The following is a 57671-nucleotide window of genomic DNA, read 5'->3' as shown; positions in this document are numbered from 1 at the left end:
ACGCTTCCATTGTTTTTCCGATTGTTGGGTCAAATATCCCTTGTGTCCATTCCGCCATTTCCAAAGCAAACTTCAATGGTTGAAATAACCAAGAACTGATCTGAACGTGAGTTTTAATCTGTTGACAGGCTTTCATTAATTCACTCCCCAGCGTAAAACGGCTGCAAGCTTGTTCTACGTTCCGAAATGCATCAAAAGCTTGCACTATCACAGGTTCAACCACAGACAATGAAAGGGAAGTAACGACCTTAATTTCTACAACAGTATCCATCATTAACTTGGACTTTTGCACAATATGGACCATTATACATTCCGCGCTTGCGTAAGTGCGTCTTCAATTGCATCTTGGAATGCTTGTGTACTATATGTTGCTCCTGAAACATTCTGCACTTGAGCACTTTGCTTTTGTATAACTTCTTGAGGTAATCCAACAACATCGTTTTTAGAATAATGCATGGCAAAATGACTTATTTCCACATCGGTTATTTTATCATTGGTAATGCTCACTTTAACTCCAATGGACCCACGGCGATTACTTCCACTTCCTTCGAAAGTTCCATTCTTATATTGACTTTTGACCTGACTACTGACTGAATGAATATTGGTTTGTATGTGCTGCTGAGGCTCCTGTAATGTGGCTTGCGTTTCTGTTGTCAAATACCCAGCGCTATACATTGCACCTATGGCTGTAGTACAAAGTACAATCCACTTTTTATCCATTTTGGCCATATACATTCCTCCAACTTACACATATAGTACTTAGATGCTACTTCACCATCTACTTGATTAATGATACATCAAGTAAATGAAATTAAACTGAAATCAGCTATGCATGGAATTCGATTTCGAATATGCTCCCATTCCCTTCTTCACTCGTAACATGAATGTAAGCCCTGTGATTGTTTAAGATGTCTGCGGCAATAGACAGGCCTAATCCTGCACCACCTAATTCACGTGAACGTGCTTTGTCCACTCGATAGAAACGCTCAAATATGCGTGCGAGCTCATCCTTAGGTATGCCAATACCAGTATCAGCGATTTGCAGCGTTGTTCTACCTCTATGTGAAGCCCGATATGAAATCGTCACTTTTCCGCCAGGTGACGTATACTTTATGGCATTATCAAGTAAAATGTAAAGGAGTTGTTTTATTTGATCTACATTTCCAACAATGAAGTTGACTCCATGATCATTATCAGGTAAATCCAGCTGTAAATGAACTCCTTTTTTGAGTGCCAAAGGCTGTATCGCCTGATACATTTGGTGGGAAACTTGAACTAAATCAACATTATCCAACTTCATTTGTGAAGATTTCGAATCGCTACGAGCTAAGGTTAGTAATGACTCTACAAGCCGGATCATCCTTTTCACTTCATCTTGTAAACTATCCAGAACATGCTGTTCAAATTCGGGCAATGTATCCTTGCACTCCTCTAATAGTTCTACGGAGGAATGAATAACACTCAGCGGTGTCCTTAGCTCATGAGATGCATTCGTTGTGAATTCAACCTGACGATAATAGGATTTTTTGATCGGAACCATGGCTTTGCCGGCAAAAAAATAAGCTAACCAGATCGCTAGGGACAATAATACAAAGGTAGAAATCAAGAGGATTAGCCTGATTGTATCCAGGAGTGCTGCATTTGCGGAGATGTCTATGGCCATCCAATATACGCCGCCAGCGTCATTTAAGATTTGAGAGCTAACCACAAATGTCTGCCTTTCCCCCCCTACTTCCACATAGAACCGTTCACCGTGCTCACTTTTCTTTTCGTTTCGTTGTGCCCAAATTAAGAGTTGATTGGACATTTCAGTGTAACGACTTGGAGAGATCTGAGTTCTCCCGTCTGGACTTACCCAAACAATTAATTCGTCTGAAAGTAGGAAGATCCATTCGACATTCTTCGCTTCACGCTCCATCGGACGCTTGCCTTTTATTTGTTCCTCAATGCGATGCTCCCATTGCTGGGCCATTTTATTCTTTAGATCTTCTAATTTCTGATTTTCATTGTGTCGAAGAGTTTCCTGTAGAATCAGATAAAAAAAAGCAGTTATGAGAATGATAACAACGCCAAGTATACTGCCGAAAAATATCGTCAGTTGCTTTCTTGTTCGTTCGAACATCATTTTCCTCCTTCTACAACCAAGCGGTAACCTAGTCCACGTACATTTTGTATAATTTTATCGGAAAATGGGTCGTCCAGCTTCTTACGCAGTAATTTAATGGTGGCATCGACAGTATTAAGTGTAATTTCAGCATCTATGCCCCATACACGATCAATCAGCTGCTCTCTGCTTAATATTTGTTTTGGATGTTGTGACATCAACGATAACAATTGAAACTCGCGGCGTGAAAGAGGAATCGACACTCCGTTTCTACTCACTTCATATGTACTATGGTCAATGACAAGCGTATCTCCAAATATTTTGGTATCCGCTTCCCAGTTCGTTTCTTTTCTACGATATAAGGCATGGAGACGAGCTATCAATTCCTCGAAAGCAAATGGCTTCACCAAGTAATCATCTGCTCCTGCATTTAAACCTTGAACGCGGTCAGTAATGGAATCTCGTGCTGTTAGCATTAGGATCGGTGTCCGATTCTTCTTCATTCGGATTTCTTTGCATAACTCAATTCCGGTTTTATGAGGAATCATCCAGTCTAAAATATAAATATCAAAGGTGGCTCGTTCAATGAATTCCAGTGCACTTTCCGCATTTAATGCCCATTCCACTTGGTACAGTTGCTTTTTAAGTTTATATTGGATCAGCTCGCCCAGCTTCGCATCATCCTCAACCAGTAAGATATGCATAGCGCCCCACCACCTTCCTCAGATTTGCTATTATAGAAATGAGTGAATCAAAAATAAGATAGCAAATGCTAGTCCACATCTTAAATGCCATTTCTTATCGAGTCTTCTGTAACGGAATAAACCTGAAATCGGTACCGGTAACAGGACGATTAGTGCAAGTAGCCCGGTAATGTTGTTGAAATCCCATTTAAAACCATACATAAATACGGCAACCGCATGGAGAGTAATGAGTGCGATAGCGAGAATCGCAATCGAGGTGTGATATTTTTTGACAATACGAAGTAGCATAACCATACCTTTTTTTAGACCAGCTAATTTTGCCCAAATACGCTGTTTGATTATGAATGCTAAAACATAATTTGCTAACACTATGAATAAGGCAATTCGGGCATTGGAGCCATAATCCTTGAATGTATGCTCAAAACGACGATCGTGCAATGTTGTTGATGGTAAATGAAGAAGACTCCAAAGCTGCCATATGACATAGATTATGGACACGGCTATCGCACCAAATACCCATATTCGTTCTTTCTTTGGAATCCATGATGGTTTTCCTTCTACATTATGCTGAGAGCTCATCTTAACTCCTCCAACTCATATTTATAGTTGTAATATACCTCATTTTTCTGAAAATGAAATGAAAAGCTCAAAACCGATGCATTCCAGAAACATTGTTCCTCAGCTTCAGTAATAAATGTAAAGGTTGATTCACATACTACAAGAAAAATTAGACTTTTCCGATAGGGACATCGATCTAACATAACGCAAGCCGATGCTCTATTTACGATGTTCCCGAAGAGGATGTCCAAATCGGATTCAGCTCATTCAGAACTGTCTCACCTGCGAAATGCTTATTAACTGATAAGATGAAGATGGAGCATAACAAAGTGACGAATAAAATGTTAGATTTTATCAAATACAAGGGGGTTGTATGGAAAACCCCATTAGCTGCAGCACTGTCTTGGGAGCTTGCTGAGTGGGCCGGATCTAAGCATCCTTACTTGGCTCCTCTAACGGTCATTTTGTGTATCCAATTAACAGTTGACAAATCCATACAATTTGCTTGGCAGCGCATCGTGGGGACCATAGCCGGTGTCATTTTAACTGCTTCCATAGCACCTTATATTGGCTTAAACGGCTGGAGTATAGGATTCCTTCTTCTAGTCGGCGCTCTTATTTTAACGTGGCTGAAATTAGATCATGCAATAATGGTCCAATTTGCTCTCAGTATTTTATTGGTCATGTACTTTCAAAGCAAGATGCCGAGCTACTCGCTTGATCGGATACGCGATACTGTTATAGGTGCGATCGTAGCCATCCTGATCCATATCATGATATTCCCTCCCGATTCTGTTAACAAAGCTAAAAAAAAGATGATCCAATTTGCGGACCATCTATCCAATCATTTTATAAACACCGCTCTTTGGGTCACAGAGGGCTGTTCCTCAAGTAAAACACAAAATTTGCAAACTAAATTGCAAACATTATTTCAGGAACTTCATCAAGTGACCAACGAGTTGGATAAAGCGGAGCAAAGTCTGCGTTATAATCCAATAGGTGCCAATAAACGCAATACTTTGAAAGCGCTGAACCAGCAAATGCATCGACTTCGATCGGGCCATGCCAATCTTTCAGATATGATACGCATTTTGTTAAAGTGGTCCGAAAGCGGCAATTTTGCAAAAGAGAATCAACGAATGTGGGCCGATCATTTGAACTCGCTAGGGAAACTTGTCAAGGAATGGAAAGAAGCATTGGATGACCCGGAAAAATATAGCTTGGTTTCCAACGAATCAGCTTTGCAAATTAAAGTGCCTGATAATATGGAGAAGTATCAATACCCGGTTGCCTTATATTTGAACGCGGAGCAAGTCATTCAAGATTTTCAAACTGCGAATTAATCTAATAATGATGTTCAAGAAATAGCACGGAGCCTCCTCCTTAGCTCCCCGAGGTCCTCGGCTCCCTATCCTTATTTCGCTGAAAAACGTCCTTCACTGCATGATGAATTTCTTCGTAGGACGTACACCTGCAAATGTTGGATTCCAGCCAATCCCGAATGGTCTCTTCATCGGCATCAGGGTGAAGACTCAGCAAGCCTTCGCAGTTCATAATAAAACCAGGAGTGCAATAACCGCATTGGAACGCCTGATTTTGAACAAATGCATGTTGTACGGGTGAGTCCGTCAGACCCTCAATCGTCGTGATTTGTTTTCCACTAGCTTCCACGGTGAGCATTAGGCACGATTTCATGGGCTGGCGGTCTACCCATATTGTACAGGCACCGCAGTCTCCGTTACCGCAACCGGGTTTACTCCCCGTGAGTCCGAGCTTGTCTCGAAGTGTATATAAGAGTACATCTGCAGCCCTTACTTGTATCGTTCGTTTATCTCCGTTAATTTCAAATTCAACTGGATAAACAGTCATGTCTCGAGATGACATTCATGCTTCACCTTCTCTGCAAAAGATATACCGCGTCTGCCATCGTTTGTTTAAGTACGAATTCCCGGTAAGAAGCGGAACCTTCTGTATTATGTAGTAAAGGAGCAGGAAGCTTACCTACCGCCTGCGCAATTCTTGCTGTCAAAGGTAGCGTGGAGTCGTTCAACGACCGATCGATCTCAACGGATCGAAAGGGAAATGCGCAGACGCCGCTGTATGCCGTACGGATCTGGTTATCTATTTTAAGAGCAGCTAGTGTGACGAGAGGATAGCCTACGTTGCCTATTTGCCGTTTTTTATAATGAACGTACGGCAGTGACAAATAAGCGCGGTTTGTTAAGGTTTGTACAAGAAATTCTCCGTTTTCCAATCTCATTTGTTGTAAGAAAACATGATGAATCGAAACTTCTCTTCTTCCATGTATGCCGGCTATAACCAAACGACTGTTTGCCAGCAGAAGCGGGAGTACAGCCTCTCGATAATGAATGTTGCCGCAAATGTTTCCTCCGAGCGTGATTTTATTCCGGGCTGTTTGGTCGGCGACTCCCTGCGCCGATTCGCTGAGCAGAGGGAACGCGTTCGCCTCAGACAAAGCCGATAACGTGACACAGGCTCCGATAACCAGCTGATCTTTCCGCATATCCATTGCATTGCACTCCGGAATGGCCTTCAAATCGATGACTGCTCCCGGTTGGATGGCGTTTGTTCGAGCCCACGTGATGATCTCCGTACCTCCGGCGTAGTATATCGGATTCTTCCCTTGTTTTTGCAAATACTGAAATAATTCCACAGCCTGCTGGACAGAGGAAGGTTTGTAGTATTCAAAGTCAAAAGGTATCATGGATCGTCCCCCATATCATCTCGGGTGTCAGTGGCAGATGATTGAGCTCTACGCCAGCAGCAATGGTTAAGCTGTTAGCCAATGCGGCCGGCATGCCGATCAAGGCGTGCTCGCCGATCCCGCGCAATCCATAAGGCGCTTCCAAATGAGGCGTCTCGACGAAATCAACGATGTACGTTGGTTGCTCACCATAACGAATCAATTTATAGGTTCTAAATTGCGGATTTAATACAGCACCTTTCTCATTAAATACAAAAGCTTCCCGGCTGGCAAAACTTAAGCCCATACTCATTGCCCCTGTTATTTGGCTGCGGGCCATTCCGGGATTAATTACCTTGCCGGCATCGATGACGGTTGCCGCTTTAATGATTTTGTACGTATAATCTCTAGTATCTAATTCCACCTCTACTGCTTGAGCGCCAACTGTCCATTCAGGACCGGGATTTCCTTTACCGGTTTGAGGGTCTAATAAGGTTAAATTACGCATGGCATAGCTTCCGCGGCCGATAATTTGACCGCCAATCGTATTTCCATTTGGAAATGTGTAGCCGTTAGCGATATTTTCAATGGCTATCTCTTTATCAGGGCGATCTTTCAAGTAAACCTTGCCCGCTCCGACATCCAAGTCTGTTGGCAAGCATTGCAAGACGATTGCAGCTATGTTTTTTAGCTGTGCGATGGCATCGTCAGCCGCATGCAGGATCGCATTGCCGACTAGAAAGGTACTGCGGCTTGCTACTGTTTTCCAAAAATAGGGATCTTTCTCGGTGTTGACATCCGTAGAGATATGGATCAACCGGTCATCCATACGCAGCTTTTCGGCTAACAGTTGTGTCAGAGATGTCCTGGTACCCTGGCCGATTTCTACTGCGCCACAGAGCAGGTTAACGCTTCCATCCGGATTAAATGCGATAACGGCTCCCGCTCCGGCATCTGTTGGCGTATCGGAATTTTTCCAGAAACAGCATACCCCCACCGCTTTGACGAGATGGCCATCGGTTTCACGCACTGGACGGTCGTCCCATTGGAGTAATGTTTTCAATTTGGCAATGCACATGGGCAGATCACCCAAATTACTTCTATTGAGTAAAGTTTGTGTCGGAGATGTATCCCCTGGCCCAATTGCGTTATTAAAGCGAAACTCTAAAGGATCCATGCCCACTCGGTCAGCCAGTAAATCCATTGCTCTTTCTATCGCGAACGTCAGTTCGGGGTGCCCGAATCCTCGAAAGGAAGTGGAATAAGGGTGGTTCGTATACATGCATAATGAGTCGCATTGAACGTTCTCGATACGATAAGGTCCCGTACAATCGACCGCTCCTGCCCGGCTCATAACCGCACCTCGATCCGAATAGGCTCCGCCATCATACAGATACAAAATTTCGGCAGCCATCAATCTCCCTTCCTGCGTGCAGCCAAGTTTGATTGTCGCATCCAGTCCGATATGGACGGGAGAAGAGATCATGTCCACCTCTCGGGAATTCACCAATTTTACAGCTTTTCCACCAACCGCACGGGATGCCATAAAAGCAAGAAATTCGATCTGAATCGCGGATTTCCCACCGAAACTACCTCCGACCAGAGGCGTGTGAACGATCACTTTATGAAGCGGGATATGAAAGGATTGGCTGAGAGTTCTTCGGATAACAAAAGGCGATTGAGAAGCGGAATGGATGATGACTCTACCGTCAGGTAAAATCTGCGTTGTACAGCAGCGCATTTCCATCGCTGCGTGATCCGATTGCGGTATAGTCACCTTAACTTCAATCGTATGATCGCTATTCTTCCATCCTTGTGCCATATTCCCCTTGCGTATTTTTGTCCGGTTCGCAATGTTCGTTCCCGGCTCCGGGTAAGCTTCTTCGTGTCGCTTGTACTCGGCAAGATGCTCATGGATGATAGGAGCGTTGCTCTGAAAAGCGTCGCTTGGAGAAAGGACGACCGGTAAAAGTTCGTATTCCACTTTAATTCGGAGAGCCGCCATTTCTGCTATATATTCTTGCTCCGCAACAACTAGGGCGACGGGCTCGCCGTAATATCTCACTTTGTCGATGGCCAGTGGCGGACGGTCTGCCAGCGGCGAACCTGTCAAAATCGGCTCATTTCGACCTGTTATGACCGCTTTTACACCCGGAAGTTTCATCGCTTCTGAGTAATCAATTGATTTTATTTTCGCGTGAGCATGCGGGCTGATGGCAATTTTGACATGTAATAGTTCCGGTCCTGAGACATCATTCATATATTTGGTAAGCCCTGTGACTTTCTCCCATGTTTCCTTTCTTGGAATGCTTTTCCCAATCGAGTGTCGGATCTTGCCCCCCTCCTTTTATTGAAATGATCATGTGACGTTCAAATTCTTCGTAGCCTACTATCGTTTTGCATTAGAATTGTATTTGTCGCTAACATACCTGATAAGTTCCGTTCAGATCCACATCTAAATCTATTCATGAGATTTATGGGATATGTTATATCCACATTGAATCTTGGCGGTAAGTACAACCGCTCCCACAGCTGCAATAAGAATGCTCAAAATGACTTGATTCTTATCCTTGGCAGGTGACTAACGCCATCTTCGAACTACTAAAGTCTATATAAATTTTTATTTAACAAATAGACTCTACTCCAAAATTCTGACCTTTATTTGAATATAATAAGGAGTACATTCAAATAAGGACCAGAGGGGAATTTCTTCAATATGCATATTCTGATAATTGTTCCTGAATAAATCCCCGTTCCGCCACCAGTGGGAGAGTTTGTGGAACATTGTATCTATCAATTGCTAGAATAATATAGCCTAAACGTGTCGAGTTACAGCAACCAAATTACAGAAAATATATGCTGAAAAAACCAAGTAAAGGTGTTGTGATTATTATGAACCGAGCGAGTACTCTAGGCAGTAAATGGGTCAAAACGAAGATTCTTTTATTAAACAAAGAGCTGCGCAAATTTGTTCCGGAAACAAAAATCTACAATCAAACGAACCTGCAGCAGATGTTAAATAAACATAAGATGGTTTATGTCAAACCCATCAATGGATCTTTCGGACAAGGCGTTATTCGCGTGGAGAAAAACGATAAAAAATACCGCTTTCAAGCTGGGGAAATCGCTAGATCATTTGGATCTTTTTTAGGCTTATATACATCACTTAATAAAGCAAAGTTAAACAGATCCTATTTAGTGCAGCAAGGAGTAGATCTTCTAACCTATCAAAAGAACATATTCGATACACGCATTATGGTACAAAAAAGCCCAAGGAAGACTTGGGAAGCTACAGGGTATATCGGTCGAGTTGCCCATCCCAAAAAAATAGTGACGAACTTTCATAATAGCGGTAAACCACTACCCTTAGAATTATTACTTAATTCCTATTTAAAGAATCCGTTGAAAAAAGAATATATCAAAAACTTGCAACATTTAGGGTATCAAATTGCAAAGCACTACCAGAAGACTTATCCTAGATTTAAAGAAATTGGTGTTGACATCGGGATAGATAAACAATTGAAGCCATGGGTGCTTGAAGTAAACACAGCACCTGATCCATTCATATTTAATAAATTAAAAGATAAAAAAATGTTCTTTAAAGTTCTTCGTTATGCGAAAGCAAACGGCAGGTTTTTACATGTGAAACGTAAGTAATTGCTCTATAATCTGTCACTTAAAAATAAAACAGAAGGAATGCTCAGAATCTGAGTTTTCCTTCAGTTTTTAATCGATCAAGTCTTCAATTGCTATTATCTATTTCTCATGAAGAATTTCTGAAGGGAACCGTCATCATAACGACGAAAACCCCGTCATTATGTGTAAGCGTTACCGTTCCTTCGTGCATTTCAACAATGTTTCTGGTGATCGGAAGACCTAAACCGGTACCCGTTTGGATATCTTCGCTGCGCCGCGAGTGATCGCCTTTATAAAAACGGTCAAAAAGTTTTTCTTCTTGATCTTTTGTTATGGGTGTTCCTTCATTTTCGACTGTAATGTAAAAAAACTGTTCATCTGTTTTCATGGAGATACGGATTGTGCCCGGCTTAATGGAATACTTGAGCGCATTCATCAGCAAATTATCGATGGCTCTCCCGAATTTTTCGCTATCAATTGCCGTAACAACAGCGGTATTGCCGATATCTTTGTCTATGGATGCACTGTATTCCTGAGCAATAGGCTCGAATTCAAAAATCATTTGGTCAAGCAGCTGACGAACATCAATTTGTTTCAGATTTAATTTAATGCTGCTAGATGTAAGACGAGTGTATTCAAACAAATCGTCTATGAGATTTTTCAAATGAATGGCTTTACTATATGTGTTTTGAAAAAACCGTTCATACTCATTCTGATCTTGAAATGAACTAGTTCTTAACAAATCTAAGTAACCAATGATGCTCGTAAGAGGCGTGCGCAAGTCATGGGATATACCTGTTATTAGGTCCATCTTGGATTTTTCAATCTTCCGCTCCATTTGAATCTGTCGATCTAATCGTTCAGTCATCGCATTAATGCTTAATGCTACTCGCCCAAGTTCATCTTCTCGCAGTATTGGTACGCGATATCCCAAATTTCCTTCTGAAATGATATCGAGTCCTTCTGCTAAAGCAATGAGGTATCTGACCACACGGCCGGTTAGCAAATAAAAAGAGACGATGAATGTAGCCACAAAAAAAATAGTCGGCACATAAGTTTGATTAAAATTCGCGACGACCACCATGGAAATAACCGCAATAATAAGACTGAAAATAAATGCCCAAAACATCTCGACCCGGATGCTTTTTTTGCCTCTTATCAGGCTAAATAGTATATTTATCAATTTTATATCCCACTCCCCAAACCGTTTTGATATATTGGGGTTTTCTCGGATGTTCCTCCATTTTTTCACGCAAATTGCGGATATGCACCATGACCGTGTTATCGGAATAGCCGGAGGGTTCATTCCACAACGTTTCATAAATTTTATCGGCACTAAAAACTTGCCCAGAGTGGCTTGCCAATAACTCCAAAATAGAAAATTCAAGAGGTGTAAGGGAAACCTCTTTCCCCCTTATCGATACGAAATGTTTTGCTTTGTCGATAACAAGCTCTTGTATGGTAATCGCGGAATCGTTTGATTCTTTTGTGGTGTACGTTTGCCTCCGAAGTTGAGCTTTGACTCTTGCAAGCAGTTCTAAAGAATTAAAGGGCTTGGACACATAGTCATCAGCGCCAATAGAAAGACCCGTGATTTTATCGATATCCTCCTCTTTAGCTGAGAGCATAATGATGGGCGTTGTCCATGTTTCCCTAATCTTCATGCACGTTTTAATACCATCTAAATTGGGCATCATAACGTCCAAAATAATGAGCTGTACGGAGTTTACATTTAATACATCTAACGCTTTAAGACCGTCCTCTGCTTCTAAAACCTTATATCCTTCGTTGCGCAAATAAACGTGAATAACATCGCGAATTTCTGAGTCGTCGTCTACGACTAATACTGTGTTCATCTTGCTTTCCCCCTTTTCTGGCTTCTGAATAATAAAACTATAAAAATGATTATCGTTAATGAAAGTCCTACATATATACCGTAATGATATACCATTGTCCCAATACTTTGCACATGGGCTCCTGCTAGTCGACCTAACACAAAAAAGACAAGTGTCCAGACAAGTCCAGCCGTGTAAGAATAAAGCATGTAATGACGATACGGCATTTTATTAATCCCAACTAAATAGGGAATAAGATGTCTTAAGACCGGTATGAAGTAACTAAAGCTTAAAGCAAAATTTCCGTATTTGTTTAACATATACTCTGCTGCTATTAAATGCTTACCCATATTCTTTTTACGCCGAAGTTTATCAAGCACCGGTGATCCGAGAAATCTGCCGAGAACATAACCAAGTGATAGCCCAGAAATTACGCCTAAATAAGTGACAATAAAAGCTGGAAACGTAAGGAGAATATCCGTTTTGCTTACAGCTCCTCCGGTCATCACGATGACCTCGTCTGGTATCGGCATACCAACGATACCAAGCCAAAGCGAAAAAAACAACGCGGCATATCCAAATTCTGAAATAAAATGTAGGAGTGTGTCGTAATTCAAGCAATCCCCCCCTTTTTACGGCATACATACACAAATGCTGGCGGGAAATTAAGCGGCACAAAATTTATCCTTTCGATATCGAATGCATGTGCTAAATGCTTTTTCATCTGGAGCGAATACTGAAAGGCAACAAAGTAGCCGCCCGGTTTTAAGGCTTTGACAATTTGATCAATTAACGTTTCTCGAAGTTCTCTTGGAAAATTGAAAAACGGTAATCCGCTAATAATGCAGTCTAACTGACGGATGCCGTGGTGATTTATTACATTTGTTAAGTAACATGCATTTGTGTGGCATACAAAATCAGGGTATTGTTTTTGCAGAATAGCCTTCATGCTCTCGTCATTCTCGAACAAAAACACTTTAGTTGAGTCCGATACACTCGATTTGATAAACTGAGTGACTGCACCAGTGCCGGATCCAAGTTCAGCAACAGAACCAACTTCGCTCCACGGAACAGAATGAACCATTTTATTAGACAAAAATCGAGAACTTGGCAATACACTACCGATTTGCTTAGGACTTTGAATGAATTTTTGTAAAAACATTAAATATTGATCAGAAGCCATGAATCTCCCCGCCCTTCTCCTTATTTTCTTCATATATTAAGTTGAAATTCTAAGGAACATACGGGGATAAAACTAAAGAATTTCTGAAGAGAAAAACTCGAAACAAAAACGCCCTATTTAATAGGACGCTTAATGAAAATTCTTTAACCATTGGTTTCATGTTATCTTAAAGGGACGACGGCCTTTACTGGCTTCCGACTACACTTAAATTACAAGCCGGCACTCATGTGGTGCAAAGTTCTGATTCATGATAACATCATTGAAATGAAGTCATGGGAAACGTTTGTTATACAATTTTAGGAGGTTTGATATGCCTGATTTGTTGTTGTTGCTATTCTTGTTTAACTTGTCCTTATTTCTCCTGCACGAAATGGATGCAATTCGACGTTCGGAATGGAAACTATTTTTCGTTCTACAAGATATGGATGATGCAAAAGCCTATAAAGTGTTCACCTTTATCCATCTCCCCCTGTACACCATCATACTCGCTTTACTTTTTAGCCAATATCAGACGATTACGTTTTGGGTGCTAGACATCTTTCTCATGATCCATGCGATCCTGCACTTATTTTTCGAAAAGCACTCCCGCAACGAATTTAAAAATACATTCTCTCGTTTCATCATCTATCCGATGGGAACTCTTGCTGCTATCCATTTATTATTGATTGTGAATCTCTGATTTTCTCTTAACTTCCTTCCAATTCGATGTATGATTTCTATTTCCAGTAAAAACCCTCCCGTCAAAATGATAATCTTCAATATCAATTAATCATGAAATTAAGTCAGTATCCTGCCCAGTCGTAATATGTGCTCAAAGATAGTTTAATCAATCGAGGTAATACACCGTTAATTGAATAGGCTGCCGTTCTATGCTGTCGGCAGCCTGCTCCTGATGTCTATTGAGCTATCGTTTCCAGTAAAGTTATTCCAAACATTCATTACATTAAGTCTGTATCTTATCTTTTGCACATAAGTTAGTGGGTAGCTGCCGCCGCTGCGGCGATTTACTCCCTGCTTTCAACTAAAGTTCACCCGTTAGTTCAACGATACTGACGTTCCGCGAAACATTACTTAGTCGTATTTTACCGTATCAAATGTTCTGAAATCCCCCAGAAATATTTGAATAGGAACATTGATATTATTATTTCGTTTATTGTCACTAAGATAACAATAATCAGTTGTTGTTGGGTACTAAAATATTTTCTCCATATTGTTGTTTGATTAGCTACATCAATAGCATCTTTATATGCTGAATATCTCGGAGCAAAAACAAATCCGAATATTAGTATTAAAAAAGGTATGAATGCAAATGGCAACAAAACAATGGTAAGTATGCCTAACGCAAATAGAAAGCCTTTTTCATTATATTCTCCAGTGTGTTAAATTGTATTTCTAAGTAATTTTAAAACTAAAATGCTCTAAGTTGATTGTAATAGTTTCGTAATTACTTCGATTTTAGTCGCGTCTTTATTATTGTTTTTGGTTCTTCTATACCCGTCTTTAATGGATTTAGAATAAACTCTTAAGAAATCTTCTAAGCTTAAGGATTGATACCGTACCCCATTCTGTTCAATCAACTCTAATCCTTTATAATCTACATCCGCAAAATCAGCTAAATCTTCTACAAAAGCAAATGCTAACTTGGTTCCCTCTTTATGAAATTCATGTTCTCGTAAGTCAACAAACGTATACCCTAATCTTTCAACTGTTTGTCGCAAGACATCCCATCTTTCATGTAAATATTCTAATGGTACAAGAACATCGATATCCTGAGGGTTTAAATCAATACCGGATTTCATCTGCAGACCTAGAGAACCATACAATACTGGAGCAATGTTAAATTGATCGTTTAAAGCTTTGGCAATATTTAGGAATTCGTTAAATTTAATTGTTATCAAATTGAAATTCCCCCTAATTTTTCTCTAATATAACAAGTGAATAAACTGTTGCCCCCATCTCACCGCCTGACATAGCACTCTGAGATACAACCTTCCATCCCTCTTGTAAAAGCTGATTTAAATCACTTAAGTTATTCTTTTTATCGTTATAATAATGAACTACAATTGCCTTTTGCATGAATACACCTCCAGAACACCATTGTATCATACATATTATTCCATTAAACTCCCGTTAGTTCAACGTACAACGGCAGCCATCAATTTTCGGCTGCCGTCATATTGTGAATGAACAACTGTTCTCTCGTTAGCGTAATTCCGAGATCCCTCGGGCAGACCGAGAGAGTATAGCCCTAATGTTTTAATATGGTGTTGTATGATGTCACAGTCCTCTTCAATAAACCTTATAAAATCTAATCATTCCACATTTTTGTTACTTCTTCTAATTCTAATTCCTCGAATTGCATTTTATAGATATCTGGTTTCTTTAATTGGTTCAAAAAATCAAAGCCAAAAGCTGGATCAAAATAATTCATCATCAAAGTCATTACAAGACCATGAGTCCCGATTGCTATTTTCTTCCCTCTTTGCTCATTTATTATGGGTTTTAGAACTGAGATTGATCTTTTCTGACAATCAGCATTAGACTCTCCGCCCGGCAAGGTATGATTAAAGTCATTAAAACTTTCTCTGATAATAGACATTAACTCTGCATTTTCAATAATATTAGATGCAAAATGACGTTCTCTAAGATCTTCAAATACATTAATATGTAAATTTAAGTGCTCGGCCAATCCCTCAACACTAAGAATTGCTCGAGTATAAGGACTTGATATAATCATGTCAATTCCTTCACCTATAAGTAACTTCGTTGCTTTTTCAATATCAATCTTTCCTTTTGGGGTAAGCCCTCTTGTTCTTTCATTTCCTTCATTGTATGGTGATTCTCCATGCCTAATCATATAGATAATTGTCTTCATACAGGGCTCCTTTTAAATGCTTTCATTAAGTATCACACTGTGATTTCACATAACGTTATATTCACAAAGTTTATAAAATTATCCAACTCAGAAAATATTCAAGAAACAGTTTTCCTTTTGTTCAACGTTTATCCAGTGCCCCTAATTAGTACCAATTCGGCCAATTAGCCTAACCACAAGCTCTATAAGTACGGGACAATAGTTTTTATCCAATATGCTGCAGGTATAAATATTACTTGTGCTAATAACGTGCCACAAAATCTTGAGAACATTAGAGCACCAAAAACTTTATTAATTGATGATAACTTTGCTTTTTTTCTCAAAGCTTTATCTGTCAGTAAGGCAACTTGCGGAGCAATCAGTAAAGTCAATAATATAGTAGCCACTCCGTTTATTAATCCCGAAGCTTGAGAAGCCCCAATGCTATATTGCCCAGGCAAAAATGTTGCATATAAAGCTGCCAATACGCCTACAGTATAAATAGCGGTCACAAAACAGTTGATTATCATTAAGCGTTTTGGGAGACCACCTGCACGGAGACGCTGTACCATCTCCCACTTCGGCAATCGAAAATGATAGAAAGAATGCTGAATGACGTCAACTCGGAGTGCGTTTTGAATCATTTTCGGGACTGATCCGGCTTTCTCCAGATGTGCTACCATACGTCCAGATAATGCTACAAAAGTAGGAAATAATGCAATTGCAAGTAGAGTACCAAGGGAAGCAGCAGTTAATATAATCCTAAAATTCCCAACTATGTTAAACTCTAAATGCATTTTAGCAAAATCAACGACTTTTCCGGTCATCGTTCCCTGAGCAATATTTGACGTTCTTGAAATAAGAACAATCATACCCGTTAAAGAAAGTGCAATTGCTAACTTTCCTGATCGAATTCCTGCCATTCTCACAGCGTATGAGAGTGTTTCAGCTGAATGGATAACCAACGTAAGCAACGATATTAAAATGATACGTTCAGTCATTGAGAACAGCCTCCCAGTTTGTTGCTTTTTTTATAAATCTCTCTGAACATTAACTTCCCTTACATATAATAACTTAGCTATTTCTTCCAAAAAAGAGAAACTCGCTTAATATTTTTTTCTTATTTTGATCTTAACGCCAACAATGTTATCTAGGGTCTTGTATCGTGGCACCTGCTCATTGATAGTCTTATTAAACAAACTTCTTTCGTTAGCTTAACAATTGATTTCTACATATTGCTTACCTATAAAGCTTTATCCTCGTTGATTATTTTTGGAATAAGTTCTTGAACAAGATAAGGTAAGACATTATGTTGATAATCGGTAAAACATTTGAAGATAATTCACTCGTTTTTACTTCAAACAAGTGGTTTATCTCGTGATAATCTTACCATGTGCATCTAGGTATGTAATTAGAAACATTGTACCATTGGGTTACACACCTTTCTTTGTTTGCATGGTTGCTCTACACTTCCAAGATACCAAACAAAGAAGGGTGTTTTTCTGTCAAGAGAAAGAAAATATCCCCTTAACTCTTACAGACGGACGGAGTTCTGTTTAATTCGTAGCTGTGAAAGTTGAGTTAATAACTAAAATGGAGCCACACATGTTTCGCGGGCTCCGTTTCTATTTGCATGCTTTAGGATTTCTTAACTTCCGTAACGCCCTTCTCAAGAACATTCAGCAGAAACTTAATCGTTTCGGCACGGGTTAAAGTGTCCCCGCCTTGATAACCTTCAATGGTTGCGGACGTCTTCCCATCGGAATAGTGCATATTTAGCAGATACGCAATCGCATCGTCGCCTGTAAGAGACTGGCCATCGATCGCTGCAATAATCTCTGCTACGCGGGTTCTCGTAAGTTTGGTTTCTCTCGCTGACTGATTGGAATACCCCAAGAGCGGGAGATTATACTTCTTACTAATGACATATAAACCGTCAGCCCAATGGTTATTTTGTTGCAAATCAAGCCCTGTTTTGTCCGTTTTCAAGGCCCGAAGCGCGAATGCGATAAACTCGGCTTCTGTTACGTCACGGTTGGGCTGGAATGTTTTATCCTCATACCCTTGAACCAAATTTTGACTGATCGCCCATGCAATCTCTTTCTCTGCCCAATGACCGCTCAAATCTTTCATTTGTCGGCTGATTGTTCGATAGTCGGACGGAATCTCTGTGCTGCTGATACCTTCTCCGTTTACATCTTGTGCTTGCTTCAAGTTAGGATTCGCAGGATCAATGGCAGATAGACTGACCGTCGTTGAGGCGCCTCGATAGGTAATTGTGATGGTTCCATTGCTTACTGTGCCAGATGCTGTCACAGTCCCATTTTGCACCGAGATATGACTGTCTGAAGATTGATATTGAGCTTGAGACGTTACCTCTTGATTGCCGTTCACATCCGATACCGCCCAAACACGAAGCGACTGAGACTTCCCTACCTGTAAACTCAACTTTGAAGGGGATGCTGTCATCGAACTGATCGTTTCGGATCTCGTTGTAAATGTCCATTCTTTCTGGATCGTAGTGCCGCCCGTCAAACTGCCTTCAAAATGTACCGTATACGTTGTACTCGGGTTAAGAGGTGTTTTGGGCGTGAGTACGACGATGCCTTTCGACGAATTCGAAGCGTCTGTTTTGTAGTAGTCAGTGTTGTTGCCGGAACTGTCTGTAATGGTAGCTGAACTGAAATTGACGTTTTTGAATTCAGTAGCGGATATTGTAATCGGATAGCCTACTAGAGCGCCTTCTTTTCCAAAAGGGGCTAGAGGATTCGGTGTCTCTGCTGCATACCAGCTTGTCGGTACATTCGTTTGTCCTGAATAAGGGTAATAGTATGCCGTCGGGGTGTTTGAACTAGCCTTATAACCAATATTAGAAACTGTTATTTTCGGCGCACTTGAGGCTATTCCAATTCCGAACTCAATCGCAGTAGGGTCAAGCATAAGACTTCTATGATAGGGAGCATCGATAAGGCCTTGAATTCCACTATTATTCGTGTTATCGACATAGTTTACGACTTCGCCATACCCTGAGATTTTATAACCCACATAGGTCAGACGATCAGCAATACTTTGACCTGTAAACCCCACTTCACCTGGGTGTTCAACGTGCCCTCTAGATGATGCGGCTTGTGAGGAGCCTGTGCCATGCAGATAGTTCGCATGATTCTGTGCTGCTCTTGTCAGTAATTGATTTTCAGTTAGCGGAGATGAACCCATGGCCGTCCGTATACTGTTCCAAAGCATATAACCGCTCGAGCGCTGTGAAATCGCCTGCGGGTCATCTGTTCCGGAAACGACAGCGGCATTCACAACATTCACCGTAGACATCGCTGTGACTGAGCCAAAGGAAGCTGAAATGATCGCGGATCCAGATTTCAGCGCTTTGATACCGCTTTTGTCGACTTGAACAATATCCGGTGCGTTGGACGAATACGTGACTCTTGAAGTGTAGTCGAGGTCATCGCCAAAATAAGCTTGTCCAGTCAATGTAAAGGACCTTTTTTCCCCCTGATTTAGCGCGTATTGATACTGATCGAATTTCAGGTGATAGGGAGGATTGACTTGGACGTTTATCGTCTTCGTCACCCCGCCGTAGGTGGCAGTCAGCACAGTAGTGCCTAAACTCAAGGTGGAAAAAACGCCTTGTGAACTTACCGAGCCAATCCCAGTATTTGAGGATGTAAAGATTGGATTGGGAGCGATCGACGACGTATTGTCACTAAGCATGATCCTCATTCGAAGATTAACTTCCTGACCTAACGTTAGGGTGGTTATCGTTCGCTCTTGATTGTCGGTTATATACGACTCAACGACACTCACGGCGTTTACTGCGGGCATGAGCATAAGGGATAAGACCATGAACAACAGCATGATTTTCAATTTGGATTGCATACATGTTCTCCTCTTCCATCTGAGATATTCCTATTTAGCTTACCACATTCTTCTTTTTTCGACAAAAAATTTGAGGATAATAGATTTGCATTTCCCATAATTTACAGCAACAAAAAATAGAAGTTGCGTAATGCTCCGAATATTTATTTTGTGACTTCGTCGGCAATCGGACGATACTCTTGACTTTAAGAAATGACAAGAATATGATCCGGTAAAATAGAAAATCCGCCATTTTGGCGGATATTAATCGGACAATGTTCTTGTCAACCGACACTGTTTCAACGACATGATAGGCAAAAAAACTTCAAGCGCAAATCGTGTAAACCTTTGCCGCCTATGCTCAATTTTCTCTGAACAGCCAGAAACTGTCCCCGGAATCGGTATTCATAATCAAGCTGTTGGTCGCTGTTCGGGACATTGAGTTGTAAGCCCAGAACCGGTTAGCGCTTCCTGGAGTAAAAAACGAAAGGGTCGACTCTGGAATCGTCAACAGACCGCTTCGAGCTGCAGCCTCGGGAAGAATCCGATTTAACGTAAAGAACCCGTTGCCGCGGGCATGGCCGGGAGCATTATAAAATTGCAGCATATCTAACGGCTTATCATGAACCTTCATCGTCACTTCCTTAAAGATCACATAAAGCCCATCCGGCCCCCGTTGCAACCACGGCTCTCTGTCACCAAGCAGGAAATCTGCGTATAGACTTCGCGGCGCCCCTTCTTCCTCCGGAGGCACATCGACTATGATCATCCGGTGCATCGTCAGCACCGCCAGATCCCCTGCAGCGACAGGCTTATCGACAACATTAGCGAAGCTCGTATACGGAATCAGCTCATCATCAAAAGTTACATGAATATAACGATTCTCATAATACAGCTTGACATCATTTGTGGACATCTGCTTCGGGTGCTCTGGTCCGAGATACATCGAGTCCCCTCGTTGAAGGCCTTCGAGCACCGCCTCCTTAATCGTCATGTTCAGATCACGCAGCTTTACAAATCTCGTCGGCTTCGTCTCATCATGAAAATTATAATAAATCCCTGTATCCGGCAGCTTCGCCAGCGGCTCCAGACCGGCAAAATCCATCTTGCTGCTCAAACCGATCCCGATCAACTTGATATACTTCGGGATGGCTCTCCCCTCCTCACTATTGTGTACCTTCAAGTAACGGTAGGGCGTCAAGCTTGTCGCATTCGTACCCGTCAAGCCTACCTCGCGCAATTCATTCAGCCCAAGATAGTCCTCCGCGCGGGTGCCTTCCACCCGCTCATACCGCAGCAGAATCGCAGCCAACTCCGCTCGGCTGGCCGTCTCGTTTGGACGCAAGCTACCATCCTCGAATCCGTTAACCAGCCCTGCCCCTCTGGCGACTGCCAAATAAGGAATCTGCTCCGGCGTGAAGCCGCCCCGGTAGCTTTCCGGTGAAGGCAGCAGTGTATGGGCAGTGTCGACGAGCGCTTGCCGGAAACCGGAGTCTGCCTGCGCCAGCCCAGTAGCCATCCATTTCATAAGCTCGAACCGTGTGACCGGAACGTCCGGCTGGAAGCCTTGGGCGTAATCTGCCGGGGAGAGCAAGCCAAGCCGAGTCAGCTTGTCCACCTCAGCGCGGCTCCAGTGGCTATCTATATCGGCAATGGAAGCGCCAGGTTGGCTCATCTCCGTCAACCGCGTGACACGGCTGAGCATACTAGCTGCCTCAGCGCGCGTTACAGCATGATCAGGACGGAAGGTTCCGTCAGCGTAGCCTTGCACTAGTTTCTGTGTCACAGCCGTCTGAACAACCTCTTCCGACCAGTGTCCTTTTAAATCTGTAAAGTCGCTGGCTTGTGCAGAGGCTGGCTGGCTCAGAATGGAAATACCCAGCAGCAGCACAAGATTGAGCGTCCATGTTTGCAGCTTATTCATTTTTCCTACTCCCTTCCAAATTCACGACAAACACTATTCTACCAAAGATTGGAGTACTTTATCATCTTTCAAGTTAAACTCGTATTAAAACCTCGTACTATAGCTCCAACCTTGCTGATAGATTCTTGTGTTATTCTTGCAGATCACTTGGGAGTAAGTTCCATTTACGTACACGTGTAGCTGCCTCTAGGAAGTGTAAACTCTTGTTGTATCGTGTAATTGTAAAGAGTTATATCATTTGCCTGAGGAGCATATGCAAGTATATTACCATTGGCGATACGATTAGATCCTCTTGGGATAATGTTGGTGTCATTTATCACAGCCTTTGCCAGCTGAAGAATGCTCAAAGTTGTCTCCTTAAAAATACTGGCTGTAGGATCTTGTTGAATCCAATATTTGACTATGACCTTCATTCTCTGCGCATCCGTAGGGGAGGCGATCTGCGCCAATCGTAAAATGCCTTCTATTTGTTACTGTTATTTTCCGTGTTCGGTTATTATAAATGCCTGCTTCAAGCAAGTAAGTTGATTTAATTTTACTCCCATTCTATCGTTAAAAACTCTGTAAATAATCAACGCTAAGTCTGTTTCAGACTTACACGACAAGGATTTCTGAGCGATTTCTTTTACTTCGATGCTATACTCGTTTTCTGGGGCACCTCCTGCTAAGAGGCCAACCGGATCCCAGTCATTAATTACTTGGCTTAGAAACTCTAAATCTATGTTCATCTATTTATCACCTTCTGATATCGGTTATATATTTTAATTATCCCGCCTATAGACATAAACTGCTGCCTATTCATGCCAGCAGCCGCGCCATGTTTATTAAACTATATGGTTCCGTTAACGGAAATAGTCAACTTAATCAGCTATAATCCTTTGGTTGATTGGATGTTTTAGCCAGTATCTAATACCTTTACCTGCTATAAAGGTTCATCCTCAAATCTAGGTATAAGATGTAAAAGAGCGTGAAATATTTCTTGTTCTCCAACATGGCCACAGTTGATCCTATACTTAACATTTCAGTTACATAGCTTTCACATAACTAAGCGCCTGTGCCGCAAACGCCCCCATAGTCGGAAGTACAATTTTTTTATTATCGTTTTCACGGTATCCCCCATCTACTTCATTACGCGAGTAATGCCTCATGATTACATATCCATGTTTTATGCCGAGGGCAATTACAACTGACAAAAACATTCCGATGAGACTAAACTTGACAGTAGAAGTTGTTCTCTTGATATTTGCCGGTTCTAATTTAGAATGAGGCCGATATCCACATTTGGGACAAAAGTTCGACTTAATTTCTAACTCCTCACTGCAGTTTGGACACAGATTCATTGTATCACCTACTATTTAGAGTGGATTCATTATTCGCTAATCTTTACTGGAACTCCTCTAAGGGCGATTTGAGCATTAGGTTTCAGTCAGCTATTCTGGCCGATCGACTTGGACGGGCTCTCCCGAAATACTGCCACACCCCATAAGTCGTTAGCAATATTCCAGAATGATTACGACCTTCGCTAATAATTTGGTGTTAACGAAAAACATGGCATCACACCACCTTTTTCCATTTTCGTCACACTTTTCTACGCTAGGGACATACAAAAAGTTACTGAATCATCGGTGGCATTTTTTGAAATAAACTGTCCGTTACTTGAACAGGCCACCGTATTAATAACGGTAGCCTGCTCTGCTATTTATGGAACTAAATGTAAATATAGTCTTCTAATTTCTTCCATTCATCAAGTGCTTGCTGTATCATGATCGATTGCATACTCTTCAAGCCTTCACACAAATCCGATGCCAGAATTCACATTATCGACGTTGATAAGTACTGTGCCCAAACCACCTGCACCGTTTTATTCAAAAACAAAGCTGCCTTGAATTTGAATTCAAGACAGCCTTGTAAGATGTTCATTTACTTGCCCTTATATGCAAACATTTTTAGTAGCACCGTAACCGCCTCTGCTCTTGTCGTTTTATCGTTCGGAGCAAATGCGTTCGCGCCTTTGCCTTCGATAACGCCAAGCTTTCTCATGGCCCCCACTGCGCTTTGTGCCCATTCCGGGATGTCCTTGTCGTCCGCAAAGCCCGTTGTTGTCGCCGCCTGAACCGACTGCCCCAAAGCTCTGGCGATCATGACTGCCATTTCCTGGCGAGTAATTTCCGCATCCGGACGGAAAGTGCCGTCCTCATAACCACTGGCAATACCCGTTTGGACCGATTGTGCCACTGCGTTCTGCGCCCAGATGCCGATTTTTCCTGTATCGGTAAACGTCAGCGCCGCTTCTTTGCCTTGCAGTTTCAGCCCGTTTACCAGCATAACCGCAAATTCCGCGCGCGTTACGGCACGGTCCGGCTTGAACGTGTCATCCGAATAGCCGCTGACGATTCCTGCGTTTACCGCTTGCTTAATGCTAGTCTCCGCCCAGTGTCCGGAGATATCGCTGAAATGCAGCGATTTCGGATTTGTCTCCGTGTTCGTCTCTTGACCGACAGCGATTACCGCAAACTTCGTAAATTGATTGACCTCAACTGTGATGTGATTGCCGTCTACCTTACCGCCAATTTCTACCCATACCTTCTTCGCTTCGTCATAGTAGAATACGGAAGGCTTTTGACCGTTCTTCAAGCTTTTCGGGTCGAAGGTAAAGATCAGAGTAACCGGCTTGCTGAAATTTTCTGTAAAGTTTTTCAGAATCTCGAATACCGGACTGGCCAGAATTTCTTTATTCGTTAGAAGCTTTTGAATATCCGTTACTTTTTCGATTGTTACTCTCAACTCTTTGCTAAAAGCATCGGCAGGAATCATGATCTTGATCTCATCGTCCAAGCTAACCTCACCCTTTTGGCCCGTAGAAAGCGTGAGGTTACCGTCTTTCGAGATAACTGCTTTGCTTGAGGACGATGAAGATGAGGATGACGATGAAGATGCACGGGTCACTGTGAGAGTGTACAGTTGTGTCGCGCCACTCTCTGCAGTTACTATAATCCCGATCGAATTAGACCCCACGACCAAGTTAGAAACATTGTATGCATACACATTGCCCGTTACAGAGCTGTAAACCGCACCCGTAACCGTGAACGTTGCTTGGGAATAGGTTTTAGCAAAAGCAACATTGAAACTTGAAACCGAGTTAGGCACACTCACTGTATAATTCCGATTCAATGAGGAAAATGATGGTGATAAATCGCCTTGATCGATCGTCAGACTGCTCAAAGTTGCATTGTTGTTAGCTGCCCGAGTAACCTTGATCGTGTAGTCCTTCTTAGTTCCGTCCTGCGCCCTGACTGTGACCGTAATCGCGTTGCTTCCTGCCTTTAAATTAATAGCGCTGCTCGCTTGACCATTAGCAATCGCTGTTCCGTTCACTTGCATCGTTGCTTTGCTATCATAAACGCTGGCTGTAACCGTTACGCTGGATACATCATTATCCACACTAGCAGTGTAGTCGGTTGTTACGGATGCGAATGCAGGATTTAAAGTACCGCCCGACAGCATCAGGCTGCTCAAGTCGGCATTCTTCGCCGGTGAAGTTGGTGTTTCGCCGCCATCTCCATCTGCACGGTTCACTGTAAGAGTATACAGCTTGGTCGTGCCATCCTCCGCGGTTACTATAATCCGGATCGGATTAGATCCGACAACCAAGTTCGAAGCATTGTATGCATACACATTGCCCGTTACAGAGCTGTAAACCGCACCTGCAACTGTGAACGTTGCATTGAAATAGGTTTTAGCAAAAGAAACATTGATATTTGAAACCGAGTTAGGCGCGCTCACTGTATAATTCGTATTCAATGAGGAAAAAGCCGGCGATAACTCGCCTTGATCAATCGTCAGGCTGCTCAACGTCGCATCGTTGTTGGCTGCCCGAGTTACCGTGATCGTGTAGTCCTTCTTTGTTCCATCCTGCGCCGTGATTGTGATCGTAATCGTGTTGCTTCCTACCTTCAAGTTGATTGCACTGCTCGGTTGACCGTTTTCTACCTGGTTTCCATTCACAGCTAACTTTGCGGTGCTGTCCGCTCTCGCCGTTACGGTAAGGTTCAACACATCGTTAGGAGCACTTGCCGTATAGGTATATACGCCTGCGCTGACCGTTTGATCCAACGCAATGCCACCACTTAAGTTTAAAGCTTTTAAACTTGAATCTGAACTTAACGTTGTAAATGTAGCATCCGGACCGTAGCTTGTTCCGGCTTCATTGACAGCATATGCCCGCAAATGGTAAGTAGTTGCGGATTGAAGTCCTGTGAGATTCACTAAGAAATCTCCTGTCCCGCCTGAAGCTGCAACAGCTTTACTATCGCTGCTTACCGGATTTTCATGCACGGAATAGACCACACCACGCTCTGTGACTGTTCCGCCCCCGGCTGAAGTCACCTTCCCCCCAGCCGTTGCTGAGGACGAAGTGATAGAGGTCACGTTCGTACCCGTTTCTACGGTTGCAGGCAGCTTAATGGTTAAATGAAATGCGTTGGAAATAGCATCAGCAAACCCTGTTGCCTTCACAGTAATCGTGTGATTGCCACCTGCCAACACGCCGGCTTTAATCGTTAGCTTCCCGGCGCCGATCGTGTAATCCGTTCCCGACGTCAGAGAAGTCGTCCCGTCCTTGACCGCAGTAATTGCACTGCGCCAAACCGAGTCATCCGTGAATGTAATCTCGATGTCTTGTGTCGTATCGCTGTCCGTCTTGACTGCCGTCAAAGTTGGCGGTACCATAACGCTCCAAACCTCTATTTCGGCAAATTGCATGTAGTAGCTACCGTTTTTGTCCGTATTCAGTTTGTCACCCGTTACCTTGACATATCGGTCAGTAGCATTTGGGAAAGTAAACACTTGTCCGACTGCCGGATACGGGAATGGATAATTGGTCTTCTGAACTACTTGCGTCCAGTTAACCCCGTCTGTTGATACCTCAATTCTGAAATCAGCGGGAAACCCATATCCTTCTGAACCGTAATCATTGCGCGGGAACAACGTCACCTTATTGAACGTCAGATTTGCGCCCAAGTCCAGTTGTACCCATTGCGTACTGTCGGCCGAACTACTGCCGTCGTCGAAGCTGGTCCATCCATAGTTGAATGCGTTGGATACTACTTGTCCGTCGTTGACATGACGGAGCTTCCAAACATCTCCTTCAACACTACTGCTGGCAGTTGGCGTAGCTCCAATAGCAAGGTTAGTACTGGCGGTTGCTGCGTACGCAACATTCGATTGGTTAACGACCGTAAAGCCGGTGCAGAGCGTTGCAATCAACAAGAGTAGCGTTACACCAAACGATAGCCTTCTTCTCGCATTGTTATTCGGCACAGAAATCCTCCTTTAAAATGAATAGCTTTGTTCCCCCCTACTGCTGCATTCATCTTCCTCCATGGTCCGCAAAACTTTACAACAGACGTGGAGTTTTGCGGAATTTCTATTTCTCCTGTCGGTTTTTGACTACAACTCGGACTAGTATAGGACTATTTCACCATAAAAGAAATCCCCCGTTTCGGGGGGGATTGTAAATAAAATAGGGGGTTACCTTAAGATTCCAATTAGATTGCATTTATCGAACAAACATTCCCATTTAGTATCTATATAGCCATCTTTGGAATGATAATGTGTTCCGTCCCCCCACATGGTGGACAACTTACCAACTGGCTGATGACAGAGATCAGCTTCGTAATTACAAGGCCCTAATTTCCACAATTCTGTTTTCCAAACGGGAACATTCTGCAGAAAATCCGATTAAATGCCCATATACGGATTTCTCTAAAGAAGTGCTTGATATCGAAGGATTTTCCCCTCGCAGCACACGCACGAAATCATTCACAAGCAGTAAATCTCCCCCGCCGTGACTGTCGTTGGTTACATTTACGGTTACGCGCTCCTCTGTGAATTCATGCCCAGCACGGGCATCAGGGTGCCTGACTACAAATGAACCATCTTCCAAAGTTCCCTGAATTTCTCCCTTCGTCCCGACGATGAATAGCGTTCTGCATGGTTTGGAAGCCCCCCCGATCATATTGTGCGTAGCCGTTGAGCCATTCTCGAATTTCACGATAACGGATTGGCGATCGACGACGTCGTTGTCGCAATGCCATACGCATCGGCCATACGGACTGCTGGTGCGCAGGATATCCAGCTTTTCCTCATCCGTCGGCGCTATCCCGAAGTAGTCGTTTTCCCATACATAGAAGCCCCAGCGCCCTTGTTCAATGTAATGCTTTTTGGCCGAATACGGACAGCTTTCTTCGATTTTGCAGTCGACCAGGCAGCGTGTTCCCGAACCTTCCGGTGCATGTTCAGCTTTAAAATGCATAAGACCTCCGAAGCTGCTTACTCTGGTCGGTCTTATCTCGCCCGTCATCCAACTAATAATATCTAAGTCATGGCAGCATTTCGCCATAAGCATAGACGATTTGCATGTTTCTTTGGAGTTCCACTTCCCTCTAATAAAGGAGGCCGCCATATGATGATAACTAACATGTTCCGCCGTTTGGATATTGACGACTTCTCCGATGTCACCCGCTTCAATTCTTTTGCGAATTTCCGCATAGAATGGGGCGTACCGCAATACATGACAGATCATCACAATGCGGTTATGTTCTTTCGCTTTTTGATGCAGCACATAAATCTCTTCTTCGGTCGTTCCTATTGGTTTCTCCAATAGCACATGATAGCCGGCCTCAAGCAGCGGAATCGTCGTTTGGATATGAAGATGGTCCATTGTTCCGTTGATCGCCGCTTCCGAAATACGAGGCCCAGCAACCAGTTGCTCCACCGATTCAAAGCAGCATTCGGACGTAAGGCCGAATTTATCTGCAGTCAGTTGTCTGCGAACAGGGTCAGGTTCAACGATACCAACGATACGCAGCTGATCTGGATATTGAGAAGCATAAGAAGCATAGAGCAGACTACGATGTCCAGCACCTACGATTATCGCCGTTATAGGCTGGCCGTTTGTGAAATTCTCATTGAGCTGATTGGTATGATTCAAAGTGATTACCTCCTGCTAATTAAAGATGCTCCCTCCATCTAAGGAAAGGAGGGAGCGATCATCTTACTTTTTATTTTTAGCGTTGTACCATTCCGTTGCTTCTTTAATGATTTGATCCCCGCCACGCTTCTTCCAGTCCTCTACGAACTTATCAAAGCTGTCGATCGGGTCTTTGCCGGTCATGATTTTGGCAGCTGTCTCCATCCACAAACCGTTTTTGCCAAGCTCTGGCTTCGACTGTAAGGTAGGCGGTATCGGCATATCCACGCCATCGTCTTGACGACCTTCGCTTTTAGCGATTTGAATCGCGTTTGCGATAATATCCCCGTCCTTACGCCCCTTCATAAAAGATTCATTAGCCAAATAGGAAGGCCCTACCAAGCGCAGGAACATAAGATGCATATTTTCTCTGTTGATCTCATCCGGATTTGTCGGATATTTATAATTCACTTTCCCATTATCCAGCGTATAATCTTCGCCTTCTAAGCCGTAATCAAGGAATTTCTGAGCTTCGTCCGAATAAAACCAGTTTAAGAACTTAATGGCATTTTCCGGGTTTTTATTCGATTTCGGGATCGACCATGCCATATTGACAGGGGAACCGATCATCAGACCCCCTTTGCCATCTGGACCTGTGGGAGCAGGAATATTAATGACATCGGCTTTAGAGTCACCCTGCTTGACTTCCGAGCGCCATTTATCCGGATACCCTGGATCATGCACAAACATGCCTACCCTAGCAGCTCCTTTAATTTTAGCGTCCCAATCCTTCCCTTGCTGAACGAAAATTTCGTTATCCATCAGTTGTTCTTGGTATAACTTACGGTGCAGCTCCAGGGCTTGCTTCATTTGTGGTCGAATAAAGTTCGGGATTAACTGGTTGTTTTCATATTTCCATCCTCCCGGAATCGCATCATAGGCTGCGAAGAACACCTCGCTGAAAGCGAAATTTTGTCGACCTGAGAATGGAATCTCATCCGCTTTTCCGTTTCCGTTCGGATCTTTCTCTTTAAACGCTTTCAACATCTCTACATATTCGTCGATGGTTTTCGGCACTTTCAAGTTCAGCTTTTGAAGCCAATCATTTCGCACATAAACGACCTGTGTATTCCGAATATAGTTCTCGAGTGGAATGGCATAGATCTTTCCGTTATTACTAACCATAGGTGAATCCCACGTCGTTTGTGAAATATTCTTTTTCAAATTAGGGCCGTATTTCTCAATCAAGTCGTTCAATTCGTAAAATGCGCCATTGTTAACAGCTGGAGCCACCTCGGGTGAGTTAACGCCATTAATTTGAAGAAGGTCTGGAAGGTCGCCTGCAGCTAAAAGCAAAGTGAGTTTCTTATTGAATTCCTGGTGAGGAATAAGTTCGAATTTCACATCTGTCTTGGACAGCTCCCGAAGCTTCTTCACAAACTTATCTTCGTTAATATTGGGCGATCCTTCCACATAGGGCAGACCCCTCGTTCCCAAAGTAACTTTGACGACCGGAGGCTTTGCAGACTGTGCAGTTACACCGCTGTTACCGGATTCCACTTTCTTAGAACAGCCAACGACCGTTCCAACCGCGAGGACTAAACAAAGCCCTGATAGCAGATTCTTTTTCTTCATAAGCTTAACGCACTCCCTTTTTTATAGTAATTGGTGGCATATGAGAACTACCCTTTAAGCGATCCGAGCATTGCTCCTTTCGTAAAATGCTTCTGAATCATCGGGTAAATTAACAACACGGGTACAGTGGCTACGATGATTGTCGCCATTTTGATACCTTCCGCAGACTGTAGTGTCATCTGTACACTTTGCATGACATTGGCTGCATCGTTATCGACAATGAGCTGTCGCAGCTTGACCTGCAGCGGGTACAGCCCCGGATCTCTTAAATACATGACTGCTGAGAAATACCCGTTCCAATGACCGACTGCATAAAACAACCCAATCGTGGTCAAGGATGGCAAGGATAACGGCAGGACAATGCTCCAATATGTGCGGTACTCGTTGCAGCCATCTATTTTGGCAGCTTCCGTCAGCCCTTCCGGGATGGATTGGAAAAACGAAATCATGATAATCAGGTTAAATGCGCCAATTAAGCCCGGAATCATTAATGCCCATAACGTATTCAACATGCCGAATGACTTCACGAGCAAATACGAAGGAATGATGGGTGCCGTGAATATCATGCTAAAAAGTACAAGAAGAATGAAGAACGAACGCCCTTTCAATTCCTTTTTAGCAAGTCCGTAAGCCATCGTAGAAGTAAATAGAAGATTGAGCGTCGTTCCCAAAACAGTCACATAGACCGTTATTCCGAAAGACTTCCAAATGGCGATATTATTCAGCACGGAGGCATAGTTGGCCAAAGTAAAATCTACCGGAAATATCGTTACGCTTCCTTGTAAAATCGCTTTTCCACCGCTAAAAGAACCCGCCAATATATTGACAAACGGCAGCATCATCACGAGGCCGGTAAGCACTAAAACGATATAATTTATTGAAACAAACCACTTTCTTGCAGTTCCCATTCCAATCATGAAACGAATCCCCCTTCCTCAGAATAATGAATTGCCGGTTAATTTCTTGCTAAGTTGATTAGCGCCTACTATTAGAATCAGACCAATGGCAGACTTGAAAATACCGATTGCGGTAGTGTAGCTAAATTGCGAACCTAGCAAACCCACTTCATAGATGTAAGTGTCGATAATATTCCCTGTGTCTTTGACTAGCGGATTAAGCAGAATATAAATTTGTTCAAAACCCAAATCTAGAATATGACCGATTCGAAGCAGAAGCAGAACCATAATCGTTGGCATCAACGCCGGTAAAGTAACACTGAATACTTGCCGGAATTTACTGGCTCCATCCATATCCGCAGCTTCATAAAGCTCTGAATTGATACCTGCAACAGCCGCCAAATAAATGATCGTGCTCCAACCGACTTCCTTCCATATCCCCGAAATGACGACAATGCTTCGAAAATATCCCGGCTCTTGCATGAAAAATATTTTCTCAATGCCAAAATCACCGAGCAGTTGATTAATAATGCCATAGTTGGGAGACAAAAAGTTAATTACGAGGCCACCGACGATGACCCATGAAAGAAAATGAGGCAAATAAATGACTGTCTGAACGACCCGCTTAAACATCATCTTGCGTACTTCATTTAAAAGCAGCGCCAAAATAATAGGCGCGGGAAATCCGAAAATGAGTTGATATAAACTAATCAGTATCGTGTTGCGTAAAATACTAAAAAATTCCGGATACGTAAACAACGCCTCAAAATGCTTGAACCCGACAAACTTGCTGCCCCAGAGCCCCGAAAATACATTGTAATCTTGAAACGCAATGATGCTTCCAGCTAGAGGGATATATCGAAAGATGATAAAGAACAAGATTCCAGGCAAAATCATGGAATAGATTTGCCAATTCTTGAGCAGGTACCTCTTCTTGCTGTGCGGGACAATGGGGACTCGATAACTTGCGCTGTCCATTTCCGCTAGATTGATCTCGGCCATATGACTCCTCCATGTCTTAACTTTTGATACCCTAATCGTAATCGCTTTCATTCGCAACGTACATGTTATTTATTTAATAAATTTGTGCTTTTTTCTGTGACTTTTTAAAATATAGGGCATTTTAAAAAAAGAAAAGACCTTGCAGGTTCTCAAGGTCCTAGTCGAGTCCTATTCTCTTTCTATACTCCCTCGGTGAATAGCCGAAATGCTTTTTAAAGGTTTTCGTAAAATGCGGATAATCGCTATATCCTACCGCAGTCGCCACTTCGTACGTTTTGCAGTTCGGGTCCTGAAGAAGCACTTCCTTCGCTTTCTCCATACGAAGACCGGTCAAATATTGCGTAAAACCGACGCCCATTGTCTCTTTGAAAGACTGGCTAGCATAGGATAAAGAGATATGCATCCGTTCTGCAACTACTTGCAAGGATAAATCCTCTTCCATGTAATTCTGCTCAATAAAGGCAACGGCCGTTTTGATGCCTTGTGAGGCGCCATGCTTTCGCTTGCTTTGGATAGCCTTCACATGTTCCATAATGCTTACTTCTAACAAACGACATGCTTCAGCCGCATCCATCACCGCGTAAAATCTGGCAGATTCGGTCTGATTAATCATTCCTCCGCTCCCCGTGCGTTGCTCTAATTCTTTCTCGATAAACGTCAGCAATTCATAACAAAGATGCTTGAACAAAGTGGTATCTCCCGACTGTTCCTTATATGTACGATGAACGCTGATCAGTTCCTGTTGAATTTCTTTTTCATCCAAATCCCACATCAAGCTTGCTATGCGGATACCCATTGTTTTGCAAGACCAAATCCAATTGCTTCTTTCCAGCAGCGCTTTTTGTTTCAAGTCGAGCTTTTCACGCACCGTTCTCAGGACGTTATCCAGTACATCCGGCCGGATAGGCTTTAGCAAATACTCTCCAACATCCGAATGAAGCGCTTGCCGGGCATATTCAAACTCCCCATAACCGGAAAGAATCACAATCTCGCATGCCAATTGGCGATTTCTGCATTCCTTGATGAGCTCAAGCCCATCCATAGTCGGCATGCTAATATCCGTAATGACTAGATCCGGCTGCGTTTGGCTAATAAGTTCCAATGCCTCCTGCCCGTCTTCCGCCTCGCCAACTACGGTAAAACCGTGCTCGCTTTCTGAGACCATTTTGTACAGGCTTCTTTTGATCATGTGCTCGTCATCGACAATAAGTACTTTATACATTACAGATCCTCTCCCCTCTTGGATGATTCCTCCGAAACGCCCGGCAGCATCATTTGAATGACAGTCCCCTGCTCATTTGATTGTATAATTTGCAGACCGTATGGAGGACCGAACAACAAGCGAACCCGCTGATGCACGTTCCAGAGCCCTATGCTTGTTAAGGCTTCGTCCATACCTGCTTCTCCAGATGACGTGTTCGTGTCATTCATAAAAGAATCGTTATACGCATCCATCGTTTCCCGCTTCATTCCTCGCCCCTTGTCAATAATCCGCAAAAGGTAACCGTTCTCATTTCGTTCACACGTGATCCCGATATAAACCGGCTTCATCCGATGCTTCTCATAGCCATGCCGGAAGCTGTTCTCCACCAACGGTTGAATCGTTAACCTTACCGCTTTGGCATGCGTTATCATACGCTTATCGACATCGAAATCAATATCCAAATACGGAAATCGTTCTTTTTGAATTTCTAAATACGTGCGAACATGCTCTAATTCATCCTGCAAATAAACGATTTTCATCGAATCATTAATGCTATACCGAAACAAATCTGCAAGCGCAATAGACATTCGGCTGATAGGAGCAACACCTTCTACGATAGCGTATGAATTGATCATTTCGAGTGTATTATATAGGAAATGGGGATTAATCTGCGATTGGAGCGCTTTCAACATGGATTCTCTCTGTTTGATAACGAGCTCTTTCTCCCTTAATTGAGACGTATGCACTTCATCGATTAATCTGCGCAGTTCGCGGACCATTTTGTTGAATCCCCGGTAGAGGCTTCCCACTTCATTCCCATGATGTTCAGGTGCCGTTATAAAAAAGTTGCCGTTTTCCGCACTCCGCATTAATCGCTGAAGCTTAGAAAGTCCGTTTGTCAACGATAGCGAGAAACCGCCAATGATGATGATGACTAGCAGCACCAGAGCAAGTCCTCCCCATATGGTCACATTACGCAAAGAAATTAACTCTGCGGTTAACTCATGAATTGGAACCTGCGAGACAATGATCCAATCTGTATAGGATGACTTATGAAAAACCAGCAGATCTTTCACATTGTGCTCGGAATGGATAAACGCGCCTTTATCAAGATTCTTTACTTGCTTGGAATACCAATCAGGCGCTTTAGCCCCCATCTTCGTTTTGTCCGGATGATAAATCATCTGTCCTTGCGCATCTGCAATCCATAAGAATCCTGTATCGCCGACCTCGATTTGATCTACGATTTCAGATATGACATTCAACCTCAAGTCAATAATCAAAACGCCCGATGTTTGGTATGTCGATGCATCCTTAAACTTGCGGATAATCGTTAAAAGCGGCGTATTGCCTTCCCAACGAATGCCTAAAAGGGAGTAGTTCTCGCTGCTTGGCATGTCCAAATAAGCCTGATACCGCTTCTCCACCATGGATGAGCCCAAACTGGAAACCGAAAGTCCTTGATTCGAGAAAATTGTAAACGAATACATTTCCGGCCTTCCGAAAACAATCTGCTGCAAAAGCTCATTCTGAATTTTATTTGTAATCATAAATCGTTCAAACGTTTGTTCCGGAGTAAGTGTCATAAATTCCTGGATCAACGGATGAAGAATCAGAGGAAACGTGGTCCGCTCCAGTTCAAGAAAATAATCATTCAAATGTCCATTTACTTGTTTAACAATCTGTTCATTGAAATTGATAGCAGATTTCTCTATGAATAAAGTGGATTTGTCATACCATAATTTACCAAATACAAGCAAAGGGATACAGACGAAAAATATAAACAGAGTAATCAATTGGGTACGTATCGATATGTTTATTTTGTTCACGTTCAGTTACCTCTCTCTGATACTCGTAGGTTTAATAAATTTAGTATAACGGAGGCGCTTAGGGATGGAAAGAGTCGGGCAACAAATCGTTCTAGAACATTGGATTTATGTTACCAGAGAGGATGACTGAACAAAAAAACGAAGGCAGTTGACCTTCGCTTCCGTGCATGTATCCGAAGATGGAGATAAGGAGTTTTTACCTTTTGGGCCCCTCCATTACCAAAGCCCCGCCGTTCAAAGATTTAACCGTTAATTACGTTACGGTTCACCTTATCATCAAAAGAGCGAAAGACGCCTCATCAGGCGTCTTTCTTAATTTAAAGTTCGGTAATGAAATTGTGTGGGTGCCATCTCCCATGCAACATTGTCCGGGCCATCAGGCAGCGGCCGAGCGGGTCGCCACGGCCGCCGAGATGAGCCTCGTTCACCGCGACTGTCGCACTTGGAGGTCGTGAATGAAGTCTGCGGCCAGTTCCAGCGGGACAAGCCCCGCTGGATCGCGTCCGCTCAGAATCCAGAAGAAGCTCGGTCCGATCAGCAAGGCTGTGGCCTGATCAAGCGGGACTGGCAGTGTGTCCTTCCCGAGCGCGCGCTCAATCACGACCCGAGCGCTGTCGCCGAGCGGGTCCTTTGTGGAGAGCAGTTCCGCCACAGCGGTGTCGTGCTGCGCTTCGCCGAGGAGCGCTCGGTAGGCGGTGCCTGCCGATGAGTGCGCAAGGAAGCGCACGAGCACTTCCAGATAAGCCGTTAGGTCGTCCAACGGAACCCCTATGGGGCTAATAGCAAGTTCCTCCTCCGCATCGGCTGCGCTGGCCTCGATCAGGATCTCCGCTTTGTGTGACCACCAACGATACACCGTCTGCCGAGATACCCCGGCCCTCTCGGAGATGCCCTTCATTGTCATTGCAGAGAGCCTTCGTGGCACTGCTTGCCTCCTTGGATAATGACCAGTTAGCCGCTGCCAGGCTTCGCGGCAAGTACCGCGACCTCTTGCTGGGGCCGGGCAAGGACTGGGCGTTCCCGAATACAGCCGCGGGCATTCGGGGCTCCGAGTTGAGCGAGGACCAGAGGGCCCTGCTGCTAACGGTGATCGAGACGTATGTCGGCAGTATCGACGACGCAAACGCCGCGATATTCCTTGCCGGTTATAAAAGTGAGCTCAATTCCACGTACGTCGGTTATTCGGGCTCGACCTCCGTGAGCAAACCGAGTGACTACATCCGTATTGATGGCCCGTCCGTGTGGATCGAGTTCTAGATGCACAGCGGCATCATCCTCTCGGATCCGCACCCGCACGCAGTATGGCGCGACAAGAACACAGACTACGGAGGAAACGCCTCCTAACCACAGCTTGTCACCATTGCCACGTCTGCGAACCTAATCACTGAGGGTAAGCCTGCTCGTCGCTAAGACGACATTCGCGCACCTGAGTAGTAGCTCGCTGAAGGGCTACAAGGAGGTAACACGAATGAATGTATTGTCACATGAGCAACAGGGTGGATCGGATCATTCATAATTTTCATCGTTAAACTCTTGTGTTGGTTCGATGAATGAATGCCCCTAAAAGTGTTGTTTCCTTTATTTGTAACTAACCTCCCCTTTACTTGAACAGGCTGCCAGCATGCCGGCAGCCTGTTCAGTACGTGCTATCGTTCTTTCGTTAGTGGAACACCTTGTACGGCACGGCTATTTCTCCAACTCATAGCGGGTCGCGATAATGCCCGAATTGAGTGTTCGGCTGGACAGCAGCTTGAGCCTGATTTTCTCACCGTTGCCGTGGAATACCGATTTTCCGCCGCCCAAGATGACCGGACAAATCGTCAGCAGGAATTCGTCGATCAGGCCGAGCTCAAGCAACGTCTTCGCCGCCCCCGGACTGCCGAAGATAACGAGATTTTTGCCAGACTGCTCCTTGAGCGCCTTGATTTCCTCTGCAATATTGTCCTTGATCAGCATCGTATTGTTCCATTCGACAATGTCCATCGAGCTGGAAATGACGATCTTCTTAACATCCTGCAGCCATTTGGCATGCTCTATATCGTGCCCCGACGCATTTGGATTGTCCAGCATCGTGGGCCAGTAGCTCTCCATCATCCGATACGTCGTGTGTCCGTATACGGGAGAGCCGACTTCGGCTACGACCTCCTCGGCGTATTTCTCTAATTCCTCGTTGTACGGAATCCAATCTAGTCCTCCGTTCGAATCCGACGCATACCCGTCCAGCGACACATGCATAAACAATACGAGTTTTCTCATGTTTGCTTCTCCTCTGATTTCGAATTTAGTTGTTCGATTTTATGGCCAGTAGGCAAGTGTTTCGTCCTACTCTTACGTTCACTATAAATCATTACGTTACGTAAGGGTCAAGTGGAAATCTGAATTTTCTTCGAAGACAACAATGTTTCGCAATTATGCCCTTTAGTTTAATAAATCGGTCCAGCTATTTTATGTAGTTGATTTACTATAAAATATTACTCTCAGAAAACTATAACCTAAAGTTGAAATCGTTCTTTAACCAATAGTGCGGTCTCTTCTTGTGTTCGATTAGTTGTTTGAATTCGAATATAGTTTTTCCTTGTGATCTCACCAGGTAATGAGTTCAACCGATGATTTTCCATCGTATGAATTAAATCCTTTTCTGATCGTTCGACATCCCGTTTCGTCGGCTTATGATGTAAACGATGAGGGGACTTATTACGCTCAAGCCTTTCCTCAATGTCAGCCTCGAGTTCTACAAAACATACCTCATGCCCCTTGGATTCGAAGATGTTACAGATTTGATCAACAAATTCCCAGTCAGCTGGTAAGTCGAACCCCCAAACGTATGTAAACATGAATCCGGCACTATTGCTTTTAGACATCTGCTCAAAGATTTCCTTGCGAAATAGATCTGCTAATCGCCACATCTCAGGTCCAAAGCCAAAATAAGGATGCAGCAACTCAATCGTCTGATGGTTATGGAACAACTTCAAAGGCGTGATTTTCTCTAGTTCATGGCCAATTGTCATCTTTCCTACAGCCTGGGGACCGAATAAAAGTATGAACTTCATTTTTTACCACCCTATCTTACCGACTTAGAGAAAGCATTTTCTTTCAAGAGCCAAAATAAGGATATTTGGATTTGTATACAACATGTCCCCATCCTACAAACTTAGTCTCATAAAACGCTAAGAGAGTGACTCTTTCTTTACTTTGGTTCTCTTCCCAACGTCTCTCATAACGTGTTTTCCTCCTAAGTATTAAGGTTAACCCAAAAATTGCTTCACTATCTAACATGATAACAAATTATTTAGGTTTAGGTTGATAGAAAACAGCTATTATTAAACTCTCCGTTAATGGAGTGAAGGGCTGCCACGCGGCAGCCCTTCTAACGTTCGCGTTCATATGGCGCCAAACTGCTATCTACGAACCATGCCTCGCCTCCGTCCAATTACTTGGTGAAAAAATTAATTCAAGCACAAGTAAGTTTTTTGTTCATGCAACTCCCATCATGGTTGTTTGGTTCTTTAGTTGTTGAAGGAGAATTAATTGAATACCCCGTTGGTTTTCTTAGTGTTGTATACAAGGCAAGTTTTACCTTTGAGTTTTTTGTTTTCCCTGAAATAAGCGCCATATTCAATGTTCATTTTCCTAAAGATATATGAGCTGTATCTCTATCACTATCACACTAATACTATCCTACTGCTACTATTTGTGGTTCTTTAAGAAGATAAAGAAAATGTACGGCTAGCAACTTCCATAAGACAAAGTAATTTAATCTTCGAATTAATTGGGGTAACTTACCAATCGTTACCTGATCTCTTCGTCACAACTTCAAATCATTGGTATTAGTTGAACAATATAGGAAATAATAATGCATACTGTAAAAGGGGAGGGTTTTAAGATGATTTATATTTATAATGATTTCGGGGGAACGCATACTACAGCGTTAGCTGCAGCTTATCATCTGAAAAAGCTGAACGAAACTCACGAGCCCTCGAAGAATGAAATATTGAATACTCACAATTTCAATAAGTTGGTGTACAAGGACAGAGGAAAGTTTTACTTCCACGGGAAGGATGAGGATGGCAATAAGGTGTATACAATGGGCAGAGGTAGGTCTAAAATTCTAGTTCCCGGCATATTTAATCTGATCGATATGTTGATTGAAGAAGCGACTCTCGATGAAAAGATTATTTTATCTAATACTTCTCCGACCGTACCTTTTTCGATGACATGTGGTGGGATGCTTTCACGATGGCTAAAAATTGACTTTATTGGCGTTCCTTTATTAGTTGTAGGAGCGAAACAAGCATATCAAGACATTATTAATCTCGTCCACCATACAAAACAAGTCGCAAAAAACTCAAATTCACAATTAATTATGCTGGATAATAAAGATTTCAAGTAGCTGTAATGATTAAGTAAGCCATGCTTTTAAAAAGTATGATTTTTGAAATAACTTGGCCTCCTTTGAGTAACTGCTAGCAAGCCGTTCATACTTAAAAGCATACATAAGAACATATAGAGTTTCACTAGAATTGCCGAATTTAACAATACATACTGCTAATCTCCCCGTTGCTTAAATGAAGAAATAGAGGAGTTGCCGCGATGTAAGCTCCTCCTCTAAATTTCCTTGTTAGCTAAATATACGACTTCCAAATGAACCTCAACATTTAGCGCTCGATAACCCCAGTTGTAATCTTCAAGTTGGCTGCATAGGTCAGAAAAACGTCATTTTCAAAAATTTTCGATACTAACGATTCCACTTTATATTCATTCCTTGCCTCTTCATAAGAAGCACCACGTTGAACTAAATTCGCAATAAATGTTTCTTCTGGCCCTGGATCTTCTCCAAATCCATCTTCTTTTATTGAGGCATACAGTGTATCCATTTTAAATGTGTCAGAATTCGGATCTAAGAAATTAACTCTGTCGCTGACTCTACAATCAATTTGCTTTACGCCTAACTGGCTTAGGTAAACAGGTACCTTTATCCCGATATTACCGTCCTTGCCACTACGCTGCATGTCACCTTCAAACAACTTCTGAAGAAATCCTAACTGGATAATCTCCGATGAATTGTACCCATCAAGATAATAGTTTGCCATGGTTGAGATCCAATGTGGTTCAAAGCATATAATTCTGCCACCATCAATCAAACACCCTATCATTCTTTGCAGAATTTCTTTCGGATTTACTACATGCAATAAAAATGCATGGCAAACAGCAAGATCATATTTCTGCCCAAAATCCATCTTCTGAATATCACCAAGGGTAAATTGGGTTTGATATGGCGTATCTTTGAAAACATCCTCCGCATGATCAATCAATTTGCTTCCAATATCGACTCCCGTGTATGTTGAACCTTCTGGAATCAATGGTAAGAGCTTGGTCCCTAAGTACCCATAGCCACACCCGAAGTCGATAATCCGAACAGGCGATGTAATTTTCCATACACTTTTAATAAGGAACTCTAAGTAATCATCATTGTAATATAGCCATCTTGTTTTACTTAAATATTCAATTTTATTATCCCAATAGTAGTCGCTCATCTTCCAACCCCCAAGTCAGCGATGGATCGGTTCCATCGCTGCGCTATTGTCTTTCGATAGTTGAGTCTCCAGTGCAAATCAGAGTGGCAATACGGTGATTAGCTCGTCGCCTAAGATTTCGCCGTTGTTACGGAATCCGAAGCTTTCATAAAGCTTTTTGGCGGGCAAATTATCTACCTTATAAGAAATCCAGCAGTAATATGCAGGCCCTGCCGGAAAGGTGCGGATAAATTCCAAGATTTTTTTCATGGCTTCCCGTCCGTAGCCCTGGTTCTGGTGGTGCTTGTCTATCATCAATCGCAATATGCAATAGCTGTCGTGTGCAATTGACGGGAGGTCGTAACTGGTGATTCCATATGTCAACATAACAAAACCGACCGGCTGCCCATCCGAGTAAATGGCAAATGGAAATGGTTGTCCCCCATTGGTTGCAAGGACATAGCATGAAGCCGCACTTGACAGATTGGACGCAACGAATCGCCGTTGTTCTTCTGATACTTCCAAGTTAAATATGGCGCGTCGGTTTTCCAATGTTATTTTTCTGAGCGTAATCATGCAAGTCTTCTCCCTTCATCCCTTATCGTTTTGCGCCGCGGTCGCATAAATAACATACAATTTTAACTAAAAAATGAATAGACTTATGTTGAATTTTTTTATATACTATTATGTATCCATGGCTTTTTTAGGGGTATCCTTTTGGTAAATAGCAATTGATTAATCGGCACAATGATGTGCCGGTTTTATTTTTCGTTAACGTAATATTGGTTAAAAAAAGGCTGCCGGTTTTCCCGGCAGCCTTTGACTTGAAGGTTAATTACATTATAGTTCCTCGATAGTTTAAGTCCCTATTTAATGAGCAGTTTGAATTTTTGACGACTGCCACCTTCTGAACCATTTGGAATTGACTCATCTTGAGGCACAAATCCGAACTTCTGATATAACTTCCTTGCAGGTCGTCCGTTTGGAATTTCATCGCCAAATGTAATAACTGATACTTCTGCTGGGATATCAACAAGTTTCAATATATGTCTTAGTAGCTCAGTTGCTATACCTTTGTTTCTCGCTCGAGATGAAACAGCTAGCCACCCAATCTTGTAGCTTGGGGCATCTGCTGAAGAAAATAAAACTCCACCGAGTAACCGTGATCCTGGCAATCCATCATTTTCCCTCACACAAAATGCACTGCATTGATTAATATTTTCTCTATTGCCTGAATAAATTTTGGATCACTTACCATAGGACCAAATAAGTACTCAACTTCAGAGGCCAGTTCCAACCATACGTTCAAATCATCCTTGACAGCGTTCACAACTTTCATAAAAAACTCCTTTAAATTAAGAGAGATAATTTACTGCTCACTGATTATTTATCCAATCCACAAAATAGTATTTTCCGCTTTAAAAGCTAAAGGTAACTTTTTAATAAGCAAATCAATCCTTGTCACCATATATTCCAAATCATTATTCTCCAGATTAGCAAGTGCCCAAATTCTCAAATTTTTTAGTTCCAGAAGTGTAGATGCCAACTGTTCTTTTCTTAATTCTACTCCATTCTGAATACCATAAATTTTTAACTCCTCGATAGCTGGTTGCCAAAACTTTGTAAAGAATTCTTCGTTAGAAATTGGTAATTCAAAACCTAGTTCAAATGAATTGTCCTCTAGATTCATTCTAAACACACTAACAGACATTAATTAGCCTCCAAACTTCGCGCTATATTCTGAAAATGATTAGAATATCGTTCCCAGTTAGCTTAGTTGACAGGAATATCGAGTTCTTTACGAAGTTGATTTACTGTCTTTTCATTTTTTTGGTATTCTTCTCTTCCTTTTTTAAACTTTTCGATTATTTTCAGTGATTCTTCTGCCCGTTTGAGATACTTATCGTCGTTATATCTTACAGCAGCTTCTTTCAATTCATTGACACCCATTGACCAGGTTTCAATGGCTAAATCTAACTGCTTGGCGAAATTTTCAGTATCGTCAGGATCAGCTTCTAGTTCGAGCTTTCTTGTTTCATTACCGAGACTCTTAACTTTAATACCTTGTTGGTTTCTTGCATCTTTATCCTCTCTTGTTTGGTCAGGCATCGCATCCAATAAATTGTGCCCAATAGTTTCCTTATCCTTAGCTAGATTAGCTAGAGCTTTCAGAGAGGCAATATCTTTTGCAGCTAGTGCAGAAATAGAAAATATACTTGCCGTAACTAAACATATAGCTGTGATGGCAATTAGTTTTGTTTTTAATTTCACGAATTTCCCTCCTCTGTTGTCATACTTTATACGATTCCATTACTTGGAAGTTACGTTAATCTGCCCGTTAGCACAAAAGGCTGCACTCGGCAGCCTCGATGTTTGGGATTTAACTATCGTTCCCAGTTAGCGAAATGATTAAAATGTCTTAAAATCTTCAGGGATCTTGGCTTAATGGGAAGTTACCTCGGATTTTTAACCGAATATCACAGGAGCCGTTTGTATGATTCCTTGAATAGCCTTTAAGTCTTCAGGAGATAGTTTGGCCAAGAGTTCATTATAAGTCGAAATGGAATTCGTCCCCAGGGACTCTCCACTCTCTCTCATGAGTCCAATCTACCAAACGCCACCACTCATTTCTCGGTAGCATCTTTTTAGCAATTTCCTTTTGCTCATAAATTACTGGTCTTCCATTTTGTTCGTAAATATAAGGTTTCTTAAAAGCCAGCCCTACTCCAAGATACCTAACTTTATACCGAGGGAGCTGAGCGAGGGATTGCCACGCGGCAATCCCTCTGTCTTATTGTCTGTTTTTTAGTAGAGATGCGAAATATATTAAAGTAGAGATTACCGCTAAAAGGAAGCCTAGTCCACCGATGAATATAAATACAAACATAGGAACAGGACTTGGATTACTATAGAAATTGTCATGGTTAGCAATTACTTTAAAATAATATATCCCACTACTTACGATCCCCGCTAGCCAGATTATTACTCCTATAATCATTAAGTTGACTAAGGGTTTTCTTGATTTTAATTGCAATATGATCGCCCCTTTACTAATAATTTGTGGTAACACGAATATAGAAAAGTATATATAATTAGTAAATTAACGAAAATATTATATCAGCACTAAATTTCGCGGTGAGCAGCTCCAGACTTCCACTAAAACAGAGTATATTTAAGGAGCATTACCACCAGAAACAATTTGCCACCCAAAAACAGTGAATTTCAAGTAGAGAATATGTGGAAAGTTATTGTGAAAATTCCCATCTTTCTCTTTAACGTAGTACCTTTGACCGTAAGAAGTGTCAAAGTAATCATCTTTAACAATATAGTAATTAAAATTAGCACTTTTTAAATGGCTCATAATTGCTTTTTCTGGTGATGAGTGATTGTAAAGATATGTACTCGAAAGAACAATAATTATAATCCCAAGTAATGAGAACAAAACCTTATTTTTCACTAACATCCCACCTTATAAGGAATGGAATCCCCTTTCGGTCAACTCCCTCAGCAACTTGTTGAGCTATAGTTCTCCGATAGCTTAAAAAAACCATTCAGTTCTCTTCTACGTTATTAGATCTAATCCCACCACGTCTTAAAAACACCACCAATCAATATTCTGATGCCTTTAGAATACATTTTCACTTTGTTAACTCCCTTAAGTTCCTCACTCTTCACTCTATAGCCGTTCGCCTCATCCGTTTCACTTCTTATACGACACCAAATAATGGAAAGTTTCGCTGAACTGCCTGTTACTTGATTGAACAAAAATAGGAGCTGCCGCAGCAGCTCCTTCACTATCGTTCACGGTTTAACTTAATGAACTTTCTACTTCAATATTTCGAATTTTTTTGATTGAATCATAATAGGTTCTAACCTTCTCATTGATTACTTCTAACTGCTGCGACAAATCGCTAAGTTGCTGTTTAGTCAGGCGTTGCTGTTCAACCAGCAAGTTATATCTCTCCGGAATCGTTTCATCTCCCTGTTTATATAATTCCAAATAACTTTGTATCATTTTTACGGACATCCCGGTAGATCTGAAAGCCAATATGGTTTTAAGCCAACGGAGAGCATCGTCATTAAATAACCGACGATTATTTTCGTCCCTCACGACACCTGGTATCAAATCTTGATCTGTATAGAATCGAAGTGTATGCGGCGATATATGAAATTTTTCTGTTACTTGTTTTATGGAATATAACATCGTTCTGCAGGCACCTTTCCAAATATGTTATTGACTTCGAGTAACTCGAATTCATTATACTTCATCTTGATCGATACTATAAAGGAAACTTGAGGTGAGTGAAAGTGGCAAATAAATTAGGTGTATTAGTTTAATTCATTATCTTCTCAAGGCGTTCACATATTTTTTTTGAACAAGTCCATGATAAAAAAGTCTTAATCCAATAATGGAGGTAGTCTATTATGTCTAAGGTTTGGTTAATAACAGGTTGTTCTCGAGGATTTGGTCGCGCGCTCGCCGAGGCTGTTTTAGAGCAAGGTGATAAATTAATTGCTACAGCACGCAAGCCCGAGCAAATTTCCGATCTAGTTGATCGCTATGGTGAGCAGGTTCGCGCAGTAGTTCTTGACGTAACGAATACAGTGCAAGTGGAATCTGCTATCCAGGCTTCTATTGACGCATTCGGGCGATTGGATGTTGTCGTTAATAATGCAGGTTATGGGAATATTGCTTCGATTGAGGAAACTACCGATGAAGACTGGAAATCTCAAATCGAGACCAATTTATGGGGAGTTATTAATGTTACGCGGGCAGCCTTACCAATTCTACGTAAACAAAAGGAGGGTTATATTGTTCAGTTTTCCTCGATTGGAGGCCGTACTGGCTCACCAGGTTTAGGTCCATACCAAACGGCAAAATGGGCTGTAGAAGGCTTCTCTGAAGTGTTATCCAAAGAAGTCGCTCCATTAGGTATAAAAGTGATTTTGATTGAGCCAGGTGGATTTAGAACTGATTGGGCGGGTTCCTCTATGAAGTTTACACAACCCAACGAGGATTATCAGGACACAGTAGGCGAGATGTATAAACGTCTTAGTGAACGCGCAGGGAAAGAAGCAGGCGATCCTGTAAGAGCCGCCAAAGCGGTAATTACTATCGTTAACGAAGAAAACCCACCATTGAGACTATTGCTAGGTAGAGGCGCAGTCCAAATTGCAAGAGCAACTGATCAAGCTAAACTGGCGGAGACAGACCGCTGGGAAGCACTTAGCATCTCTGCAGATTTCGAAGAGTAATTGTTTGTTTCCTTCAAACTAAAGTCACATAGGTTTATTTTCCTCAACTCTGAGACCAGCCCCAAAGTTACAACGTTCGAATTAATGTTGGATAATCTAAATGTCTCGTTTTGAGAGAACCCGATCCATTTCATCAAAATGTTCTTTATCGCTTGAAGCATAGATCAGATCAAAACTATCGTCATTTTTCATAACTGTTATTATGCTGTCATCGTGATTGCCATAAAATTCGATGCCAATCCAATGCCGAAAGGAAATACCTTTATTTTTAAAATTTTCACGAATAAAATCCAAGTCGGTTTGTTCAATGGAATAGAATGATTCACAGCCGTATTCAAGAGCGAATACGGTTTGCAAATAGGCCATCGCATGAAAAAAATCGGTCAATGTTTCAAATTCCTTTTTCCATACCTTTTCATCGTAACTCATATAGACAGGGGGATTGGACCTGGATAAATCGTTCTTATGGATTCCCCAAACACAGACACGTTGATTCTCGCGATAAAAAATTAAATATTCGCTATGTTTGAAGTATTGGAGTTGCTCGGGTTTGATCAAACTATCTTGCGTATGATTCAGCCGCTCGTCTTTACCGAGTTCCCAATAATAATCTATAAACACCTGGGGCAATTCACCAAAATTATTTTTAATGGTTTGTATCTCGTCATGACTAAACCCATTTCGTTTCGTAATATGAAATAGTTTTTTTATCATTGTAAAATCAGTCACCTGCATCACACCTTATCCTTGTATAATACTCCATCGATTGACTTAAGAATATTCCAAGACGGTCTCCTTAACCATCAAGAGAGCATATTATACACCCATTTTACCATATCTTTACTCGAGAATCCTGCCCTTTAGCTTAATAAAATAAGGAGCAAGTTGCCGTGGCAAAACTGCTCCTTGTTTTTGTTCAACTATAGTTATCCGTTACCGGAATTGCTTGCTCTTTGCGGCGCGATGCTACGGGATTACGAAGTAGTCGTATAAAAACGGCTCTGGCAAACCGTCATTACTATAATGAGAAAAGGAGCCTGCCGAATTCCAAGCTCCTTCAATACAGGTTCCCAAAAATTAATAATAATTGTGATCCAAATTCCATCCATTTATTGTTGATTTATTCAACTATGCTGCCCTTTAGTTGTGCCGCCGAACAAGAAAAAAAACCGCAGCATGAGGCATGCCGCAGGTCTCTAACTCGTATTACTTTAGATCGATCCATGCCGAAGCTCAACTTAGGAGCTGGCATCCGTATCAATGATTTCATCCAGTTCTGAACTATGTTCGTTTGCGGCTGCAATAATTTCTTGATCGACCTTATTACTTCCTTGAATTTGCTCCGCGGCTTGGGCTTGATTGTTCAGTTGCTTAACAATTTGCCCTGTGCCATGAGCTCCTTGATGTCCTCTACTGGATGTCATTGTATTTATCCTCCAAATTCGAAAGTTGATCTCCCTACTATATTATTCGCTGAAATGTGTTTAAGCATCACCTGGTTGATCGTGTGTATTATTTTGTGCAGACTGGTCAGGCGATTTTTGAGTTCTAGATTGCAGTTCCTTATCAACGGTTCGCTGAGATTTGGTTATCTTAGTTTTAGTTTTATCGGACATTGAGATTACCTCCTTTCTATCCCCTTTGAGTAATTTGAAACATATATATTGTACTCACTTAAGAAGTAATATAAGCAGACACATTGTGCCAATCACTAAGTTGGTCGGCGAAATTAAACAATAATATCTTACTGGGAATTAAAGCTTTTCAAATCAGATTATTCTTGCATAATCCTCCCTTAATCTCCACAAAATAAAGCACATTGAGAATAAGAGTGATTTTATCCTATGGCAAATAACAGCACTTTACTCGTACCACCTACCTGATCGGTGCAATTAACGCTTGGAAAACAATTTTTCTTTTGAGTTAGACTTGGGGCTGTTCCTCCACTCCCATTACAGTAGATTCATCAGTCATGCCCCTGCTTCGCACGCTCGGCTAGTGCCGAAAGATCGTTCCCTTTCAAAGCACCCTCAATTAGTTCAGGCATCTTATCGGGGGAACAGCCAAAACATGGAATACCATGTTGAGCCAGCTTTTTGGCTACCACATCGTCGTAAGAAGGCACACCTTGGTCAGATAAGGCGAGTAAGCAGATCGTTTTCACACCTGAATCGTGCATATCGATCAACCTTTGCATCATCTCTGTTCGGTTGCCGCCTTCATAGAGATCCGAGACCAAGATAAATAGCGTTTTCTTCGGCTCCGCAATAAAAGATGAGCAGTACGCAATGGATTTATTAATATCCGTTCCGCCGCCAAGCTGAATCCCAAACAGCATATCGACGGGATCCTCCGCGCACTGCTCGCTTAAATCCACGACCTCCGTGTCAAATGCAACCACACGCGTATCCAGCGCAGGCATACTGGCGAAAATCGAGCCGATAATGGAGGCGTAAATGACGGAGCCCGCCATCGAACCGCTTTGGTCGATATCCAGGATAACCGTCCATTCCTTGCTCCGCCGTGCACGGTCGAAGAAATACACCTTCTCCGGCAGCAGCAGTCCGCGCTCTTTGTTGTAGTGCTTTAGATTTTTACGGATGGTTGTGTTCCAATCCAGCCCGGTTGCCGACGGCAGCGGAGAATGCTGCCTGCGGTTCAGCGCACCCGTAACTGCCCGGCGCAAATCCTGCGAAAGCCGTTTCACGATTTCATCAACAACGGCTTTGACGAGCTGCCTTGCGGTTTCTTTCGTTTTCTCTGGTATTTTCCCTTTTAGCGCCATTAACGTGGCTACCATCTGAATGTCCGGCTTTACTTGGGAAAGCAGCTCCGGCTCGAAGAGCAACTGCTTCAAGCCTTTGCGCTCGATCGCATCCGACTGAATAACAGACACCACATCAGGCGGGAAAAAGGTGCGTATATCGCCCAGCCACTTGGCGAGCTTCGGCGACGATGTCCCCAGCCCTGCTTTGCGGGAGCGGGAGCTGACGCCCCCCACTCCGTCATCACGGCTGTCACCTGCCGTGTCATCATAGATGGCGGCAAGCGCCTCATCCATGAGCCTCGACTCTTCGTCGAGCATAGCATCACCTGCGCCGTACGATATCAGTTTCTCTTCGGAAGCAGCGCCCAAAATCAACCGCCAACGTTTCATTTGTTCTTGATCGACCTTTGTCATAGGCTACAAATCTCCAAAATCAAAATCATTGAGCTCATCCAGCTTCTCCTTCTCTTCCTCGCTTAGAGGCTGCTGCAACGCAGCACCTGCCATATCCGCGCCAACGCCCCAAATATCGCCCATCATCTCGGCTACTGTCGCCTTCTCCCTCGGTTCGAACGAGCCGAAAGCCCTGCGCAGAAAAACGAGCGAACGATGGAAAGCTTCCTTATCAAGCGATGCGATATACGCATCAAGCTGCTGCCACAGCGACACCCTCGATAAAAGGGCATACCGGTTGCGCATCGTTATCCCTTCAAACCAGCCAGCACCCAAATCGACAGGAATTCCAGGAGACAGACGGCGCGAAACTTCCTGTGCAACCCGTTCATCTGGAATCTCATTGCGCTCCAGCAATATAGCGAAAGCGAAGCCTGACAGCTTAGCATTCCGGTCATCACGTGAAGCCAGATCTTGCAGTTTATTGAACCATAATCCGTCATCGACTTGGTCATAATGGTCTTGTGCAACGGTATGGAGAGACTGAATCGCCCGCACCATACCTTCAGCGGCATCGTCATTGCAGCCCGAAGCATCCACGAGCAGCAGAGTTCCCCGAAGAAACAACTGCTGGAGCAGTGGAAGCAGCGTATCTGTTTCGATCCGGCGGATAGATCCATATCGGATCAAAACGGACAGCTCGTAGGCCGCCGCTGCTATCTGTTCAAAGCTGCCCGTGTCCACCGCAAGCCCTTGCAGCGCGGATTTTGCCTGCTCCATGAGCTCAGTCAAATCGCAGTCGCACGCAATCCTGATGATGCGCGAAGCTTCTGCGATATCGCTGCACGCCTCAAGCCACTCCTTCAGTACGAAAGCGGCCGCAAGCTCGATCGTCTCCCCCTTCAAGGTTGACTCTACCGCCTGAATCTCGGCTTCGGGCGTCCAACGCAGCACCCAATGCTCCGCCCATGATGCGGAAGCTTGGTATACTCGTTCCTTTTTGGCGAATTGAATGCCAAGCAGCTCTAGGCGCTGCAAGAGAACGGACCGCTTCAAGTCCAGAAACGCGGCTTCCTCCGATTTCACTCTGCGGTTTTCCCGCAAGTCCAGCTCTAGCGTTGTCGCTACCGCCGTTTTAAATTTTTCAAGCTTAAGTCTCTTAAGCTCTCTGTTCAAATCATCTTGAATCGGCGTCTGGCTGACGCCTTCGGGCAATCGGCCGATGGCTGTGCCAACGTCGGTTCTAGCCAATGCTTCCGCAATCGTGGAGAACTCGCCGAAGCCTAGACATACCGTTGCCGCGTCGCGCAAATCCTTCCAAGTCGGCAGGCTTCCGTCGTGCAAAGCAGCAAGTGCCTCCGCCAGCCTTACTCCCTCGATGAGCGAAGCGGTGGATCTATAAGTGCCGTGCTCTCTGAGATGGGCAGCCACCTGCGAGAAATATAGAGCAGGAAGCCGGTGAAGATCTCCTCTTTGCAGACACTGCCAGAACAGCTCGAAATAAGCGGGAGCCTGATTCCCTGCGCCATAGCCGGAATGCGACGAAAGCTTATAGTACGAATACGGCATTAGCGTCAGCTTCGTGGTTGTTTTCGGCAGGCCCTTCAACTCTTCAGCCGTCATTGCCGGGAAGCGGAAATCCATCGCAGAAGCGTGATGTGCGCCGGTTACGACAACAATTTTCTCTGGAGCATGACCGTCCGCTATGGCATCTTGAATTTTACGTCTCATATACGCTTCCCGAATTTCATTGTAAGCCGCTTCCTGCGGCGCAAGCTGCATCTCCTGCCTTGCGGAAAGCTCGCGCATTTGTATAGAAAACTGATAAATGCCCTGGCGGTAAGCGTCTTTTTGCAAATTTTGTTCAAAATACCGTTCCCAATAAGCCTCGTAGTCCGGCTCATCGGACAGCTCGGCTATCCGCTGGTACAGCGCGTTCTGTTCATAAACATACACTTGCAAGTCGTCCGCTTCTTGCGCATGCTCTGACTCGGTAGTAGATCGTCTGCGTTTCCGCTGTTCATAAAGCGCCAAAGCATGCTCAGAGGGCAAATCAATAAATGCAGCCTGCGCATTGTTTTTGCTAGCCCACATAAAAGCCTGATATTCCGGCGAATAATTGGCGTACGGATATAGCAGCGTCCTTACAGGTAGCCCATCCGTGTAAGCTAAAATGGCAATGGGCGGGACAACACCACTCGAGGTCAGCTCACTGATAAAAGGGCTTGCATCGCTGGGACCTTCAATGAGCACAACTGTAGGCTTTATTTCATCCAAAAAAGCTAGGAGGTGATGAGCGCCTGCAGGCGATAAGTGCCGTATACCGAAAACATGAAACCCCGAACTTTTGTCTAGTTGTTCATCTCCGAGCACGCGAAGTACAGATTTCTCCATGTCGATCCCCGCTTTTTCATCACATTTTCAAGATATTCCTTCCATACGAGCCGATCCTTCTCTTCGTCCTTCACAATCGCACCCTGCAGGCCGGCTGCGATATCTTCCTCACTGATGCTGCCACTGCCAAAGCTTCCTGCAAGCGCCATACTGCCTGTCAGCAGCGAAATAGCTTCAGCTGTCGAGATGACCCCGCTCGGCCCTTTCACCTTCTCTTTGCCGTCAAGCGTCATCCCGCTGCGCAGCTCGCGGAAAATCGTCACAACCTTCCGTACCGCCTCCTCATCTGGAAGCGTCGATTTCAGCTCATAGCTGGTCGATATTTCGCTGACCCGCTTACGTACGATTTCCACTTCTGTCTCGATATCCGAAGGGGACGGAAGCACAATGATGTTAAAACGGCGCTTCAAAGCCGCTGACATCTCGTTCACACCGCGGTCACGCGTGTTTGCCGTTGCGATGATCGAGAAACCTCTGGACGCGAACACCTCTCTGCCCAACTCTGGGATCGAGATTGTTTTCTCCGAGAGGATTGAGATCAGGGCGTCCTGCACCTCTGACGCGCAGCGAGAAATCTCTTCGAAGCGGGCGATCCCGCCGGTTTCCATCGCCCGGAAAATAGGGCTCTTAATAATCGCTTGATCAGAAGGTCCTTGCGCCAGCAGCATAGCATAGTTCCACGAATAACGGATATGTTCCTCGCTCGTACCTGCCGTTCCTTGGATGACTTTGCCGGAATCTCCAGTAATGGCCGCAGTCAAATTTTCCGAAAGCCACGACTTCGCCGTCCCAGGCTCACCGATCAGCATGAGCGCCCGGTCGGTCAAAAGTGTAGCGATCGCCATTTCTATCAATCTTTTGTTTCCGATATATTTTGGCGTGATGTTAACACCTTTTACTTTTCCGCCCGTCAGAAATGTAAGAACAGCTTTCGGAGAAAGCTGCCATCCAGCAGGCTTTGCATCCTGATCCAATTTCTTCAAAGCTTCCAATTCCTCAACATAAAGCCTTTCGGAGGGCAATCTTACGACATCTTGCTTCTGATCCATCCCCATAATCCCTGTCCCTTCTCCCCATAATTTGAGCTATCCCTCTGCTCCGTCTCTCGTTCTGACTCCGGTTTGGCAGCAATCGTTTCTGCAATATCCAACAATTGACTTTTCATGCCTTGATAGGATAAGCCCTCTGCGAATTGCCGCAGTCTTTCCGCATATGGCCTTGGCAGCAGCGAAAGCAGCGTTAATTGGATACGATCCAAGTAGTAGAACTGCTTATTTCCGCCTTTCTCCAAAATGTCCATGAGCAGCTTTGACGCATCTGGATCGTTTTGACGGAATAAGATCAGCAATAAATTCGTTGTTTTAGTTACGTTAAAGCTAGGTCGTTCTTCGCACTTCTTTACAATATAAGCTGTCACTTTCGGGTCTGATTCTCGGGCGAATCTGCAGACAAGCTCCTCCTCATCCAATTTTACAAAAAGATGCACCCATCTTGGGTCCCAACTTGAAAAATCGGATGAAGAAATAGGTTCGCTTTCATGCACTTGTGGTAGTAATTGCGTTTGCAGTTGTGTATACAGCGACGGAGTCACCTCATACAGGACACGAAGCAAATCCTTCGCCACTGCCGACTTTTTGTCCTTGAGATCATGGCAAAAACGTTCGTAGACATCCTCTGGAGGAAGAATTTTCAGAGCTGCTCTAAAGCTGTACGCAATGAATTTACGATTATACGCCTCGTGCAGCGTTAAGATAAAACGGTCCGCCTCAGGCAAATCCAGTTGAAGCAGTAGATCGGCAGCGGCTTCCTGAAGAGCTTCCGTCTCCGGAACGATAAAGTCTGGAGTGGACAGCAAAAGCTCTAAAAAGCTAACAACCTCGGGCACTCTTTTTACATGCAGACTGCGGATGTCCGCAAGCAACAGTTGAGTTGAATCAGAAACATTCGAACGTCGCTTGATATTGTCGAGCATCGTTTTGGCATGTTCAAGAATGTTTAGTGTAAGCTCATTCGCCTTGCACAATTGTATCGGCTCTATGGCGATATCTTGATCCTTTGAATTGAGCGCTTTATACAAGCGAGCAATGGCCTCTTCCGTTCCAAGACGAGACAAAGCGAACAATGCGGCTCTGCGGATCTCTTTTTTCTTATCGTCTGCCTGCTCCAAAATGAAATCTTCTTGCTCCGGATAGTCACTCAGAAGCTCAATTGCCATGGAGCGAACCTCCGTCGAACCCTCAGCCGCAGCTTGCAGCAGCAGTTCTAAGTCCGATGCAGGACGCAAAGTATGGAGGAGCTGCAAGCGGCGGGCGTCCCCTTTTCCGCCATCCATTCTGAATTGCTGCTTCAGCGCTGGGAGCGCTGCCGTCCCAACTACCGGCAGTACCTCGCGGTGAAGATAATCCGGGATTTCAGCATAGCTGTCATCCAACGCAGAAACAGCCGCAGGGATCACGCGAAGATCAAGAAACAGCCTCTCTTCATGCCCAAGCCGCAGCTGTTCCATTCGCCCTTGCCCCTTTTTCGTCAACGCTTCAATCAGCGGATAGATCTTGCGATAGGGAAGTGATGTGGGATGTGCGGATTCAGCTTCAGCTGCCTCCAAAGGGGCGAGTTCTTCTTTGGTCTCCGTTTTCCCTTGCGTGTACAGGACCGAATTAAGCAGCGTACCCAGCTCCAACAGTTTCTCCGCTGAGTTGCTTGTCTCCGCTTCTAAGACTTGACTAACCGCATGCGCCATTCGCTTAAACACCGGCGCCGACTCGCCCAGCTTGTGCAAGTGGGGAAGTATTTTCTGCATACGCAAATCACCTGCCGCCATTCCGCTCCCCGCGATAAACAAGCGCCGCACCTCATACTGCAGCTCAAACAATATGTCTATACTCATGGAATCGTCTCCTAATTCTTTTCATCAATACAGCAGGCGAATGATTTCATTCGCAGTTATAATGCTTAGTGGCTGCGCCTCAAGCCGATTATGCGTCCAATTATGTTCAAACATGACGAGCATCGCTTGGTTGTGAAGGTGCGGCTTCGTCAGCATTGTCAACAAATTGGTTGTTGGCTCGCCAAGATACGAGATGTCCGTCAGTGGCAGTTGCTTGCCTTTTTCATCTATTAACACATAGGAAGTATCCGTCTTCTTAATTTCTGAAAAATGGAGCAGTACGACCGGATGCTTGTCAGAAAGCGGGTTTTTGATGAGATTTTTCACCTGCTTGATGACTTCCGGAAATGATTTCAGAGCTGCTGCATGGATGTTGTGATAATCCTGCGGACTCACCTCGCGGAACGTCGCTTCCTCGGGACGCACTCTTGTATTCAGCTCACCGGGGTATAGCGCAAGCTCCTTCGCTCGGACCACCTGAAAGACAGAATCTTCTTCACGTATGTATTTGACTGCGCGAAAAGGGCGATACGTTCTTGTTATGTGAATTTGGCCGCTTTGGAGATCCGTCCAATACCCCTCATCAATGAATTCGCCTCTTGCTGGATCCGTATACGATCGGAACGATAGCTGCAGCAATTCAATGTCGCTGCGTACACGGCCCAGTTCTCTTAGCTCGGCGATTTGCCAGGCATGCCCGATCCATTCCTCCAATGTCGTTTCCGAATCGATAGGAATATCTGGATTTTCCAATCTGCTGCTCATGTACTCTTTGCTTTTCTTGATAAGCGCGTGCAAAGTGGTAAGCTGCTCGATTGCAATTGGGTACACCGTTTCACGTTCTTCTTCGCTTCGGAATTGCAGCGTAAATTCCCTAAATGCCGTTTGGATGCCAGGGATGTAGTAATTGCCGAGTTGCTTCGCCTGCTCATCGGCGGTTTGCAGCGCCTTTTTGTCCAAGCTGCCAAGTCCCGATGTAACCAACTGCAAGATCAGCTTCTCGGCAATGCTGATTCCTTCAAGCTGAGCTGTTATTTTTTTCAGTAACGTTGATTTGTTCGTTTTACGTTTGACAACAGGAGCATCCGTGGCGGCGGATTCCTTCTTCTTCTCTTCCCGTTTCTCGGCCTTTTCCCTTTTGTCCGCAATATCTTGAGGAACGGGAGCCGTAATAAATGTCTTTTCTGAAGTAAATGCATACATCAATCCGAGATTGTGTTTGCAAGGGAACTGACGGCTTGGACAAGTACACCGGAATACGGGATTGCCTTCCTTTATAAGATCAACTGAACATCGATACGGGTCTTTGCCGCTCCCCTTACACTCCCCAAAAATGATCGTTCCATCTTCTGACTGACAAAGCAGTGGAAAGCTGTTTTTCTTCACCAAATCCTTACCATTCTTGATCGCACTGCTGTTGAGTGCCAGACTGTCCACATACACTTCCGTTAAATGCTTCATCTTGTACCCCTCATAACTTGGTATACAAACAGTTTCCACACTAACCCTAAATTTCCTTTTTCATGGGTATGTCTTTTCCAGCATGAATCCTTTCAACCTTAGTACCTGTAATAAATGCAAGTACTTTTGATTCTATTCCACCTATTAGCCAGCTTCGCTGAAAAAGATGACTTGACCATGACCATGTCCGTTAGGTGAGTCAATGTAAAAACACCTTCAAAAGGATATCCTCTCATTATCTTACTAACGAAAGTTATTCTCATGAAGGTGTTTTATATGATCATTACGTTCTTGCTGTTAATTATGCTGGCGGTAGCCTACAGATCGCTTGCTAAGAATGTCCTATAGTTGATGGTGGTTGCGAATTTCTTTCGCGAATGGCTTCTTCAGTACGTGGTACTAGAAACTCTACGCCAAATTTTGCCGCACTCGCTTGCACTTCCTCGATGAAAGGACGGAAACTCTTATTGTATTCTTGGAACGCAAATTCGAAATTGCCATGGCATTTTTGGAAAGCATCAGCCAAAGCAGCGGCCCCATCTATTGCCAGTGATCCGCCCATGCCAGCAGCTGGAGAGGCGCAGTATCCAGCATCACCGACTAGCGCTACCCTGCCTTTTGTCCAAGACGGCATTTTCATTTGGCACAGCTTGTCAAAGTAAAAAGTTTTCGAGTTCTTTACTTCTTCCAGCAATTCCGTCGTTCGCCAGCCTAGCCCGGAAAACTCTTTCAGAATTATATTCCGCTGCTGTTCTTCGTTCCGGTAATCGTAAGGGATTTCCTCCTCCGAGAAAAAGCAGAGGACGATATCGGTTTTATTGTTGTAGGCGTTCAGGAAGACCGCCTTGCCAGGCTCATTGTACATCTGTGTCGTATTCTCCCGGATCAACGACTTATTCACGATCGTGATAGAGAAATAAGTTTTAAGGAAATGCGAAAATTCCGCCTCATCACCGAAGCAATATTTTCTGACGGCCGAATGAATACCATCACAGCCAAATACCAGGTCAAACGAGCACTTTTGACCCCCTTTAAAAGCTACATCGACGCCGTTACTTTCTTCCTTTAACGATGTTATGCTATCGCCAAAAATAAACTCGACATCATCTTTGACAGCCTCGAACATCATATTCAGTAATACATCTCGCTCTATTTCGTATTCATCTTCCGCGAACTGCTCACTGTCATTTTGAATGAAGTCCAATCTTTCAGTGACATCATCGGAATTTTTCAATTCAATCACTTCCATGGTTATTCTATTCGACTGGATTTGGTCGAACAGCCCCATACGTTTCACGACATCGATGGTATTTCCGCGGATATTTACAGGCGTGCCGCCTTTTTTGAGACCTTCGGCGATCTCAACAACGGTCACGTTGTAGCCCAACTTCTTCATCCAGTAGGCTGTTGAGAGGCCGGCAAAGCTCGCCCCGCTAACTAGGATTTTTTTTTTCATATTCGTTCCTCCCGTGTTGGAACCTCAATCCCCAATACTGTTGATTACAGTGTATAGAATAAAATAATTTTATAAACTGAATATAAACTACTAGTTTTTCAGAAAAACCTTATTCATACACAGAGGTAAGGGTTTGAAGCTATCGACTCCCTGTTCATATCGTACGAGAGAGTTTGATTCAACCATACGAGAAAAGGCAACCGCTCCACTTAGGTCCGGTTGCCTTCTTTTATGTTGCTTTTGAACTAACGTTCGTCGTTAGCTCAACGACCAATTCTACTTTCACTTTACAGTTTTAGGCGAACGAGGTGATTTCGAACAGAATGCCATCAAGCGCTTTGAAATACAACGTATAGCCGCCCCGCATGTTCTTAGGTCCTTGATCTGGTTGGATCAACTTCTTGCCCACAAGCCGATCATAGAATCGATCCACTTCTTCCTTCGTGTCAACGTAAAATCCAACATGGAATCCTTCGGGGTAAGTCGGAACGCCTTCCAAGGCTGCTGAGCAGCTTAAGACAAGGGTGAATCCCTCTTTATCATTCATAACGGCAATCACGTCGCCTTTTCGCTCCTGCAGCTCAAAGTCAAACAAGTCCCGGAACAAACCCGTAGCTTCATTCAAATCGATCACGC

55 protein-coding genes (1 of these 55 running past the window's edge) are annotated in these 57671 nt (G+C 43.5%); 7 read left to right on the top strand and 48 right to left on the bottom strand.

What is annotated here, in order from left to right; translation table 11 throughout:
• The 5 genes from BC351_RS26970 to BC351_RS26950 form a co-directional block, all read right to left on the bottom strand.
• Positions 1-274, bottom strand: the 5' portion of a protein-coding gene (locus BC351_RS26970; protein ID WP_244209188.1) for an FAD:protein FMN transferase. It extends 590 nt beyond the left edge of the window; only the first 274 of its 864 coding nucleotides appear in the window; its start codon is at positions 272-274; its stop codon lies beyond the left edge, outside the window.
• Positions 275-303: 29 nt separating this feature from the next.
• The gene (locus tag BC351_RS26965; protein WP_079416857.1) at positions 304-729 is read right to left on the bottom strand and encodes an FMN-binding protein; all 426 of its coding nucleotides are present in this window, start codon (positions 727-729) and stop codon (positions 304-306) included.
• 97 nt (positions 730-826) lie between these two features.
• Entirely contained in the window at positions 827-2125 is a 1299-nt protein-coding gene (locus BC351_RS26960; RefSeq protein WP_079416856.1) for a sensor histidine kinase, read from the bottom strand.
• Positions 2122-2808 carry a response regulator transcription factor gene (locus BC351_RS26955; RefSeq protein WP_079416854.1) on the bottom strand — a complete coding sequence of 229 codons (687 nt, stop codon included), beginning with the start codon at positions 2806-2808 and terminating at the stop codon, positions 2122-2124. The genes BC351_RS26960 and BC351_RS26955 overlap by 4 nt, the downstream gene beginning before the upstream one ends.
• 30 nt (positions 2809-2838) lie before the next feature.
• Positions 2839-3387: a hypothetical protein gene (locus tag BC351_RS26950; RefSeq protein ID WP_079416853.1), complete on the bottom strand. Its 549-nt coding sequence runs from the start codon at positions 3385-3387 to the stop codon at positions 2839-2841.
• A 308-nt stretch (positions 3388-3695) separates the two neighbouring features.
• On the opposite strand from BC351_RS26950, the gene BC351_RS26945 reads away from it, so the two are divergent.
• Entirely contained in the window at positions 3696-4709 is a 1014-nt protein-coding gene (locus BC351_RS26945; protein ID WP_079416851.1) for an FUSC family protein, read from the top strand.
• A gap of 40 nt (positions 4710-4749) precedes the next feature.
• On the opposite strand, the gene BC351_RS26940 is transcribed toward BC351_RS26945, so the two are convergent.
• Genes BC351_RS26940 through BC351_RS26930 form a run of 3 tightly spaced genes read right to left on the bottom strand, consistent with a single transcriptional unit; the run spans position 4750 to position 8402 of the window.
• Positions 4750-5250 (bottom strand): (2Fe-2S)-binding protein, encoded by a 501-nt coding sequence (locus tag BC351_RS26940; protein ID WP_079416850.1) that lies wholly within the window; start codon positions 5248-5250, stop codon positions 4750-4752.
• 7 nt (positions 5251-5257) lie between these two features.
• On the bottom strand, positions 5258-6091 hold the full coding sequence (locus BC351_RS26935; protein WP_079416848.1) for an FAD binding domain-containing protein: 834 nt from the start codon (positions 6089-6091) through the stop codon (positions 5258-5260).
• Entirely contained in the window at positions 6078-8402 is a 2325-nt protein-coding gene (locus BC351_RS26930; protein ID WP_079416846.1) for a xanthine dehydrogenase family protein molybdopterin-binding subunit, read from the bottom strand. The genes BC351_RS26935 and BC351_RS26930 overlap by 14 nt, the downstream gene beginning before the upstream one ends.
• A gap of 560 nt (positions 8403-8962) precedes the next feature.
• Between BC351_RS26930 and BC351_RS26925 the strand changes: the two genes are divergently transcribed.
• Entirely contained in the window at positions 8963-9727 is a 765-nt protein-coding gene (locus tag BC351_RS26925) for a YheC/YheD family protein (RefSeq protein WP_079416844.1), read from the top strand.
• Positions 9728-9833: 106 nt separating this feature from the next.
• Here the strand turns inward: BC351_RS26925 and BC351_RS26920 are convergent, their stop codons facing one another.
• From BC351_RS26920 to BC351_RS26905, 4 genes are read right to left on the bottom strand one after another with little or no spacing between them, the layout of a single operon-like run.
• Positions 9834-10889, bottom strand: a complete 1056-nt coding sequence (locus BC351_RS26920; RefSeq protein ID WP_244209186.1) for a HAMP domain-containing sensor histidine kinase — start codon at positions 10887-10889, stop codon at positions 9834-9836.
• A complete protein-coding gene (locus BC351_RS26915) occupies positions 10870-11562 on the bottom strand; it encodes a response regulator transcription factor (protein ID WP_079416840.1) in 693 nt (230 codons plus the stop codon). The genes BC351_RS26920 and BC351_RS26915 overlap by 20 nt, the downstream gene beginning before the upstream one ends.
• On the bottom strand, positions 11559-12158 hold the full coding sequence (locus BC351_RS26910; protein ID WP_079416838.1) for a DedA family protein: 600 nt from the start codon (positions 12156-12158) through the stop codon (positions 11559-11561). The genes BC351_RS26915 and BC351_RS26910 overlap by 4 nt, the downstream gene beginning before the upstream one ends.
• A complete protein-coding gene (locus tag BC351_RS26905) occupies positions 12155-12724 on the bottom strand; it encodes a class I SAM-dependent methyltransferase (RefSeq protein WP_079416836.1) in 570 nt (189 codons plus the stop codon). The genes BC351_RS26910 and BC351_RS26905 overlap by 4 nt, the downstream gene beginning before the upstream one ends.
• 310 nt (positions 12725-13034) lie before the next feature.
• On the opposite strand from BC351_RS26905, the gene BC351_RS26900 reads away from it, so the two are divergent.
• A complete protein-coding gene (locus tag BC351_RS26900; RefSeq protein ID WP_079416834.1) occupies positions 13035-13403 on the top strand; it encodes a DUF6713 family protein in 369 nt (122 codons plus the stop codon).
• A 739-nt stretch (positions 13404-14142) separates the two neighbouring features.
• Here the strand turns inward: BC351_RS26900 and BC351_RS26895 are convergent.
• From BC351_RS26895 to BC351_RS26820, 16 genes are all read right to left on the bottom strand, one after another.
• Positions 14143-14622 (bottom strand): hypothetical protein, encoded by a 480-nt coding sequence (locus BC351_RS26895; protein ID WP_244209185.1) that lies wholly within the window; start codon positions 14620-14622, stop codon positions 14143-14145.
• A gap of 13 nt (positions 14623-14635) precedes the next feature.
• The gene (locus BC351_RS42455; RefSeq protein ID WP_158082244.1) at positions 14636-14800 is read right to left on the bottom strand and encodes a hypothetical protein; all 165 of its coding nucleotides are present in this window, start codon (positions 14798-14800) and stop codon (positions 14636-14638) included.
• A gap of 232 nt (positions 14801-15032) precedes the next feature.
• The gene (locus tag BC351_RS26890) at positions 15033-15599 is read right to left on the bottom strand and encodes a histidine phosphatase family protein (RefSeq protein ID WP_079416832.1); all 567 of its coding nucleotides are present in this window, start codon (positions 15597-15599) and stop codon (positions 15033-15035) included.
• 182 nt (positions 15600-15781) lie between these two features.
• The gene (locus BC351_RS26885) at positions 15782-16579 is read right to left on the bottom strand and encodes a lipid II flippase Amj family protein (protein ID WP_079416830.1); all 798 of its coding nucleotides are present in this window, start codon (positions 16577-16579) and stop codon (positions 15782-15784) included.
• Positions 16580-17216: 637 nt separating this feature from the next.
• Entirely contained in the window at positions 17217-19469 is a 2253-nt protein-coding gene (locus BC351_RS26880; RefSeq protein ID WP_079416828.1) for an S-layer homology domain-containing protein, read from the bottom strand.
• Between the two features lie 340 nt (positions 19470-19809).
• Entirely contained in the window at positions 19810-21372 is a 1563-nt protein-coding gene (locus BC351_RS26875; protein WP_079416826.1) for an S-layer homology domain-containing protein, read from the bottom strand.
• A gap of 476 nt (positions 21373-21848) precedes the next feature.
• Positions 21849-22100 carry a hypothetical protein gene (locus tag BC351_RS26865; RefSeq protein WP_079416822.1) on the bottom strand — a complete coding sequence of 84 codons (252 nt, stop codon included), beginning with the start codon at positions 22098-22100 and terminating at the stop codon, positions 21849-21851.
• 297 nt (positions 22101-22397) lie between these two features.
• Positions 22398-22520 (bottom strand): hypothetical protein, encoded by a 123-nt coding sequence (locus BC351_RS44000; RefSeq protein ID WP_279628377.1) that lies wholly within the window; start codon positions 22518-22520, stop codon positions 22398-22400.
• Positions 22521-23292: 772 nt separating this feature from the next.
• Entirely contained in the window at positions 23293-26691 is a 3399-nt protein-coding gene (locus BC351_RS26855) for a cadherin-like beta sandwich domain-containing protein (protein ID WP_079416818.1), read from the bottom strand.
• Positions 26692-27049: 358 nt separating this feature from the next.
• Entirely contained in the window at positions 27050-28363 is a 1314-nt protein-coding gene (locus tag BC351_RS26850; protein ID WP_079416816.1) for a Gfo/Idh/MocA family protein, read from the bottom strand.
• 63 nt (positions 28364-28426) lie between these two features.
• Entirely contained in the window at positions 28427-29977 is a 1551-nt protein-coding gene (locus BC351_RS26845; protein WP_079416814.1) for an extracellular solute-binding protein, read from the bottom strand.
• Positions 29978-30024: 47 nt separating this feature from the next.
• Positions 30025-30894 (bottom strand): carbohydrate ABC transporter permease, encoded by an 870-nt coding sequence (locus BC351_RS26840; protein WP_244209184.1) that lies wholly within the window; start codon positions 30892-30894, stop codon positions 30025-30027.
• 18 nt (positions 30895-30912) lie between these two features.
• A complete protein-coding gene (locus tag BC351_RS26835; protein ID WP_279628376.1) occupies positions 30913-31875 on the bottom strand; it encodes an ABC transporter permease in 963 nt (320 codons plus the stop codon).
• 157 nt (positions 31876-32032) lie between these two features.
• The gene (locus BC351_RS26830; protein WP_079416812.1) at positions 32033-33097 is read right to left on the bottom strand and encodes a response regulator transcription factor; all 1065 of its coding nucleotides are present in this window, start codon (positions 33095-33097) and stop codon (positions 32033-32035) included.
• On the bottom strand, positions 33097-34908 hold the full coding sequence (locus tag BC351_RS26825; protein ID WP_079416810.1) for a sensor histidine kinase: 1812 nt from the start codon (positions 34906-34908) through the stop codon (positions 33097-33099). The genes BC351_RS26830 and BC351_RS26825 overlap by 1 nt, the downstream gene beginning before the upstream one ends.
• 424 nt (positions 34909-35332) lie before the next feature.
• A complete protein-coding gene (locus tag BC351_RS26820; RefSeq protein WP_079416808.1) occupies positions 35333-35812 on the bottom strand; it encodes a TetR/AcrR family transcriptional regulator in 480 nt (159 codons plus the stop codon).
• Between BC351_RS26820 and BC351_RS26815 the strand changes: the two genes are divergently transcribed.
• The gene (locus BC351_RS26815; protein ID WP_158082243.1) at positions 35806-36165 is read left to right on the top strand and encodes a DUF3500 domain-containing protein; all 360 of its coding nucleotides are present in this window, start codon (positions 35806-35808) and stop codon (positions 36163-36165) included. The two genes, BC351_RS26820 and BC351_RS26815, sit on opposite strands and share 7 nt — an antisense overlap.
• A 429-nt stretch (positions 36166-36594) precedes the next feature.
• Here the strand turns inward: BC351_RS26815 and BC351_RS26810 are convergent, their stop codons facing one another.
• The gene (locus tag BC351_RS26810) at positions 36595-37164 is read right to left on the bottom strand and encodes a dihydrofolate reductase family protein (RefSeq protein ID WP_079416806.1); all 570 of its coding nucleotides are present in this window, start codon (positions 37162-37164) and stop codon (positions 36595-36597) included.
• Between the two features lie 236 nt (positions 37165-37400).
• Entirely contained in the window at positions 37401-37958 is a 558-nt protein-coding gene (locus BC351_RS26805; RefSeq protein WP_079416804.1) for a DEAD/DEAH box helicase family protein, read from the bottom strand.
• Positions 37959-38345: 387 nt separating this feature from the next.
• Between BC351_RS26805 and BC351_RS44420 the strand changes: the two genes are divergently transcribed.
• Positions 38346-38552 carry a CBO0543 family protein gene (locus BC351_RS44420; protein ID WP_425270946.1) on the top strand — a complete coding sequence of 69 codons (207 nt, stop codon included), beginning with the start codon at positions 38346-38348 and terminating at the stop codon, positions 38550-38552.
• Positions 38553-38791: 239 nt separating this feature from the next.
• Positions 38792-39298 carry a DUF3189 family protein gene (locus BC351_RS26800; protein WP_079416802.1) on the top strand — a complete coding sequence of 169 codons (507 nt, stop codon included), beginning with the start codon at positions 38792-38794 and terminating at the stop codon, positions 39296-39298.
• A gap of 265 nt (positions 39299-39563) precedes the next feature.
• Here BC351_RS26800 and BC351_RS26795 read toward each other — a convergent pair whose 3' ends face one another.
• From BC351_RS26795 to BC351_RS26755, 8 genes are all read right to left on the bottom strand, one after another.
• Positions 39564-40442, bottom strand: a complete 879-nt coding sequence (locus BC351_RS26795) for a class I SAM-dependent methyltransferase (protein ID WP_079416800.1) — start codon at positions 40440-40442, stop codon at positions 39564-39566.
• A 78-nt stretch (positions 40443-40520) separates the two neighbouring features.
• Positions 40521-40997, bottom strand: coding sequence for a GNAT family N-acetyltransferase (locus BC351_RS26790; protein WP_079416799.1), 477 nt, complete (start codon positions 40995-40997; stop codon positions 40521-40523).
• Positions 40998-41287: 290 nt separating this feature from the next.
• On the bottom strand, positions 41288-41596 hold the full coding sequence (locus tag BC351_RS26785) for a GNAT family N-acetyltransferase (protein ID WP_158082242.1): 309 nt from the start codon (positions 41594-41596) through the stop codon (positions 41288-41290).
• Positions 41597-41610: 14 nt separating this feature from the next.
• Positions 41611-41760, bottom strand: a complete 150-nt coding sequence (locus BC351_RS42450; RefSeq protein WP_158082241.1) for a hypothetical protein — start codon at positions 41758-41760, stop codon at positions 41611-41613.
• A 48-nt stretch (positions 41761-41808) separates the two neighbouring features.
• Positions 41809-42132, bottom strand: coding sequence for a hypothetical protein (locus BC351_RS26780; RefSeq protein WP_079416795.1), 324 nt, complete (start codon positions 42130-42132; stop codon positions 41809-41811).
• A gap of 62 nt (positions 42133-42194) precedes the next feature.
• Complete coding sequence (locus BC351_RS26775) at positions 42195-42692, bottom strand: hypothetical protein (RefSeq protein WP_079416793.1); 498 nt, start codon at positions 42690-42692, stop codon at positions 42195-42197.
• A gap of 901 nt (positions 42693-43593) precedes the next feature.
• The gene (locus BC351_RS26765; RefSeq protein WP_079416789.1) at positions 43594-43878 is read right to left on the bottom strand and encodes a hypothetical protein; all 285 of its coding nucleotides are present in this window, start codon (positions 43876-43878) and stop codon (positions 43594-43596) included.
• Positions 43879-44229: 351 nt separating this feature from the next.
• Positions 44230-44625, bottom strand: coding sequence for a MerR family transcriptional regulator (locus BC351_RS26755; protein ID WP_079416786.1), 396 nt, complete (start codon positions 44623-44625; stop codon positions 44230-44232).
• Positions 44626-44846: 221 nt separating this feature from the next.
• Between BC351_RS26755 and BC351_RS26750 the strand changes: the two genes are divergently transcribed.
• Positions 44847-45677: an oxidoreductase gene (locus tag BC351_RS26750; protein WP_079416784.1), complete on the top strand. Its 831-nt coding sequence runs from the start codon at positions 44847-44849 to the stop codon at positions 45675-45677.
• A gap of 96 nt (positions 45678-45773) precedes the next feature.
• Here the strand turns inward: BC351_RS26750 and BC351_RS26745 are convergent, their stop codons facing one another.
• The 10 genes from BC351_RS26745 to BC351_RS26705 all read right to left on the bottom strand — a co-directional run.
• A complete protein-coding gene (locus BC351_RS26745; RefSeq protein ID WP_079416782.1) occupies positions 45774-46412 on the bottom strand; it encodes a hypothetical protein in 639 nt (212 codons plus the stop codon).
• Between the two features lie 503 nt (positions 46413-46915).
• Positions 46916-47101, bottom strand: a complete 186-nt coding sequence (locus BC351_RS26740; RefSeq protein WP_079416780.1) for a hypothetical protein — start codon at positions 47099-47101, stop codon at positions 46916-46918.
• Between the two features lie 60 nt (positions 47102-47161).
• A complete protein-coding gene (locus BC351_RS43995; protein ID WP_279628375.1) occupies positions 47162-47293 on the bottom strand; it encodes a hypothetical protein in 132 nt (43 codons plus the stop codon).
• A gap of 350 nt (positions 47294-47643) precedes the next feature.
• Positions 47644-48858, bottom strand: coding sequence for a VWA domain-containing protein (locus tag BC351_RS26735; protein WP_079416778.1), 1215 nt, complete (start codon positions 48856-48858; stop codon positions 47644-47646).
• Positions 48859-48861: 3 nt separating this feature from the next.
• A complete protein-coding gene (locus BC351_RS26730; protein WP_079416776.1) occupies positions 48862-51231 on the bottom strand; it encodes a DUF5682 family protein in 2370 nt (789 codons plus the stop codon).
• Positions 51189-52280, bottom strand: coding sequence for an ATP-binding protein (locus BC351_RS26725; RefSeq protein WP_079416911.1), 1092 nt, complete (start codon positions 52278-52280; stop codon positions 51189-51191). Before BC351_RS26725 ends, BC351_RS26730 begins: the two co-directional genes overlap by 43 nt.
• The gene (locus tag BC351_RS26720; protein ID WP_079416774.1) at positions 52256-54118 is read right to left on the bottom strand and encodes a HEAT repeat domain-containing protein; all 1863 of its coding nucleotides are present in this window, start codon (positions 54116-54118) and stop codon (positions 52256-52258) included. Before BC351_RS26720 ends, BC351_RS26725 begins: the two co-directional genes overlap by 25 nt.
• Positions 54119-54142: 24 nt before the next feature.
• Positions 54143-55579: a hypothetical protein gene (locus tag BC351_RS26715; RefSeq protein ID WP_079416772.1), complete on the bottom strand. Its 1437-nt coding sequence runs from the start codon at positions 55577-55579 to the stop codon at positions 54143-54145.
• Between the two features lie 331 nt (positions 55580-55910).
• Positions 55911-57035 (bottom strand): FAD-dependent monooxygenase, encoded by a 1125-nt coding sequence (locus BC351_RS26710; RefSeq protein WP_079416770.1) that lies wholly within the window; start codon positions 57033-57035, stop codon positions 55911-55913.
• Between the two features lie 295 nt (positions 57036-57330).
• Positions 57331-57671, bottom strand: a 341-nt coding sequence (locus BC351_RS26705) for a VOC family protein (RefSeq protein ID WP_144028545.1), incomplete at its 5' end; no start/stop codon positions are given.

It is taken from the genome of Paenibacillus ferrarius (genome assembly GCF_002027705.1).
GTDB lineage: Bacteria > Bacillota > Bacilli > Paenibacillales > NBRC-103111 > Paenibacillus_E > Paenibacillus_E ferrarius.
The sequence above is the reverse complement of the archived record's forward strand: the minus strand, read 5'-3'. Positions and strand labels throughout refer to the sequence as shown.

Bases quoted from the DNA above. Each gene is read 5' to 3' on its own strand.
- BC351_RS26805 (WP_079416804.1), bottom strand. From the start codon at position 37,958: ATGAAGTTCATACTTTTATTCGGTCCCCAGGCTGTAGGAAAGATGACA.
- BC351_RS26740 (WP_079416780.1), bottom strand. From the start codon at position 47,101: ATGACATCCAGTAGAGGACATCAAGGAGCTCATGGCACAGGGCAAATT.
- BC351_RS26835 (WP_279628376.1), bottom strand. From the start codon at position 31,875: ATGGCCGAGATCAATCTAGCGGAAATGGACAGCGCAAGTTATCGAGTC.
- BC351_RS26735 (WP_079416778.1), bottom strand. From the start codon at position 48,858: ATGACAAAGGTCGATCAAGAACAAATGAAACGTTGGCGGTTGATTTTG.
- BC351_RS26865 (WP_079416822.1), bottom strand. From the start codon at position 22,100: ATGAACATAGATTTAGAGTTTCTAAGCCAAGTAATTAATGACTGGGAT.
- BC351_RS26795 (WP_079416800.1), bottom strand. From the start codon at position 40,442: ATGAGCGACTACTATTGGGATAATAAAATTGAATATTTAAGTAAAACA.
- BC351_RS26935 (WP_079416848.1), bottom strand. From the start codon at position 6,091: ATGATACCTTTTGACTTTGAATACTACAAACCTTCCTCTGTCCAGCAG.
- BC351_RS26890 (WP_079416832.1), bottom strand. From the start codon at position 15,599: ATGAAGACAATTATCTATATGATTAGGCATGGAGAATCACCATACAAT.
- BC351_RS26900 (WP_079416834.1), top strand. From the start codon at position 13,035: ATGCCTGATTTGTTGTTGTTGCTATTCTTGTTTAACTTGTCCTTATTT.
- BC351_RS42455 (WP_158082244.1), bottom strand. From the start codon at position 14,800: ATGCAAAAGGCAATTGTAGTTCATTATTATAACGATAAAAAGAATAAC.
- BC351_RS26830 (WP_079416812.1), bottom strand. From the start codon at position 33,097: ATGTATAAAGTACTTATTGTCGATGACGAGCACATGATCAAAAGAAGC.
- BC351_RS26820 (WP_079416808.1), bottom strand. From the start codon at position 35,812: ATGACAATGAAGGGCATCTCCGAGAGGGCCGGGGTATCTCGGCAGACG.
- BC351_RS26745 (WP_079416782.1), bottom strand. From the start codon at position 46,412: ATGCAGGTGACTGATTTTACAATGATAAAAAAACTATTTCATATTACG.
- BC351_RS26800 (WP_079416802.1), top strand. From the start codon at position 38,792: ATGATTTATATTTATAATGATTTCGGGGGAACGCATACTACAGCGTTA.
- BC351_RS26925 (WP_079416844.1), top strand. From the start codon at position 8,963: ATGAACCGAGCGAGTACTCTAGGCAGTAAATGGGTCAAAACGAAGATT.
- BC351_RS26965 (WP_079416857.1), bottom strand. From the start codon at position 729: ATGGCCAAAATGGATAAAAAGTGGATTGTACTTTGTACTACAGCCATA.
- BC351_RS26840 (WP_244209184.1), bottom strand. From the start codon at position 30,894: ATGATTGGAATGGGAACTGCAAGAAAGTGGTTTGTTTCAATAAATTAT.
- BC351_RS26905 (WP_079416836.1), bottom strand. From the start codon at position 12,724: ATGGCTTCTGATCAATATTTAATGTTTTTACAAAAATTCATTCAAAGT.
- BC351_RS26725 (WP_079416911.1), bottom strand. From the start codon at position 52,280: ATGGATCAGAAGCAAGATGTCGTAAGATTGCCCTCCGAAAGGCTTTAT.
- BC351_RS26750 (WP_079416784.1), top strand. From the start codon at position 44,847: ATGTCTAAGGTTTGGTTAATAACAGGTTGTTCTCGAGGATTTGGTCGC.
- BC351_RS26915 (WP_079416840.1), bottom strand. From the start codon at position 11,562: ATGAACACAGTATTAGTCGTAGACGACGACTCAGAAATTCGCGATGTT.
- BC351_RS26730 (WP_079416776.1), bottom strand. From the start codon at position 51,231: ATGGAGAAATCTGTACTTCGCGTGCTCGGAGATGAACAACTAGACAAA.
- BC351_RS26885 (WP_079416830.1), bottom strand. From the start codon at position 16,579: ATGACTGAACGTATCATTTTAATATCGTTGCTTACGTTGGTTATCCAT.
- BC351_RS26875 (WP_079416826.1), bottom strand. From the start codon at position 21,372: ATGAATAAGCTGCAAACATGGACGCTCAATCTTGTGCTGCTGCTGGGT.
- BC351_RS26950 (WP_079416853.1), bottom strand. From the start codon at position 3,387: ATGAGCTCTCAGCATAATGTAGAAGGAAAACCATCATGGATTCCAAAG.
- BC351_RS26810 (WP_079416806.1), bottom strand. From the start codon at position 37,164: ATGAGAAAACTCGTATTGTTTATGCATGTGTCGCTGGACGGGTATGCG.
- BC351_RS26780 (WP_079416795.1), bottom strand. From the start codon at position 42,132: ATGTCTGTTAGTGTGTTTAGAATGAATCTAGAGGACAATTCATTTGAA.
- BC351_RS26790 (WP_079416799.1), bottom strand. From the start codon at position 40,997: ATGATTACGCTCAGAAAAATAACATTGGAAAACCGACGCGCCATATTT.
- BC351_RS26940 (WP_079416850.1), bottom strand. From the start codon at position 5,250: ATGTCATCTCGAGACATGACTGTTTATCCAGTTGAATTTGAAATTAAC.
- BC351_RS26880 (WP_079416828.1), bottom strand. From the start codon at position 19,469: ATGCAATCCAAATTGAAAATCATGCTGTTGTTCATGGTCTTATCCCTT.
- BC351_RS42450 (WP_158082241.1), bottom strand. From the start codon at position 41,760: ATGAAAGTTGTGAACGCTGTCAAGGATGATTTGAACGTATGGTTGGAA.
- BC351_RS26710 (WP_079416770.1), bottom strand. From the start codon at position 57,035: ATGAAAAAAAAAATCCTAGTTAGCGGGGCGAGCTTTGCCGGCCTCTCA.
- BC351_RS26955 (WP_079416854.1), bottom strand. From the start codon at position 2,808: ATGCATATCTTACTGGTTGAGGATGATGCGAAGCTGGGCGAGCTGATC.
- BC351_RS26755 (WP_079416786.1), bottom strand. From the start codon at position 44,625: ATGTTATATTCCATAAAACAAGTAACAGAAAAATTTCATATATCGCCG.
- BC351_RS26845 (WP_079416814.1), bottom strand. From the start codon at position 29,977: ATGAAGAAAAAGAATCTGCTATCAGGGCTTTGTTTAGTCCTCGCGGTT.
- BC351_RS26715 (WP_079416772.1), bottom strand. From the start codon at position 55,579: ATGAAGCATTTAACGGAAGTGTATGTGGACAGTCTGGCACTCAACAGC.
- BC351_RS44000 (WP_279628377.1), bottom strand. From the start codon at position 22,520: ATGAGGCATTACTCGCGTAATGAAGTAGATGGGGGATACCGTGAAAAC.
- BC351_RS26960 (WP_079416856.1), bottom strand. From the start codon at position 2,125: ATGATGTTCGAACGAACAAGAAAGCAACTGACGATATTTTTCGGCAGT.
- BC351_RS43995 (WP_279628375.1), bottom strand. From the start codon at position 47,293: ATGTCCGATAAAACTAAAACTAAGATAACCAAATCTCAGCGAACCGTT.
- BC351_RS26720 (WP_079416774.1), bottom strand. From the start codon at position 54,118: ATGAGTATAGACATATTGTTTGAGCTGCAGTATGAGGTGCGGCGCTTG.